The organism is Halalkalibacter okhensis (assembly GCF_000787375.1).
GTDB lineage: Bacteria > Bacillota > Bacilli > Bacillales > Bacillaceae_D > Halalkalibacter > Halalkalibacter okhensis.
In genome coordinates, this window is sequence record NZ_JRJU01000001.1 from 173,015 (window position 1) to 230,685 (window position 57,671).

Sequence of the window (57,671 nt, forward strand, 5' to 3'; positions counted from 1 at the left end):
ATTCACGGCTCCTAGAATCGCTAGAGTAATAATATTGCTATGCAAATCTTTGCGAAATTCACCCGTTTCCATTCCCTTTTCGATAACACGTTTTATATTTTCTTTAAACTCATCACTTTTCTTAAATATATCTTCAAGATGGACGTCATTTAAGTGCTGCATCTCACGAAAAAACACTCTTGCACTTTGTCCATGTCCCTCTATGTGTTTCATTAGCATGTAAACCATCTCAAAAAGTTTTTGTTCTTGAGTACTGCCTTTGTTTACTATTTCCTCTTGATTTATTAACAGATCGTCAATATAGCGAAAGTGGATTTCCATTAGTAGCTCTTCTTTGCATTTGAAGTAATAATAGAACGTTCCTTTCGTCACCCCAAGAGCTTCTACAATATCTTGAATGGATGTTTCAGTAAACCCATTTTTCCCAAACAAATCAATGCTCTTTTCAATTATTTTCTCCTTCATGTTGTAAACGCCTCACAATCGTATAAAAAAAATCATTGGCTCTAGTATACCATAAAAGGCACAGATCTTTTGTTTTACAACACCCTCAAATAAATTCCCTATATGTAATATATTTTTTCGTTTATTTATTCTAACTATAAGTATTCTCTTTTTCATGATTTCTGTCATGCTTGTTCACCTTTGTCCATAGATTGAATAGAGAGGTGATCGGAGTGATTAAAGAATTATTTTCGTTGTTGGCTGTATTTATTGCTTTATTCTTATTTGGAATGGTCGTAATGAGAGCAGGACTTTTTCAAATTGGAGAAGCTAAATTTAAAGATGTTTTATATCGATTAACAAATTCAGCCTGGAAAGGGTTAGTGGTTGGTGCAATGGCCACGGCTGTACTTCAGAGTAGTTCAGCCATCATCATCATGACGGTTGGCCTCGTGGCTACAGGGCTCCTTGCCTTTCGTCACTCAATTGGCATTATTTTAGGCGCAAATATTGGTACAACCATGACAACAGAATTACTTGCTCTTGATTTGGCCATGTTCATCGTACCTCTTTTGGTAATTGGCTTAGTCTCTTTAGTCATTCCCAACAAAAAAACATACTCTCTAGGATGTTTATCTTTTGGACTTGCTTGCATTTTTATTGCCATGGATGGTTTAGAAACGTTAGCTTATCCGTTAGCATCGATTCCTTCCATCCATTCTTTTTTTGATTTAACGAATGAACATCAATTAGTTGGAATTGGGATTGGAACCGTTCTGACAGCAATTATTCAGTCAAGTACAGCGACAACAGCGATTGCAATGGGATTTATGGCAGATAATGTCTTAAATCTCCCTGCTGGTATTGCTATCATGTTAGGCGCAAATATTGGTACATGTGTCACAGCCTATCTAGCTAGCATTGGTTCAGGACGTAGCGCGAAACTTGTTGCCTATGCCAATATTTGGTTAAATGTATTTGGTGTATTACTTTTTATCCCTTTGATCGGGTGGTTAAGTGCATTGGCAAGCAGTCTCACACCAGCACCCATGATGCAACTTGCGCATGCTAGCCTTATTTTTAATGTTATTTGCTCAATCATTTTGTTACCTTTTGTAACATACTTTTCAAGGTTTGTAGAATGGTTACACCTTGAGAAGTCAAATGCTTAAAGGGAAGGTACCTGCTAACATAGTCAACAGGTACCTTCTGTCATCTAGTTTTGGTAAGATTGTTGGCCATAAGACTGACTAGCTTGTCCTTGACCTTGTTGGTTTTGCATTTGCTGTAGCTTTTGCATTTCTTGTTGTTGCTGCTGCTGGCTTTGAGTTTGCTGTTGCAATTGTTGTTGAGATTGGTTGATTTGCTGAGCCATTTGATTCAATACATTAATGGATTGAATTGATTGACTTACATTCCCTAACATTTGTGTAGCTTGTTGGATCGATTGTTGAAGGTCTTGGAATGTTTTCTGTTGTTGTTGTTGCGCTTGATTGCTAATTTGTTGTAATTGTTGTAATAACTGATTCGTTTGTTGTTGGTCTTGTCCTGTAGTAATCATTGAGTTAGCCTGCTGTTGAGTTGATTGAAGTTGGCTTAGTGTTGACTGCATCGTTTCTAAATGTCCTTTTAGCGGATCCAACTCAAGTCCAATTTCCTCCTCAGCTTCCTCAGTTACATGCTCAATGATTTCTTTTGTGTCTTTTTCCATTGCAAACTCCTCCTTAAATGATTCAAAATCGTAATTTGTTGTCTCGGTTCGACCAACATATGCAGGCGCAGGTACTGGTTCAGGTTTTGCTCTAAAAAAGTAAGCCAGCGCACCTACTATAGCAACAAGAACAAAAACAATGAAGAATAACATTCCATCGATGGTAATGCACCTCCAATAACTCGCACGATGCCCAAAACGGATTGTTCAGGACAAAAGTTATTATGGACCAGATTACTTACGGTTATTTAAAAAGGGTTGTTCCAAAATTAGGAGGTAATAAGAAAACATAAAAAAAGAGCGCACTGAAAATCCCAGTGCACCCGCAACAGTCTAGTAAAATATGGAAAAATGGGTAAAGCCGTTTATTTATTACTTGGTACAGGAAATGTCTTAAAGAGGATCTCTTCTTTTTTAAACTAGGTGATCGGATTGAGTATGATTCAATAATTCATCAAAATGTCTTAACACAGCCGGAACTGGATTAAACCCCTCATTTCCCCACATTTGTTCTAGGAAAATGTCTGCGATCTTCCACTTTCGTACCGGGTCCATCATTGCATCTTCAAGAGCCACAACGGATAAATAAATATCTGCCATTAAATTAGCTATTTTTTTAGCATGAAATGTTTGTAAGTCACTTGTCGTACCTTTGACTGCTTTAGATAGCTCTGATAACTCCACAATAATTTTTTTTAACTTGTTTATATGCCTTTGGAAATGAGAAGGTAGTTGATGTAATAAATCATTCATCTCATCAATAAACAATTCATCAACTTGAAACTTTTCTATTAAACGGAGAACCTCTAATGCTAGAATGTTTTCTGTCCCTTCCCACACGGTTAATACTTGCGCATCTCTTAATAATCTTGGTGTAACAAAATCCTCGATGTACCCATTTCCTCCATGTAACTCAATGGCTTCATGAGAGAATGCAATGGCTTCTTCTGCGGTACGCATTTTTATTAATGCAATGTACAACCGATTAAGGGCCTCCTCTCTCATTGACCCTTGTTTGTCTTTTTTTATAAGGCTTTCAAATCCTTCGATGGTTTTAAAACAAGCACTCGTTTCGACTTCTTGCCTTGCAAGTAAGTCCATTAAAGTTTCTCTAACCATAGGATATTCTGATAGTTGTCTACCAAAAGCTTTTCGATCATGTGTATAGTTAACAGCCTCATCATAGGCTCTCCTCATAATTCCAACGGAAGCAATAGCATTGCACACTCTAGACAAATTTAGTGCCTCCATCATATAGTAAAATCCTTTCTCAGCCTCTCCAATAAGAAAAGCAGTAGCTCCTTCAAATACGACTTCTCCTGAAGGAACAGCACGAACACCTAGCTTATCTTTAAGCCTCCTAACTTGTATATCGTTTTTGCTTCCATCATCTTTTTGCCATGGAACTAAAAATAGACTTAACCCTTTAGTTCCCTTTTCTGCTCCTTCTAGTCGAGCAAGTACAGCCGCTACCCCGCACATACCTACATTTGAAGCAAAATATTTTTCACCATAGATTCGGTAATATTCCCCTTCTTTTTTAGCCATCACTTCGTTGGCCCCTACATCAGATCCGCCTTGCCTCTCAGTTAAAAATGTAGCTCCTTCATAGAGCTCGACGTCTCCGGTAGAAAGAAGGTGAGGAAGATAACGTTCCTTAAGTTTCTCATTTGCGTACTTTTCAACTAAGTATGCTGTAGCCATTGTCAAGGTGACAGGACAATAAAACCCTGGTTCCACTTGTGAAAGCAAATAGCCTTGAGCATATGAAAAGTGATAACTACCTCGTTGATTTAATTCCGGTATGTTTTTATGGAGATACCCAACAATACCCGTATTGTATGTTTCTTTTATCGTTTGCCGATACCCTTCATTTACCCAAACCTCGGAAATGTCATTTCCAAATTTGTCATATTTGATTAATTTTGGTTGCCCTTCTCGATCGGTATGCTTAGCTCGTTCATCAATCTGTTTGCACATAGCTCTAAACTTAGGTAATTCTTTTTTTACGTATGGTAATAATTCATTACGAACATAGCGGTTTACGATAAAATTTAAATTCTCATCTATTGTAAGCGTATTCATTTCAATGCACCCTCCTTCCCCCTCAAGACTTGCTTAAGAATCTTACCTGTCGGATTACGCGGCAAGTCATCAACGCATTCAACGATATGTGGAATTTTATACTTCGCTATCCGCCCTTCTAAAAACGTTTGACAAATTTCTAGAGGGTTTTCTATAGGATCATTTGTTACAATATATGCCTTTATACTTTCTCCCCATTTTGAGTGAGGAACTCCAATTACTGCTACATCCGTAATGGCCGAATATTCCTTTAAAGCATCCTCAATTTCTTTTGGATATACATTAATTCCACCACATATAATCATATCTTTCTTTCGATCGACAATCCAAATGTATCCATCTTCATCTTCTCTTGCCATATCCCCCGTCAACAACCAACCGTTACAAACTGTTTCTTTTGTTTTTATATCATCTTTATAATAACCAACCATATTCCCTTCTCCAAATAAAGCAATTTCGCCAATTTCTCCTTGATCCACTCGATCTCCATTTTCATTAATAATTGCTAATTCCGTATTTAAAGCTGCACGTCTACCAATGCTTCCAGCTTTTGCGTCGTGTTCACTTGGACATAATAACGTACCACTTGGTCCCGCCTCTGTTAAACCATAGACACACATTAACTGGTTCGTTCTAAATGAGTTTCGGATATATGTGATTTCATTTTTAGAAAGAGGAGCTCCTCCATAAATCCACCACTTCATTGAGGACAGATCAGTACTTTTCAATTTAGGATGGCTCGCAGTCAATAAATAAGCAACTGGTGCGCCAAAGAAATGCGTTGGTTTCTGTTGTTCCACCAATTCCAGCAGTGCTTCTGGGGTAAAACTTGGATGAAGAATATGAGTTGCTCCAACATATGTCCCCGCTACAAAGAATAAGTGAAGAGGGGCGGAGTGCGATAAGGGCATGATATGAAGCATTCTTGATTCTGACTTCATTTCTGTTTCAACAGCCATCATAGTCGCTACGCTTAAAATATTTCGGTAGCTAAAAAGCACTCCTTTGGGCTTGCCTGTCGTTCCCGATGTGTAGAGGATGGTTGCTAGTTCATCTTCTTTTAAGTCACAATGTATCACGTCTGAAGAACCATAAGTGAGAAGATCTTCAAAAGAATCCCAATGACCAAAACGATCTCCTGTTTTTATCCAATGAAGTTGGAACTTAGAGGATAAATCTTTACATGTTTCAAACAACATCTCATGTCCAATAAAAGCCTTAGCCTCACTATGCTCGATAATATACGATAACTCATGAGGTGTCAGCCGAGCATTAACAGGAACCGTAATAGCACCTAGGCGAAGAACAGCAAAATAACTAATTGCAAACTCTGGTACATTCGGAAAAAAAAGAATGACTTTATCCCCTTTTGTAATCCCTCGATCACGTAGAGATGAAGCAAGTTTGGTTACTCTTTCGTCTAAGGTACGATAACTCATTTCCTCTCCTAAATAAAGTAAAGCGGTATGATCAGAATACTTTCTGGCATTTCTCGCTAATAATTCAGATACGTTCATTCGTTCCCCTCCATTTTGTGTAAACGTTGTCTAAAATCATTTTGATACTCCACTAACTCATCTCTAAGTGCAGTCATCTCCTCAATTTGCTCTGTTAGCATACGAATCTTGTTTTCCCCATACGCTATGGTTCTTTCTAATTGTTTCTTTCCTGTTCGATCTAGGTCAAACAAGGTAATCATTTCTTCAATCTCATCTAAAGAAAAGCCAAATCTTTTACCTCGAAGAATTAACTGCATGCGAATTCGATCCTTTTTATGATAGATTCTTTGACCCGTTAATGTCCTTTCTGGTTTGATCAACCCCTTTTCTTCGTAATACCGGATTGTTCTAGTACTAATATCAAACTCTTTTGCAAGATCCGAAATAGAAAATGTCACTTTTGTTAACTCCCCGTTGTCTGAATTTTCTTTTACTATACATTACGTTAACGTAAACGTCAATTATTTTCTTCGGTTAATTATTACGTTGAAATCTTAAAAGAATGAACTGATTGCAAACAGGGAAAAGTACGAGTATACCAAGGAGGGTGATTATGACTCAACATTTAGATGAATTATCAGAGTGGTTCGAGTCTCATAAAGGAGAGACATTGCTTATTCGTAAAAATGAATTATCTACTGGGTTACAACAGATCTTTGATATTGATCAAGTCACCTTACAGCTTGATCGTATTTCTGTTGTTAATAACGATTCCAATATTGACGATTATATTCCCAGTCAAGAACTCATTCTGCATGGGGAAGGAAATATTAAAAGTGCAGAAGGTATGAAAAACTTACCACAAAACGCCTATGAAATTCCTCTTTTTGGAAGAGTGGTTACTTCAAAAGAAAATCAAGGTTTAAAACTTGAAACGGAAAAAGCAATTTATGAAATATACCCACATTAAAAACTAAATATAACTCTTCTGTTTATTGCTTCGGGGTGTCCAAAAAGGTCAAAAAACTGACTCTTTTGAACACCCCAAAATTCATAAAACAACCTACATTTCAGGCATACCCTTAAGCTGCCTAATCATCATTTCTACATTCATCGCTCCTATATGGATATGTGTGATCATGCCGCTTTTGTCGATAAATAACGAGGTGGGTCTAGGACCAATTTGGTAAAGGGCATACGTTTCACCTGCTTCATCTAAGAGGATGGGAAAACTTAAACCAAGATCATCAACAAATTGTTTAACCTGTTCACTCGAACCTTCCGTGTTTGTTCCGTTTATCGCAAGAACAACGACATCATGATTTTTATAAAATCTCTGCATGTCAGGCATCTCTGCTCTACAAGGAGGACACCATGTTGCCCAAAAGTTAATCATAATGCGCTGACCTGAAAAATCAGAAAGTGCTACCTCCTCTCCCTCTACCGTTTGTAAAGTAAAATTAGGGGCCATTTGCCCTACGGCAACCCTGGAGGAATGTTGACTGTCCCCAGAAATTTTTGTTGCAGTGAAGGAGTTGAATGAACCCCATCCAACTATGCAGATGAGAACTAATAGAATGAACAAACTCTTTTTTGTTTTCTTTGTGTTATGCTGTTCATTTACTATAATCTTCTTCTTTGTTCCAACTAACCCTGCTGCAACTATTAGGAAATAAAACCAGCTTGGAACGACCGCATTAAACATACGAACTTCAAAGATAAGAGAGAGGAAACCAACCATCATTCCATATAAAACAGTCAGTCTAATAGTAATGAAATGAATACGGACATTTTTTTGCTGTTGTACAACGAAAAATATCATTAAGAAAAGGTTCAAGATTAGTTGATAAAAGCTAACAGGATGTCCGTCTGAACGGAAAGGGTTAAATGAAAAATACATCGTTTCCAACACAAGATAACTAATCATGATATGAAGAAAAATAGCCATGTTATGTACACCTTTTTTTCTCGTTACCCATATAACATAGAGAAACAGCACTCCACACGCTATCATCCATTCCGTTGAACCACTTGGCATTGCTAATACTGCGACAGGATCACGTAGAGTAATCATTGGATACACAAGAAATGAAGAGAAGGAAAAAGCAATAAAAAAATAAAGAAGACTATTCCAATACACGTCCCTTAATTCCTTGGAGCTTTGTTGATTACTTATAACATGTTTGGATAAAAATAATCCGACTACAAAAAGGATCGCTAACACAAGCCAAGCTTGTTTAATGATAAACGGACCCACTGTCCAAATCCCTTCCATCCATTTCACCTGCCTTCTGCAATTAGAATCTATCATTTTCTATTAGATGTCAAAAAATTTGTCCGTAGATAAGCCAGAGTGAGTATGTATGTGCGCAAAAAGAGGATGGTTTTAAGCTACCTTGAAGTGAGTACCATATGAGCATTGAGTTCTCATGCATTGACTCCCGTTCTTCCGCCCTTTTGCTTTTTTCGGGATTCATAACTCCTCTTTAACTCCCGTTCTTCCGTCCCTTTGCTTTTTTCGGGAGTCATCACTCCTCTTTGACTCCCGTTCTTCCGCCCTTTTGCTTTTTTCGGGAGTCATCCGTTCTCTTTGACTCCCGTTCTTCCGTCCCTTCGCTTTTTTCGGGATTCACCCTTCATCTTTGACTCCCGTTATCCCGCTCCTTCGCTTTTTTTCGGATTCATCACTCCTCTTTGACTCCCGTTCTCCCGCTCCTTCGCTTTTTTTCGGAGTCATCACTCCTCTTTGACTCCCGTTCTTCCGTCCCTTCGCTTTTTTCGGGATTCATCCTTCCTCTTTGACTCCTCATCCTCTCTCATTACATCTACTAATAACATACAAAAAAGGCATATCCTCACCTTCTAGTGAAAATACACCTTTTACAAAAACGCTAATCAGAGCGAAAATTTAATAATCGGTATTGGCTTGCTCTCCATTGACAATAGATACACCAGCACTAGCACCAATACGCGTTGCTCCTGCTTCAACCATTGCTTTTGCACCAGCAAGATCACGAACACCGCCTGAGGCTTTAACACCAATGTCAGGTCCAACCGTTTTTCTCATTAAGGCAATATCTTCAATTGTTGCCCCACCTGTAGAAAAGCCAGTAGAAGTTTTTACATAATCTGTTCCAGCTTTTACAGCTAACTCACATGCACGTACTTTCTCTTCTTCCGTTAACAGGCTCGTTTCAATGATAACTTTCGTTAGCGCTTTCCCTTTAGCAGCCTCTACGACCGCACGGATGTCTCTTTCAACAAGTTCATCATTCTTATCCTTCAGTGCAGCAATATTAATAACCATATCTACTTCTGTTGCTCCGTTTTCAATGGCATTTGCTGTTTCAAACGCTTTTACTTCAGGTGTTGATGCTCCAAGCGGGAAGCCAATAACTGTACATACCTTTACTGCTTCAGCTTCGCTTAATAGCTCTGCTGAGAGCTTCACCCATGTAGGGTTCACGCAAACAGAGGCAAACTGGTATTCTTTTGCTTCCTTACATAACGTTTCAACTTGTTCTTTTGTCGTATCTGGCTTAAGTGCCGTATGATCAATTAGATTTGCAATCGACTTACTCAATTGTCAACATCCTCTCTTTATGTACTTTTTTATCCTTCATTAGCCTAGCATAGAATCTGGTGAGTGACGAGAAAAATTGTTTGAATTTGCTTGGTTATTTATTAGTCTCTCTTTTCCTCGCCATTTCACTCACTTAATTAATCATTTCATCACAAATCCTCCGTCAACGACCATGCATTGGCCTGTAACAAAAGATGACCAACCACTAGCAAAAAATAACACACTGCCAACAACGTCTTCTGGCTTTGCAATTCGGCGCAAAGGCGTTTGGCTCTTGATAAGTTCCTTCACTTCTTCTTTTGTCGTACGACTAGCGTCAGTTGGATAAACAAGACCTGGGGCAACACAATTAACCGTAATTCCAAATGACCCAAGATCAACTGCTAGGTTTTGTGAATATGTAAGGACAGCCCCTTTTGCTGTATTATAATCGTGGTAAGGAACGACCGGTCGATACACTAAATTACTAACCATATTAATCATTCGACCAAATTTTCTCTCTTTCATAAAAGGAATGACATGCTTACATACATTGAATGTCCCTTTTAAAGCCCCATCAATTTGGAGTTGATAATCTTCCCAATCAAGGTCCCAAGCAAGTTTCCTCCGATCGGGATCAAACGTGTAAGCATGTAAGGCGTTGTTCACGACTATGTCAATGGAATCAAACTCTGCAATGATGTCATCAATCATTCCTTTTACCTCGAGTTCATTTGTTACGTCTCCTTGCACAGCCATTGCTTCGATATCATACGCATTCATCAAGTGATCTGCCAGTTGTTCGGCCTGTTCCTTGCTCTTTAAGTAATTAATAATGACCGTTGCTCCTTGTTGTGCAAAACTTGTTGCAATCGCTGCTCCTATCCCACGACTTGAACCTGTAACTAGGACCACTTTATGTTGTAATTGAATATCCATTTGATATCACCTTAGTTTAATTGTTCTACTAGTTCATTTGTTGTAATGGTTTCGATATTTACTCTTTCACTTAGCAATCCTAGCTCATAGTAGGTTTCTTCTACTTCTTGTAAAATATCTACGTTTAACCAGCCCAATCCCTTTTCAGCAATTTCTTCGTTTGTTGACGTTTCATTACGGATGTTAATAATTTCAACATTTCTATCTACATCCTGACCATCTATCGCTGCAGTAACAGCCACTTCCGCAGCCTCTGTTGGATGCTCCATCGTATATGCTACACTGTCTCGATATACTTGAAGGAAACGAATAAGCTCTTCTTGTCTTTCTTGATACGTTTCTTCTGTCACAACAAATACATCCGCAGGCGTATTAAGGACATCTTTCACCTCAATTACATCAACTTCTCCTAATTCATTGCGCTGTGCATCATGCAAGCCTGTGTCTGTTGCCGCTGTTGCTACAACTTGTTTATTCATTAAAGGGCCAAAGTTAAGTACACCTGTTTCAATAAGATTCACATCTTCTTCCGTCATATTCGCTTGATGCAGAAGAACAAGAAGATTTTGATACGTTCCACTGCTTCTACTGTAGATTCCTACATCTTGTCCACGTAGATCTTCCATACTTGTAATATTGCTTTCTTTCAATGAAATTAAGTTAAAAACATTCTCTGGATAAATGTTATAAATCACTCTCAATTTCTCACCTTGTTCAAGTGCCAACAGAACAGCTTCCACATTTGCAAAGGCAATATCTGCATTACCGGCAATGATATTACGAATCGCATCTCCTCCGCCAGCACCAGGTATGTACTCAAAATCAATCCCTACATCATCAAACCAGCCTTTTTCCTCCGCTAAATAAATGTTAGCTTGTTCGGTAATCGGTTGGCTCCACGAAGCCATTCTTATTCTTTCGATTGATTGTTCTGCTGCTTCTTCCTCCTGTATTTCACTTTCTTCTTCCGCTCCACAACCGGCAATACTTACGGTTAGTGTAGCGAAACAAAGTACAGCACCGATTTGTTTCATAAATCGTTTCATTTCAACTCTCCCCTAGAATAACTATATTTTTTAAAAAAGAATGTCTCAACCCAATTAATAAGCTGATACAATATCATCCCTTTTGCTGTTAGCAAAATAAATACAGAAAACATTAACGTTGTATCGAGCATTCCTTGTGATGCAATAATAAGGGCACCTAAACCTTTATTCGCTCCAATAAATTCACTAATGACTGCTCCAACCACACTTAGTACCACTGCAACACGCAATCCCGAAAAAATATATGGCATCGCCGTTGGAAGTCGTAGCTTTAGGAGAGTTTGACTCCTTGTCGCTTTCAATGATTGAAAAAGCGCCAACTTCTCTCGACTAACATGAGAAAGCCCGGTAATCGTACTCTCAAATAACGGAAAAAAGCAAACAAGGGCTACAATCACTATTTTTGGCGTATAACCAAAACCAAACCACAATACTAAAAGAGGTGCCAAAGCTAGTTTGGGCATTGCTTGTGAAGCAATAATATATGGTTGTAAGATTTCTTGTGTTGTCTTAGATTGCGCTACTAAAAACCCTAGTCCGATCCCGAGAAGCGACCCAACAAAAAATCCACCCAACACCTCAATCGACGTTGCAAAAATATGAGGATAGAAATATCCACTTTGAAAATGCTGGATTAAGTTGGCTCCAATAGCCGTTGGAGCTGGCAAAATTATTTTTGAAATATCTTTTATTTGAACAACCGCTTCCCAAATAATAAGTAAAAAAAGAAACAGCAATAGGGAATACACTTTCGTCATTTTCATTTTGAGTGACCACCTAACCCTTCAATCGAGTTATGCAAGCCCTTCACAATCTCAATAAACGAAGAATCAAATTTTATTTCCTTTGGCCTTGGTCTAATAAAAGGCACGTGTAATTCTTGCATTACATTGGCTGGCTGTCCACCTAACAAAATTACTCGGTCTGCAAGATAAGCGGCCTCTGTAATATCATGTGTGATAAAAACGGTAGTCGTCCTATATTTCCTTGTCAATTTCATCAATTCTAGTTGCAGCTGTTCTTTTGTCATGGCATCTAGAGCTGAAAAAGGCTCGTCCATCAATAATATTTTCGGCTCCATCATAAAAGCTCTTGCCAATGTTACTCGAGACATCATACCTCCAGACAATTCATGAGGATATTTCTTTTGATGATCCTCTAAACCAACCGAAGCAAGTACTTCCAGTGCTTTATCACAATCCTGTTGAGTTAATTTCCTTTTTAATTCAATAGGCATAAGAACATTCTCTAGTACATTACGCCATTCTAAAAGGACGGGTTTTTGAAATACGTACGTGATCTCATCAGGTGGCTCGGATATCACCTGTCCTAACACAGAAACCTCGCCTTTTGTCGGAGTCAGCAAGCCACCAATCATTTGCAAAAGGGTCGTCTTCCCACTTCCACTTTTTCCAATAATGCTAACAAACTCCCCTTCTTGGATTTCTAATTGTATATGATCAAATATAGGTGCTTGTTCTGTGTTAAATTGCAGGACGATGTCTTGACACGTAATGATCGGCATCTAGTCACTCCCCTTAATCTCTAAGTACATCAAATAGATCCATCTGCTTTTCTAAAGTCGACTCCACATCACAAAATCGGACTAAATCGGCTAAATGAAAGCGACCATCATGATGCCAGCCCGGTTCGGGATGAGGCATCGATCCTAAAGCACAGATTCGATTGACACCAAATTCTCCTAAAAGGGGAACAATAGATGCGAAAGAGTGGGGGGCACAACCAACTCCGACTGTTTGAACGAACCCCTTTATTTGGCTCATATACTCTTTAATGTCCGTGATATTGTCAATCTGTACAACGGTAACAAATCGATTAAGAGGAGAAAATGGGAATAAATTCTCCTCTCCTCGTTCTCGATAAACCACGGTCCAATCTGTTCCGGACTCACTTTTCAAAAGACTAACAGTTGGATCTTCAAAGCTCTCAAACTCAATCGATGTTCGTAGCTTTACTATAGATTGCTGTTCTTCTTCTGTTAAATGGGCACGTGGATGTGATTCTTGAAAGTTGGCCATCTCATTCGCTAACATTTGTGCAAAATCTTTTGGAGAATAGGCTCCTCCACGTTCAACAAAAAAAACATGCGGCGATAGGCACCCTTGCTGATCAAACCAGGAGGCATCACTTGCAGCTAGCTTTGCTGCTTGCCATGCTTTCGTTGTTTGCAAACACTCTTTCGTTAACAATCCAAAACTAACCTTATGACCATGTGCATGAAAGCTTGTCTCTGTGGGCACTTTCTGTCTAACCGTCTCAATCGTTTCTTTTCCACCATAAGCAATGACGGCATCCGTTGATTGGAAACTTACCTCTTCTATTGACTGATTTCCACCTTTCCACCATAAAATAGCTAGTGAATCTCCTAACCTCGGATCAATATCTGTAATGGTTTTAGCAAACAACACAGGAAACAATGGCTCAGAAGACGATACTTTTCCGAGTGTTGCTGACTTCAGTAATATGCCTGCAGCCAAACTCCAAAGCGGCAAGGCTGGAACATTCCCTGAAAAAATATGGGTAATGACACCTGGACCGTATGCTCGATACACCCCTCCTGCTTTTCTTGGGCGGAACTCATCTAACACAAGAGGGTTCGGAAAATCTTCATCAATCATCCGCTGTAATTTAATTTTGCGAAATTGCCGTAAATACCGGCTTAAGAATAAACGAATCATTTCCCGATCATACCCCGTAATGATCGGGAGCAGTTCCTCTGCTAGCTTTCGTAATTCAAACTCGGGGTCTAACCATCTTTCAATCGCTTGATCAAAAATATCTATTAAATCATTCGTACGAAGTGTGCTCACATAGTTCAATTGTTGCTGTTTCAACTGTGCCATGACTGACTCGATTAGAACGGGAGTGATCTGCGGAACCGATAATTCTACTTTTTTCCCATGATTTTCAAATGTTAATGTTTGAAAAGAAGCAGAAGCAACGTCCTGCTCACATGAGGATGGCACATGATAACAAGTATAGGTTATCGTCATACTAGATCCCCTCTTGATTGGTTGTTAGAAGCTAGAAATTGTTCAACCGCTAATGAACACCCTTTTGCGTCTGCTCCTTCTGCTCGACCTACTAGATAAAATCCATGATCAGCACGGATCCCTACATCCTCTGTTAAAATACCCAAAACAGAATTCACATTCGCCAAATCATAATGAACGATAATCCCTCGTTCCCCTATGGCCTTCTCTTCCATTCGCTCAATATCCATCACTACGGTTCTTACCCAATGTGGTGCATGTTTTTTTGGAGTTAGGTAGTCAGATTCATCATGTAGAAAATTCCCATCATACATTTGTGAGCTCAGTTCTGTCATACCGTACATATTAAGGCAATTTTCTATAGGTACCGAAAATAACTTACCCACCTCTTCTTTAAACACCTTTGGCTCGATTTCTCGGGATTTCCCTTTAGCTCCACCCGTATCCATCAAGCGACTTTTGGGAGGTAATTCAAAATTCATATTCTTTTTTTTACACTCATCTAATAAATGAATAAAGGAAAACGTTGCTCCAATGATTAAAACCGGTTCTTTACTTTGTTCCACTTTTTTTAGTTCATCTATTAGTTTGTCAACTTGAAATTCATCTTTCGAAAAAACATTTAGACTATCTTTTGTTCCAAATGATTGTTTAGCGATATGTAAATAATGTGCTAATGACGAATTTGGCAACACTTCTTCTTCCGGAAAGAGGACTAACATTTTTACCTTTTCTAGATCAGGCATAATTGCTGACTTAAAAAAAGTTTTCATCGATACATCATAAACATCTAAATCACGATGATAATTTTTCCCTCTTTTTTCGGAATTCGTTGTTCCACTTGTCATAAATAATGATTTCGTTTCTTCAATGGGATGACTTGATAAAGTACTCAATTTAAAGGCATCGATTGGCACTGGTGGAATATCCAGATAATGCTTGACGGTTCTTGGTGAAACGCGCCGTTTTCTACAAAATTTCCGATATGTTTGGTTGTTTTCATATTGGAATTGAAAGACCTTTAAAGCCATTTGATTAAATTGTTCATCACTGGCAGTAGGCTGTTTTATAAAATCTATTAGCTCTTGTTTTACTGCTTCGTATGTTGGTAACAACGCAAAACACTCCTCTTTAATATAAAAAAACCGCTTCCTATCTTGAAAGCGGTCATCAATCTTAACTATGTTTTCTCAAAAAAATATAGCTGATAAAATGATGGCCACTTCCCTACGCTGCGATTACACAGTTCAGGTTCAAAGGGTCTAAGCAATGCTTTATTCTCAGCCAAATTAGGCTCCCCTAGTGGTAATTCTCATATCGTTTCTATATAAATCATATCATTAAATAGATCTTCTTGCTATAGTTTCATAAATAGTGAAAGAGGGTCTCGCAAAAGGTTCATTTTCAACCATTTGAGAGACCCCTAAAAGCCATTACTGCCTTTTTCCTGCTAGTGAGAAAGTCTTTTTATCCATTTACAACTTGTACGGTCTCCGCTTCCTCTAACACGCGTACGAATTCGCCCTCGTTATATGGATAACCTGCTTTAGTTATTTTTACTTTAACAAGCTGGCCAATCATGTCCTCTGTAGCGGCAACTTTTACTTTTAGATAGTTATCGGTATATCCAATAAATCTACCACTATTTTTGTCTTCTTTATCGCGCTCTTCTGGGATTACTTCAAGTACTTCTCCTTCAAAATGCGATGCGTATTCTTTCGCTAATTGATTAGATAATTCAATTAAACGGTGTACGCGTTCATTTTTAATCTCTTCATCTACCTGATCTTCCATACGAGCAGCTGGTGTCCCAGTGCGCTTTGAATATGGAAACACATGCAGCTCACTAAACTTGTGTTTTGCAATAAAATCAAACGTTTCTTGGAACTCTTCTTCTGTCTCACCAGGAAAACCAACGATCACGTCAGAAGTTACAGCAAGCCCTGGTAGGACTTCTTTCAAGCGATCTAAACGTTCGCCAAAGAATTCCATTGTATATTTACGGCGCATCCGTTTTAACACAGTATTTGACCCAGATTGCAATGGAATGTGCAGGTGACGTACAACTTTAGTTGAGCGGTCAATCACATTTATCACTTCGTCAGTTAATTGGCTTGCCTCAATCGATGAAATACGGATACGCTTCAAACCTTCGACTTTTTCTAAGTCTTCGAGTAAGCGTGCTAGACTATAATCTTTTAAGTCCTCTCCATATCCACCCGTATGAATTCCTGTTAGAACGATTTCTTTATATCCTGCTTGTACCAATTGTTGTGCTTGCTTAATCACTTCCTGTGGATCACGTGAACGCATTAACCCACGAGCCCATGGAATAATACAAAATGTACAAAAGTTGTTACAGCCTTCTTGTATTTTTAAAGATGCGCGTGTTCGATCTGTAAAAGCCGGCACATCAAGCTCTTCATAGACACGTGATTTCATGATATTTCCTACACCATTAATTGGCTCACGTTCACGCTTGAACTGCTCGATATATTCTAGCATCTTCACACGGTCTTGTGTTCCGACGACAATATCAACACCAGGGATCGCCATAATTTCAGCAGGAGATGTTTGAGCGTAACACCCTGTTACACAAATAACCGCATCAGGATTTTTACGGATCGCACGACGAATCACTTGTCGACTCTTTTTATCTCCTGTATTAGTTACTGTACATGTATTTATAACATAAACGTCTGACGTTGCTTCAAAATCAACTTTATCATAGCCTTCATGTTGAAACAGCTGCCAAATTGCTTCTGTTTCGTAATGATTTACTTTACAACCTAATGTATGAAAGGCAACAGTAGGCATAATATCACCTCATTAATTCGAAATGGTACGAAATCGCAGCAAGCACATAAAGAGATGCTGTTTCCGTACGTAAAATCCGTGGTCCAAAACCACAGACAATAACACCTTGTTTTGTTAATTGATCCACTTCTTCTTCTGTGATTCCACCTTCAGGTCCAATAATCACTAATATCTTTTGCCCAGGCGCTACAGTCGTTAACTGCTGAGCCAACTGAGCTTGTTCTCCTTGCTTCGCCGATTCTTCATAGGCCAAGATAATTAAATCAAATGAAGGGAGCTCTTGTTTTAACTGTGAAAACGAGTGAACGGGTAACACTTCAGGGATTCGTTCCCTATAAGACTGTTCCGCCGCTTCCTTTGCGATCTTCTCTAATCTTTCAATCTTCTTGCTCGCTTTCTTATGATCCCACTTTACAATCGAACGAGCAGCAGCAAAGGGGAGGAAAGCAAAAGCTCCAAGCTCCGTTCCTTTTTGAATAATTAGATCGAGCTTATCTCCTTTAGGAAGCCCTTGAGCAATGGTCACTTGAACTGGAAGTTCCGTTTTAGGCTCAAGGGTCTCTGTTATGTCTGCGTTGATTTCCGTATCCGAAAGATTTGATAAACGACATTTGACTGTCCTAGAGTCATTGTCACTACAAATAACTTCATCGCCAACATCCATCCGCATCACTTTTGAGATGTGCTTGACATCATCCCCAATAATTTGAACGGCTGTGTCTGTCATCTGCTCTTTTTTAACAAAATATCGTTGCATCTTCATCTTCCTCACTTTAAAGTGATAATCAAAAAGAGAATTCTAATTAAGGCTTACTTCTTTTTCGCGATAATGGCTACCCAATCGTCCATTTCAACAATTTCTTCTATAAGAAATCCACCGCTTGTGAGGGCGTCTTTTACTTCTTGTTTTTTACGCTTAATAATTCCTGATGTAATATACGTTCCGTTTGGCTTAAGAACCGCTGCCGCATCTTGAACAAATCGAACAATTACCTCTGCTAATATATTGGCTACGACGATATCAAATGGTCCCTCGATTCCTTCGAGTAAATTATTCTGTTTCACCGTTACCGTATGATCCACTTGATTTAGCGCGACATTTTGTTCTGCACTTTCCACAGCTACATAATCAAGATCAAGCGCTAAGGTACGTTGTGCCCCTAGCTTTGCCGCAGCGATGCTTAAAACACCTGATCCTGTTCCAACGTCTACAACCTTTTCTCCACCTTGAATCACCTTATCAAGAGCTTGTATACAAAGAACAGTCGTTGGATGCGTCCCTGTTCCAAATGCCATCCCCGGATCAAGTTCGATGATTGTCTCATCCTCTGATGCCTCATACTCTTCCCAAGTTGGAGTAATGGTGATTGAGCTGGACACTTTTACAGGCTTGTAATATTTCTTCCATGCAGTAGCCCACTCTTCTTCATGTACTTCAGCAATTTGAACCTTATTTGAGCCAAGGTCAATGTCATAAGCAAGCAATCCATTTATTGACTCTTTGATTTCATCAATCGTCTCTGCTAAAAAACTATTAACCGGAAAGTATGCTTTTACAATAACACCCTCTTCTGGATAATCATCAGGAGAGAGTTGGTAGATCTCACCGAAACGATCGCCCCACTCTTTTGCAAGGTCAATTGAGTCTTCAATGACAACCCCGCTTGCGCCAGCCTCATGCAAAATATGACAGACTGGCTCAACCGCTTCCTCTGTTGTATGAATACTAAATTCCGACCATTTCATCATTTCTACCAACTCCAGTTTTTAATTAATCACCTTTAAACGCTCTTCTCACTTTTGCAAAGAAGCCATCATTCTGTTCATCTGGCTGACCACCAGACATTTTTGCAAATTCACGAATCATATCTTTTTCTTTTTCCGTTAAATTCTTAGGTGTAACAACACGAACTTTCACATGTTGATCCCCTTGACCACGGCCATGAACGTTCGGCACACCTTTACCACGTAAACGGAAGTTCGTTCCTGTTTGAGTACCAGCAGGAATTTTCAGCTTCACTTTTCCGTTTAAAGTTGGCACTTCAATTTCGTCACCAAGCGCAACTTGAGCGAAGGTTAGTGGCATTTCACAATAAATATCATCACCATCACGATCAAAGAATTCATGCGGTTTCACATTAAAGACAACATATAGATCTCCAGGAGGCCCTCCGTTAACTCCAGCTTCCCCTTGGCCAGATACACGAAGTTGCTGCCCATGATCAATACCAGCAGGCACTTTCACGCTAATCTTTTTACGTTTACGTACCTTTCCTTTTCCGCCACACGTTGTACATTTATTTTTAATAAATTTCCCCGTACCTTCACAGTGGTGACAAACTCTGCGATTAACGACTCGACCAAACGGTGTATTTTGCTCTACGTTTAATTGACCAGCGCCTCCACAGTGTGAACATGTTTCTGGCTTTGTACCAGGCTTTGCTCCTGAACCTGTACATGTTTGACACGTTTCTTCTCTTGGTATTTCAATCTCCGTATCTTTCCCAAAAACAGCTTCTTTAAAGTCAAGTGTCATTGTATATTGCAAATCTGCTCCTTGACGTGGCGCATTTGGGTTACGGCGCCCACCGCCGCCTCCAAAGAACATATCAAAAATGTCTCCGAAACCTCCACCAAAGTCGCCAGCCCCACCACCGAATCCTTGATTCGGATCTGTATGACCAAATTGATCATAATGAGCTTTCTTTTGCGGGTCACTTAACGTATCATATGCATCTTTTACTTCTTTAAATTTCTCCGTAGCGTCAGCTTCTTTATTGACATCTGGGTGATATTTACGCGCCAATTTACGGTACGCTTTTTTCACTTCATCAACTGAAGCATTTTGATCGACACCAAGGACTTCATAGTAATCTCGTTTACTCATGTCATCCACTCCCGACTCTTTTCCATAACGTTCATCTTATCATCATCTTAGTATTATCCGCAAGATGCAGGTAAGAAGAACCATTATCCTCTTTTTGGTATACATTCGTAGAAAAAGTCAAAGTCATAAATCTGACTTTGACTTTTCTACATTAATCATCTTTGAACTTTGTTCAACGTACTTACTTTTTCTCTTCTTCTTTTACTTCTTCGTAGTCAGCATCTACTACATTCTCATCTGCTTGGTTTGCACCAGCTTCTGCTCCTTCAGCACCTTGTGCTGCTTGTGCAGCTTGAGCTGCTTGCTCATACATCTTTGTAGATAGAGCCATTACGATTTCTTGAAGCTCATCTTTTGCTGTACGAATTTCGTCAATGTTATCTGATTCAATGGCTGCTTTTAGCTTATCTTTAGCTGCTTCAGCTTTATCTTTTTCCTCTTGCTCAACGTTATCGCCAAGATCTTTAAGCGTTTTTTCAGTAGTGAATACTAATTGATCTGCTTCATTACGGAGCTCAACTTCTTCGCGACGCTTCTTATCTTCTTCAGCGTTTGCTTCTGCATCTTTTACCATTTTTTCGATCTCATCATCAGATAGACCTGAAGAGGAAGTAATCGTAATAGATTGTTCTTTATTTGTACCAAGATCTTTTGCTTTAACATTTACGATCCCGTTCGCATCAATATCAAATGTTACTTCAATTTGCGGAACACCACGTGGTGCTGGTGGGATATCCGTTAATTGGAAACGACCAAGCGTTTTGTTGTAAGCTGCCATTTCACGCTCTCCTTGAAGAACATGAATGTCTACTGAAGGCTGATTATCTGCCGCTGTAGAGAATGTTTGTGATTTAGACGTTGGAATCGTTGTATTACGCTCAATTAGCTTTGTAAATACGCCACCCATTGTCTCAATCCCTAGTGACAGTGGTGTTACGTCAAGAAGAACAACATCTTTAACATCACCTGTTAAGACACCTGCTTGAACAGCTGCACCAAGTGCAACCACTTCATCTGGATTTACACCTTTGTGTGGGTCTTTTCCAGTTAATTTCTTGATTTCTGCTTGAACGGCAGGAATACGTGTCGATCCACCAACTAGTACAACTTTGTCAATTTCACTTGCAGAAAGACCTGCATCCGAAAGAGCACGACGAGTTGGTCCAAGTGTACGTTCTACTAGATCCGCAGAAAGCTCCTCGAATTTTGCACGGCTTAAGCTAAGTTCTAAATGCTTAGGACCTGTTGCATCAGCAGTGATAAATGGAAGAGAAATTTGAGTTTGTGTTACACCAGAAAGATCTTTCTTCGCTTTTTCAGCTGCATCCTTAAGACGTTGCATAGCCATTTTATCTTGAGATAAATCGATACCATTGTCTTTTTTGAATTGTTCTACTAAGTGATCAATAATGACTTGGTCAAAGTCATCTCCACCAAGTTTGTTATCACCAGAAGTTGCTTTAACTTCAAAGAAGCCATCGCCAAGTTCTAGAATCGATACGTCAAACGTACCACCACCTAGGTCATAAACAAGGATTGTTTGGTCTTCTTCTTTTTCTAAACCGTATGCAAGTGCAGCAGCTGTCGGCTCATTCACAATACGCTCAACTTCAAGACCTGCGATTTTACCAGCATCCTTTGTTGCTTGGCGTTGTGAATCGTTGAAGTAAGCAGGTACTGTAATAACAGCCTTTGTTACTGTTTCACCAAGATATGCTTCTGCATCAGATTTTAACTTTTGTAGAATGATTGCAGAAATTTCTTGTGGAGTGTAGTCTTTACCTTCCACTGTTTCTTTGTAGTCTGTACCCATATGACGCTTAATAGAGATAATTGTATTAGGGTTAGTAATTGCTTGACGTTTTGCTACTTCCCCAACTTGGCGCTCACCATCTTTAAATGCCACAACAGATGGTGTCGTACGGTTACCCTCTGGATTTGGAATAACTGTTGCCTCGCCGCCTTCCATAACAGCTACACAAGAGTTCGTTGTCCCTAAATCAATACCAATGATTTTACTCATGATTTATACTCCTCCAATTCAACAATTGTCAATAATGTATTCTATATGTAAAGGACTACGCATTTACTTTAACCATAGAAGGTCTAAGCACACGATCCTTTAATTTATAACCCTTTTGTAATTCTTCCACGATTTGATTTGATTCAAACCCATCTTCCTCTACTTGCATAACCGCTTGGTGCAAGTGTGGATCAAATGAATGTCCAACCGTTTCAATTACTTCTACACCTTCACTTTTCAATGTATCTTGAAATTGACGGTAAACCATTTCCATTCCTTGTAGAAGAGATTTGGCTTCTTCTGCTTCAGGTTTCACAAGAAGAGCACGCTCAAAGTTATCAATTACAGGCAATAACGCTTCAATAACATTTTGAGATCTATATTTCGCAGCCGCTTCTTTTTCCTCACGAGATCGGCGTCGGAAATTATCATAATCAGCTTGAACTCTTAGGAGACGGTTGTTAAGTTCTGCTATTTCTGCAAGACGGGCATCCTCTTCAGTTACCTCTACCTCTTGATTTGCTCCTTCTGCTTCATCAGCAGGTGTTACGTTCTCCTCAGATACTGCTTCTTCTTCCATTGTTTGCGTTTCTTTTTCTGTCAACTCGTTCACCTCCTAATAAAATTAACTATAATCTATGTAGTATGACAAAAAGTTATTGAAGAAGTTTCTTCACAACTAATTGTCAATATTACCATTTTTACCCTTGTTGATACAAGTTTGTTAATAGCTTCGTTAAGTCTTTTGACAATGTGTCTACCACACCTATGACTCGACGGTACTCCATTCGTGTTGGTCCAAGTATGCCAATCGTCCCCATATGCTTACCACCAATTGAATACGAAGCTGTAATCAAACTACAGTTATCAAAGGCTTCCAACTTATTTTCTTGACCGATTTTCACTTGAATGCCATTATGCGGCGACCGAAGAATTTGATGCATCGTTTGATCTTCTTCTAACATATTAAGCAACATTCGAACTTTATCAATATCTCTAAATTCCGGTTGTGATAAAATGTTCGTTTTTCCACTATAGAAAACTTTTTCCGCTTTCTCAATGTCAAAAGACGGAGCGAGCATCTGCAAAACATGTTCATAATCTCGTATATGATTACGTAAAACATTTTTCACTTCAGACTGTAGTTTGTCTCTAAGCCTGTAGAGTGGGACACCCATCAAACGTTCATTCAAGATATTAACGGTTCGTTCTAGGTCAGAAGGTTCCATAGAATCGGGGACAGCGATCGTTTGATTCTCTACATGACCTGTGTCCGTAATGAGAATCAGAATAGCTGATCCTTTACTTAATGGGATGATTTGAATATTCCTTAATGTAGTTTCAAACATCTCAGGCCCAAGTACGAGAGAAATATAACTTGTCATATTTGAAAGTATTCTTGCTGAATGTTGAATCACCGCTTCAACTTCCTGTATTCGTTCATTAAAAATCGAACGGATATCAAGCTCTTCATCTGCCGTCAAATGATGGGGCATCAGAAGATTATCGACATAATAACGATAGCCCTTTTGTGATGGGATTCGTCCAGCCGAACTATGAGGTTTCTCTAAAAAACCTAATTCCTCAAGATCAGCCATATCATTACGAATCGTCGCTGGACTAAACGTAATATCATCTCTTTTGGAGATGCTTCGCGAGCCAACTGGCTCTGCAGAACGGATATAATCATCAACAATAGCATGCAGAATTAACAATTGTCTATCTGTCAACATCCCCTCATCACCTCTGTTAGCACTCACTGCATTCGAGTGCTAAATCTAATGATAAAGTACCAAATAGGTAGACTTTTGTCAATAAATAAACGTTAATTATCTAAGAGAAAACCAGACATGGTCAATTAGTGACTTTTTTTATATTAAAGTTATAGATCTTCTAATACAGCAATGAACTGTTCAAACACCTCATTACCAAGAAGTAACCCTTCTTCTGTCAATTGAATCGCACCATCTCGGCTCCTCACTAACCCTCGTTGTTTCAGGTGATCAATCTCATTTGCAAAAATATTCAACAGTGACTGTCCGTAACGCTTCTCAAATTGAGCAATATTAACTCCTTCACGTTTGCGAAGTCCCATAAACATCGCCTCTTCAATTCGCTCTATGGCGCTAACCTGATGCGTTTGGAACGTAGGTAGTTCTCCTTGTTCAATTGCTTTTAAATACTTTGGTATCGGTCCGTGGTTTTGATGACGAACTCCATTGACATACCCGTGTGCCCCGGCACCAAAACCGTAATACTCTTCATTGTTCCAGTACACTAAATTATGTTTGCTTTCATAACCCCTTTTGGCAAAATTACTTATTTCGTATTGGATTAATCCAGCTTCTTTTGTGCGATGTAGCAATTGTTGATACATCATAACTTCGTCTTCTTCCGGAGGCAATGTAAGTTTTCCTTGACGTTGTCGGTTGTAAAACACGGTTTTTTCCTCGACCTTTAAGGAATAAGCAGAAATATGTTCGATATCTAGATTTATGGCTTCTTTAATCGTTTCGGTAAAATGAGCTGGTTGTTGACTTGGTAATCCAAACATTAAATCTAAGGAGATATTAGTAAAACCTGCTTGTCTGCTTCTCCTGATCGCATCTTCAACACTTGACTTTGTATGAGTACGTCCTATTTCCTTAAGTAACGACTCATTAAACGTTTGAACGCCAATGCTCAGACGATTAATCCTATTTGCTTTTAGTACTTCAAGCTTTTCCTCTTCTATACTATCGGGATTCACTTCAATCGTATATTCTTCAACATCATATAAAGGAAGAGCTTCTTTCATTCCTTTTAAAAGAGTATTCAACTGCTCTGCTGAGAGTGCAGTAGGTGTCCCCCCACCGATATAAACGGTCCTCAAGCCTGAAGCGGGAGTATATTTCATAGTTCTTCTCATTTCTTCTAACAATGCTTCAATATATTCATCAACTGGTTGGTTTTTCAAAAAAACTTTATTGAAATCACAATAATGGCAAATGTGTTCACAAAATGGAATATGGACATATGCAGCTGTAACCAAGTTTCTTCCTCCTTATAATAGACAAAACCGCAGGAAAATTCCTGCGGTTCATGTTGTTTGTTAATCATCCATTCGAAGAACAGCCATAAACGCTTCTTGTGGTACTTCAACGTTCCCAACTGATTTCATCCGCTTTTTACCTTCTTTTTGCTTCTCAAGTAGCTTACGTTTACGAGAGATATCTCCACCGTAACACTTTGCAAGTACATTTTTACGAATGGCTTTAATTGTTGAACGAGCAATAATTTTTTGACCAATACTCGCTTGAACTGGCACTTCAAATTGTTGTCGAGGGATTAATTCTTTTAATTTTTCCACAATGATTTTCCCACGTTCATAGGCAAAGTCACGATGAACGATGACAGATAAAGCATCCACTGTTTCGCCATTTAAAAGAATGTCCATTTTCACAAGTCTAGATGATTTATATCCAATTAACTCATAATCAAATGATGCATAGCCTTTTGTATTTGATTTTAATTGGTCAAAGAAATCATAAACGATCTCTGATAATGGGATTTCATATACAATTTGTACACGATTTGCATCAAGATACTGCATATCAATGAAAATCCCACGCTTACCTTGGCAAAGTTCCATGACAGATCCGACGAAATCATTAGGTACCATAATTTGTGCTTTTACATAAGGCTCTTCAACATCATCAATTTTTTGCGCATCCGGCATGTTTGATGGGTTATCAATTCTTATTTCTTCCCCATTTGTTGTTTTCACTCGGTAAATAACACTTGGAGCTGTCGTAATTAACGTAATTCCAAATTCACGCTCAATTCGCTCTTGAATGATTTCCATATGAAGCAAACCTAAAAAACCACAGCGGAAACCAAAACCTAATGCTTGTGATGTTTCCGGCTCATATTGCAACGAGGCATCATTTAATTCAAGACGCTCTAACGCTTCTCGTAAATCATTGTATTCATTGGTATCAATTGGATACAATCCACAATACACCATCGGGTTCATACGACGGTAACCAGGTAATGGTTCCGGTGCAGGATTTGTAGCGCTTGTAATCGTATCACCAACACGCGTATCTCCTACATTTTTAATTGCTGCTGATAAGAACCCAACATCCCCAACTGTCAGTTCATCGCGTTTTTCCGCCTTAGGTGTAAATACACCAATCTCATTTACCTCAAACTCTTTCCCTGTTGCCATCATCTTAATTTTTTGACCAGGTTTAACCGTACCTTCAACAATACGGATGTATGCAACCACTCCACGATAGGAATCATAAAGGGAGTCAAATATAAGTGCTTTTAACGGTGCTTCAGGATCTCCAGTAGGTGCAGGAACCTTTTCTACGACTTGCTCTAAAATCTCTTCAATCCCAATTCCGTTCTTCGCCGAAGCAAGTACGGCATCAGAAGTATCCAATCCAATAACATCTTCAACCTCTTGCTTCACTCGATCTGGTTCAGCACTAGGCAAGTCAATTTTGTTAATAACTGGGAGAATCTCCAAGTCATTATCTAACGCTAAATACACATTCGCAAGCGTCTGTGCTTCAATTCCTTGAGCTGCATCTACAATAAGTAGAGCCCCTTCACAGGCAGCTAAGCTTCTTGACACTTCATAAGTAAAATCGACGTGTCCTGGTGTATCAATTAAATGAAAAATATATTCCTCGCCGTCTTTCGCTTTGTATGTTAGCTGAACAGCGTTAAGTTTAATTGTAATCCCGCGCTCTCTCTCCAAATCCATCGCATCGAGCGTTTGCTCTTTCATTTCACGTTCAGTTAGTGCTCCCGTTTTCTCTAAAATACGGTCAGCAAGCGTCGACTTCCCGTGGTCAATATGGGCGATGATCGAAAAATTCCTTATCTTCACCTGACGTGCTAGCCTTTGTTCTTTGTTCATGACATGATCACTCCTACATTCTCGTACAAGTACACTATTTTTGATTATACCAATCGTTTAAGACTCAGGCAACAAAACTTCGAATCAATTCACCAACTTATAATTGAGAATCCCAAAATTGGGCTCTGTAATCAAGTAAATTCACTTTACCAGCTATCTCAATTAGGTTGTATTTGCATACTTTGAAAGTATCTTCTTAGAAAAGGTGGGGTTTTTTATGTTATTTTTGGGCGGACCTTTCACTGGGGTATCATTCGGAGGAGGTACAGAGTCTCCGGGGGCAGAAGTAGGCTATGGTACAGCCGCTGCACCAGCATCAAAGTACTATGGTGTAGGCGTTGATTATGCCGATCCTGTAACAGCGTATGAATACGGAATACCAACATCGGAGTACCCAACTTCTACAACAGAAGACGAGTTTGCATTCGTTGTTGTCTTATTTATCCTTCTAGTAACCAACGGATTAACTTGACCCTACAACTAGTACTATCTATTATTTGCAAAAGAAAGGGGGCGCCATAAAGGTCTGTACCTTTTATGGCGCCCTCTCATCCTTAACCATTTAAAACATCATCGACAAATGACATAATTTGTGACATAACCGCGCGACTTATTGAATTTAGTCCACTAGCTAGATGATTTCCAAGATCGGAGAAGAAATTAAATCTTCCCACCTCTTCTACCGTCTTTCTTTTCTCTACTAATTCGTTAGTTGTTGTTTGGTGTTCCACTTCCTTTGCTGTAGAGCTGGTTTCATCCTGTTCTATCTGGAGTGGAATAGGTTGTGTGATCTCAAGCTCCTCGTTCATTAATTGCACTCCAAATAGTGCACCGAGTAATAGAAGTAATCCAATCAAAGAAATCCTCACCATCAATTTCTTCATGTCTCTCCTCCTAATCACTCAGTACTTGTTGCTTCGTTCTCAAAGTAGAACTCTGTAAACACTTCCGCGACCGCTTCTGCTGACCTGTATGTTTCATCCAAACTATTGTAAATTCCACCCATTTCAATTAAGACTGAGTTAGTAGATAGATCTTGATTAAATTTACCGTTAGTCCGTGGCCCATCCTTAAAGATTACACCCCTGCTTAACCCTGGGTACTTTTCTTCTAGTAAATCATGGAGTTTTTTAGCTAGTTGCATATTTTGTTCGTAATTCCCATGATTCCCACCAATAACGAAAACTGTGCGAGCAAATTCCACACCATTAATTGTAACAGTCGTCTTATCCCTAGGAATTGTATCCCTGTGTAAATCAAAGAAAAACTTTAAACTCGCGTTGTTATCCATTGCTTCCTTCACAAATTCACGAGAAGCATCATAGGATTGTGCATACTGCCAACCTCTATCCACCAAATTTTCTTGTACATCTCTTTCCTCAACCTCTACTCCAATCCCTCTTTTTTCAAGTTCTTGCGCTAACTTTTCGCCGACTAATGTTATATTAATTTGTCTATGAAATGCTTCATTTGGAACATCTGTCTCTAATTCAGGAAGAAATGATTCTGTATTATGAGAGTGTATAATATGAACCACTTTCTCACCATTTGTGTGCCTTGCGATTGCTCTGCTTCTTTTTCCATTTCTTCTAATTGAGCCAAACTTTCCTGCGTTGCTTCCCTCTCAGCCATAATCACATCCATTGGCGGTGCCGACTCAACAGGAAGTGTTGTATAATCCATTCCTTCCCCTGCAACGATAATTTGGCCGTCAAATAAGGCGAAACCAGGTAGCTCCCTCCCTAGTAAACTTCTAGGGTCGTCCGGGTTAATACTCGTCGCCACTTGAAAGGCGATATTGGACAAACTAGGTGGTTCACTATCCTCTGGCAAAGATTGAGTAAATAATTTATTTTCCATGCCTAAGACATGTACAAAATCCTCACCCCTAATATTGTTCGCCCATTCATGTACTTGATTAGAGGCTAATCCATATCCAGGCTCAAACGACGTTAACATTCCAGTAAAAATAAACAAAGCCATTATGCCAATGATGGTCATAGTAATTAACCGCTTTAGGCTCGTCCGGTTAATTGTAAAACTACGAAAGTGATTTCTTTTCATAAAGCCCATCCCTTCTCCTTGTGTAGATAGCTTGTACATACGGATATGAGTCATTGCTGCAATGTAAAGGAGCTTCTACACCACTACTATGTGAAATGATGAGGGGTTAGAACAAAAAATAGAAAAAGGTGCCCAAAAGTCTTTTTTGACCTTTTAGGGCACCTCCTTGTATGAAGTAGATGATCTTAAGAATTATGCCAGATAAACTTGTTTCCTTTCTGTTTTATATGGGGAGGACGTGTTCTCCACATGTTCGTTTCATTGCGCTACCCCTGTTTGCGATGGCTTCTCTCGCCGTGCGCTTTCCTGCAAGTTCACTCAAAAAGCTTAAAACCTTTACGGCGGCTCCGCTCATCGCATCGAGAGACCAGAAAAGGGGAAGACCGCCCCTTTTCTGGTCTCTCTCTAGTGCGTATATGCTCCTACATTTTCTTGATTTATTTTTTGGTGCAGGGCTGCATTTAGTCCTGCTGCGATGACATTAGCCATGTCGTCAATAAAGACATCCACTTCTTTTGGTGTGACCATTAGATTATGGCCAAGAGGAGCAAGAACTTCTTGGATTAGCTGGCGTTTTTCATTATCAGGTAAATTTCCGACCATCCCCATAATCGTTGAGCGTTTTTGCTCATCCGGTAGATCCTCATCTGTCAGTTTCCTTTTTTCACCAAAGGTCATTCCCGCAGGAGCAAGAGACCGAGATGGTGCGTTGCCTTCTTTCATCTCTTTCCCAAAATGCTTAAGTACATAGTCAATCGTGTCACTCGTAATCGATACAGCATCAACAACAGTAGGAATACCAACAGCAATAACGGGAATTCCTAAAGCTTCTTTGCTGAGTTCCTTCCTTTTGTTTCCAACACCACTCCCCGGATGAATTCCTGTATCTGAAATTTGAATGGTGGAATTGACCCTTTCAATGGAGCGCGAAGCAAGGGCATCTATAGCAATGACAAAATCTGGTTTCGTCTTTTCAATGATGCCGTAAATGACATCGCTTGTTTCGATCCCGGTTAACCCCATAACACCAGGTGTAATCGCGCTCACTGAACGGAATCCATCTTGAACTTGTTCAGGAGCTAAATTGAACAGATGACTTGTCACTAGTAAGTTTTCTACTGCAATTGGACCTAAAGCATCTGGTGTGACATTCCAATTCCCAAGACCAACAACAAGGCACTTATCCGATTCCTTAATGCCGATATCTTTTAAAAAAGCAGAAAAAGAATTGGCAAAGACGCGTTCCATATTTTCCTGTATTTCCGTATCCTTTTTTCGAATGCCTAGTGATTCGAATGTTAAATAATTTCCTGCTTTTTTTCCTAACCTTTTCGCACCGACTTCATCAATAATGACTCGTGTAATCGTAACTCCATCTACTGTCTCTTCGTTTATCTGAACCCCATTGACTTCTTTTGGGGGCATTCCTTTTGCTGCTTTCTCTTCTTGTTCTAACACCATTTGGTGAGCTTCCACTGCTAAATCTGTACGGATTTGATATTGATCAAGATTTAATTCTTCACTCATTTGGATCACACTCCTAGTATAGACTCTCTCGTGAATGTAGTGTCCCCCTCTCTCATGTTTTCATTCTTCTATTGCAATCATGCGTTGTTTTTGGTACAATGCAATTTGTTGTATGAATGATGCGAAACGTGTCAACGTACCTTAAAAAAGAAGAGAAACCGTTCATAAATAGATGGACTGGGATCAAACCTGAACAACATGTATTAGGAGGTGAATAATATGCCAAATATTAAATCTGCGATCAAACGTGTGAAAACAGCTGACAAGCGTCGTGCTCAAAACATGTCTGTAAAATCTGCTCTACGTACTGCAATCAAAAACTTTGAAGCAAAAGTAGAAGCTGGTGATGTTGAAGTAGCGAAAGCAGCTTTCACTGAAGCTACTAAAAAGCTTGATAAAGCAGCTAACAAAGGTCTTATTCATAAAAATGCAGCATCTCGTCAAAAGTCACGTCTTGCGAAGAAGCTTAACGGACTTTCTGCATAATGGCTAAAGCACACGAATTTAATTCGTGTGCTTTTTTCATGTAATTTTAATTGGCATGTATACTGGCCAATTTCATTAATAACAGTTCGACTGCTAAAACCTTCTCCATTTTCCCTGATTTTATGGCATAATCTGTATCAGCAGCCGCTTCAAGTAATTGAAGAAGTTTTTGATCATCAAACTTATTCATTTGTTGGCTTGCCAATTTAACGACATATGGATGAAGCTTTAATTGCATGGCTATTTGTTTCTGCGAATAGCTTCTCCGACTCATTTCCTTAACTTGATAGTATATTCGTAACTGCCTAGCAATTAAAGCCAATAATTTTAACGGTTCTTCTTTTTGCTTTAACAAGTCATGATAAATCGACAATGCTTGATCAAGCCTTTGTTTTACTGCAAACTCAATTAATGCAAATACATCTTGTTCTAGTGAGCGAGCGACAAGTAGATCAACAACCTCAGCATTGACCTGCCCATTTTCCCCTACATATAAGGCAAGCTTTTCCATTTCCGATGCAAGGAGCAACAACTTCGGCCCGACTCGTTCTAACAAATGATTTTTTCCATCTGATGTAAATTGAAATCCTTTTGCCGTGGCTTGATCATCAAGCCACTCACTAAGCATGCGATCATCAAAAGGAAGGCATTCCACTAATGTTGTCTTTTGTTTGAGCGCTTTCGTAATTTTTTTACGTTCATCTAACTTTTCGTAAGGTGCGAGCAAAATCACAATAGCTTCTGGTGACGGCTGTTCTATGTATTGTTGAATCCGCAAAACGTCATGCTCTAATTTTGAATCCGGCTTTTGCGTGGAAACCAAGGAGAAATCTTTTATGATAACGACTTTTTTCCCACCGAAAAAAGGAAAGGTTTCCGCCTCTTCTACAGCCAGGTCAAGCAATGTATCTTGAAGACTAAATGTGATTACATTGGGGTCATCTTGAGCACCAACGGTTTGTTTGATAATTTGATACACTAGATCTTCCATCAAAAAGGTCTGAGTACCATACATAAAATAAACGGATTTGATGTTCCCATTCAGAATTTCTTTTCTTATTTTTAAATACGACATATACATTCCTCATTTTTGCTTGACTATTTCCCGACAATTTCGGGAATCCTATTGCTTGTCCTCTTTTTAGGATAGACAATCCTTGTCCATATGACAAGAAAAATGAGAAAGGGGTCTAGCCCGAAAATGCCAGACCCCCATTTATGATAAACGCCGTAAGATAAGAACCCGGGACCCCTTACTTACGGCGATAACCATGACCGCCTTGCACTATTTATAATATCCTATGCGAACCAAAAGTATAGGTGACAACTCTTTACAGACGAACCAATCTATTTGAAATATTTTTTACAATTTTTTGAAACATTTCTTTTTTGTTAATTAGGCATATAAACAACCTAGCATTTTTTTAGCCTATCCCGTATACTTGAATTTGAAGTAAGGAGGAATGCCAGATGCATTTTGAAAAAGAAGTACAATGCAAACGTAATGACGCAATTGATTCTGCTGTTGGATTTATCATTCCTTTCGGTTTCTTTGCAACCATTTTTATCATCGCTTCAATCGTAGATGTATTTAGTGGTTTTTAAGAAAAGATGGTCTAACAGATGAAAGAGGGATGCTACGTGTGACAGGAAGGTTCTCACCTTTTCTTTACGCTAGATCCCTCTTTCTTCTTACTCTCTTTTTACCGAACGTACCTCTACTTCTCCATCCTTGAGTAACAACTGGACCGCTCCATTTAAGTCGCTTCGCCAAATGATAACTCGCTGTTCCTCTAGTCTTGATATCACATCAGGATGCGGGTGGCCAAAACGGTTATTACGTCCAGCTGACACGAAAGCTGCCTTGGGCTTCAGTTGTTCTAGAAAAGGCTCCGTCGTCGACGTTCTGCTGCCATGATGACCAATTTTCAAAATATCCACTTCGAGTTCCGGGTATGAGTTGACCAGCCTCCTCTCCCCTTCTTCTTCCAGATCCCCAGTAAACAGAATGGATATCCCCTCCAAGTTTGCAAGAAGGACAATCGACCTTGCATTTAAATCAGATTCTGTTCCAATTGGAGATAATACCGTAAACGAAGCCTCCCCTTCATTCCATCCCATTCCTTCATGAAGAAAATGAATCTTTGCTCCATTTTTGTGTAGAATTTCCAGCAATTCATGCTCAAATTCTCCCTCTACGGGCCCTTTGCCATATAATACTTCTTTTACCTTTATACTTTGGATCAAAGCTTGCGAACCCCCTATATGATCAAGGTGACCATGCGTTAATATTAATCGATCAATTTTTCTAATCCCTTGTGCCTTTAACGTCGGAACAACAATATCAGCTCCTACATCAAACGACTTCCGTCTCTTTCTCCACTCCTCATTCATAAAAGAGATTGTCCCACCAGTGTCAATTAAGTAAATGGCCTCCCGATAAGGAAGCTCTAGAAGAAAGCTGTCCCCTTGTCCTACATCAATCATCGTCACTTTTGCTTTTGAATCCACATAGGGAAGGGACAGTTGAATGAAAATAATGAAACTTAATCCTAACAATGGTACTCTCCACCACAACTTCCCGCCTCTTTCCCAATTTAGAAATCCAGTGATTATACTTACATAGAGAAGGACCATTATTATTGTTGATGGTTTTCCTAAGATAAGAGTCGCCCATTTTAATCCTGCTGCTTTCATTAGAAATTGATGAACTAATGGAAGAGTGTTCTCTAAAATAATAAGTGGCACATTAAGGCTTGTAGGTAGAACAAAAGACAACAGAAAAGAGATAAAAGTGAACGGAAGGACAATCAGTGAAATAAATGGAATGTAAATTAGATTTAACGGAAGACTCAAAATAGGTATTTCATACATATGGAGAAGAATAATTGGAAAGGAAACCACTTGAGATATAAGTGTGATCGCTAGAATCCTTGATCCCGCGTGATGATATCGCTCCATAACAGTGGGTGCTGATAAAATAAGAGCAAAGGAGACTAAAAATGATAATTGAAACCCTAGCTTGAAAATAATAAACGGATTGAAGAAAACATAACCTAAATACACAATGACAATTCCAAAAAGAGGTGGAATTCTTAATTTCATACGCAAAAATAAAAGAATCATCATTGACATAAGCGTCGCTCGAACAACAGAAGGAGCCGCACCAGCGATCAAACTATAAATAGGTAGCATGATAAGCAGTACTTCCATGGCCCTCTCCCTAGTGATGCCCATTCGAATCAACAAATAAAAACTAGCCGCTACAATCATTCCTACATGCAACCCTGAAACAGCAAGTAAATGAATAACACCTAATCGTTGATAAGCCTCTAACAACTCCCCTTCCATCATGACTCTTTCTCCAAAGATTAGCGCACTCATCATACCACCAAAATCTGAACTCAACTTCTGTTCAATATTTTGAAGTTGATACTGACGCCACTGTTGCAGCTTCATTAAATATCCTTGCTTATTGGTATTGATACATTGGATGGCTGCCCGATGAGGTCTTAAAATCCAATAAATATTTTGCTCGAGTAAAAAACGCTTATAATCAAATTGTCCAAAATTTGTTGGAGGCAATGGCTCAGATAGAGTGCCACTAATTTTACAAGAATCACCGATGACTATTGATTTCATTCGCTGTTGCTCAAGTTCATCATAAAGATAAGCTTGGATTTGAATGATTTCATTCGTATTGCTTACAAGACGCATAGACAACGAATCACCATCTATGACAGGAATTGTTTGAACAATACCGTAAATCGTCTGATCACCAGCTGCAAAAACTGTTCCTTGTTGATTCATTGTATTTATGCCTACGAAATAATAAATGAGAAAAGTAGAAGTGAAAACTAGAAGCTTCAGCTTGAAGAAAGGACGATGGAGTAGACAAAAAAGGAGAAAAGCAGTGAGGATGAGTAAATATGGCATACTTACTCCTCTTAAAGCTAAATAAAGACCAAGAGTCGCAACGATCGGGAGAAGAGAAAAAAGGGGGAAAATCGGTTTCACCCCCTAAAGAAGCTTTGTGTAAACAACGAATTCGCTTGATCACGTAACCCTTGTAAATCTTCTGCAGCAAAGCCTGCTTGGTCTAATTTATCCAATAAGTCAGCTGTGAATTTCATTTTATCAAGATGATGCTGATCTAAGCTTACCTCATCTAACTCAACTTGTACGACATGAATCCCAGCTTCTCTAAACATCTCTTCTGCATAAGGGTGATTTTTATAATCCTTAGCATAATACACACTCTTGATGCCAGCCTGGATGATCGCTTTTGAACAATGCACACAAGGAAAATGAGTCACATAAATCTCAGATCCCTCTGTCGGCACACCAAATTTAGCACATTGAAGAAGAGCGTTTACCTCTGCATGTATTGTGCGAATACAATGATTATCTACAACATAGCAACCCTCATCTATACAATGAGCTCCACCTGAGACAGAACCATTGTAGCCACCTGCAATTATTCGTTTTTCTCTTACAATCGTTGCACCTACCATTAGTCGGGTACAGGTGCTTCTTAATGCTAATAAATGACTTTGAGCCATAAAATATTGATCCCAAGAAATTCTTTGCACGTTTCATCCTCCTCGCCTTCATATGTTTAGTTTAGGAAAAAGGTGTAGCAACGTCAACGTCTTATCGAATATTATCGAAATATAAGGAATTCTTGAAGCTTTTCAATTGATTTGGGACCAATTCCTGATACTTGCACAAGGTCGTCTATGCCTTTAAACGGTCCATGCTCCTCTCGATACGTAATAATCGCTGCAGCCTTAGAGGGACCTATCCCTGGAAGCTGTTCGAGTTCGACGGCGGTGGCATCGTTAATGCTAATCTTCCCATCCCTTTCCTCCACCGCACTAGAAGCCAATTCTAAAACTTCCTCCTCTCCTTCTGCCGGAACATAAATCAACATCTCATCGTGCAGCAATTGAGCAAGATTGATGTTTAATTCATTTGCATCACTTGAAAATCCCCCAGCAATCTCAATTGCATCAAAGATTCGCGATCCTACTTCTAACTCATAGACCCCCGGACTTCTAATGGACCCTTTGACATCCACCATAAGGCTTGTCTTACTCTCACTGTCTCCAGACTCTGGTTCATCAGAATGATGTTTCACTTGATATTCATTCCAATCAATCATAACTTCTTCTTCTTTAGGATTGATTAAATGCAGAAACAATACTAAACTGACTAATAGTATGATTGCACCAATTGCACCAAAAGGTTTGAGACGAGCTAAATTTTTCAAATTTGATCATACCTTTCCATTTTAATAGTTGAACAATACAACAATGATTAGTAAGGAGACGATTTTCAATGACCGTACATTTACAAATTGCAGAACAAGTAAAAAAACACCGCGAAGCACAAAAACAATTCCTAGCTTTAGATGCTCAAAGAGAACGAGCAATTGAGGCTGTACTTGAGTTAGCCAAATCAAATAAAACAATACAAACAACAGAGATTAACGAGATCACAAAACAGATGAATCAAATTGCTATGCAGTTTCAATTCCCGCCTCGAAAGCTTGTCACCCCTGAAATGGTTACTAATTATATAAATGAAAGATATTGAAGGCATAACATCCCTTTCCCGTACATACGTTTAGTCATAACGAGATAATCGTATAAAGGAGGGGCTATCTTGAAAATTGGAGTAATTGGAACAGGTAGTATGGGGACGATTTTACTTGAATCATTCATAGAATCTGGTGCCATTTCTCCGCACCAATTTGTCATAACGAATCGAAATAGAGAAAAAGCTCAAGTATTAAAAGAGCACTTTCCCGACATCCACATTGGACGTGACGCGATAACGACAGCCAAACAGTCTGATGTCATCTTTTTATGCACAAAGCCATTGCAAATGCCAGGTGTGTTGCGCGAAATTGCTCATGTATGTCATCAAGACAAATTATTAATTTCTATTACTAGCCCAATTTCAGTTGAACAATTAGAAGAAATGGTTGATTGTAAAGTCGCTCGTGCCATTCCAAGCATTTTGAACAGAGCCTTAACAGGGCCTTCTCTCCTAAGCTTCGGTAAGAGGTGTCAGGCAGAAGATTGCACATTTGTAACAAACTTAATGTCATCGATTTCTGAGCCTTTAGTGATCGACGAGAACATCACACGGGTCTCTTCTGACATCGTCAGTTGCGGTCCTGCCTTTTTTAGCTATATCATGCAACAATTTGTTGATGCGGCCGTTAGACAAACGGATATAACTCAGAAAGATGCCACAACTCTTGCTACAAATATGATGATTGGAATGGGAAAATTATTAGAAAAAGGACATTTCACCTTACCTACGCTTCAAAAGCGCGTCTGCGTCCCTGGAGGAATTACTGGGGAAGGAATAAAAGTATTAGAGTCTGAGATCGGACCGATGTTTGATCACTTGTTCCAGCAAACCCATGCGAAGTATTATGAAGATCAAGAATTAATCTCTGAATCCTTCTCGAAAAAATAAGAAACAGGAAGAGCAAATTTGCTCTTCCTGTTTCTTATTCGTTATTCTTTTTTAAAATCCTTTACTTTTTTTCCGCGCACAAAAGAAAATTCGTTCACTATTATTGGATGGCGTTTCAGTAGTAAAGTCAGCTTGTATGGTTATATCACAAAACCCGACTTCTGCTAACCATTGTCTATACTGTTCAATCGGGTAAGTTCGTTGTTTATGTAATTCAAGCATCCGTTCATAATAGTTTTGCTCATTTTGGACAAAAAAAGTCAATTCATGTTCAACACTATTCGGATGCTCACCTTGAAACGAAGTCCAAATGTAGGCAATCTCACCGGCGTCTTCTGCGAATGTATGGCCAATAAAGCCTTCTTCTATTTTCGAAACCGAATGCACATCAAATAACAAAACGGCATCCTCTTTCAATTGCTCATACAAGCTTTGAAACGTGTCAAGAACGTCTTGTTCGGACTCTAAATAGTTGAGGGAATCACAGAAGACCGTAACAACATCAAACTCACCTAAAGCCTCTAAGCTTGTCATCGATTGCTGAATTAATAACGGGGAGAAATCAGCTTTCTCACATTTCTCTTTTGCAATAGCTAGCATTTCAGCCGATAAATCAACCCCCACTACTTCGGCACCCTCCGCATTTAGCCTAACCAATAGTTCCCCCGTACCACAACCAACATCAAGAACACGAATGCCTACGAGATTTGATTTATTCAATTGTCTCTGCATATAATCGATCCATTTGTCATAAGGTGCTTCCGCCATTAATGTATCGTACAGAGCAGCAAACGCTTGATAATTCATACGATCTCTTTTCTCCTTTTATGACTTCTTTATATGCGTCCAACCATCTCGTTGTTCAATTTTCTTTTCTTTCATTAACTTTCCAAGAGCACGTTTAAATTTCGCCTTACTGATGGAAAAGCGTAATTCTATATCTTCCGGCGGCGTTTTATCCCAATAAGGCATCGATCCACCTCGTTCTTGCAAGAATGCATAAATACGCTCTGCATCTTCTTCTTGTTGTTCAGAGCGAAGTGGATTCATAGTGACATTAAGTCGACCATCTTCTCGAACAAATTGTACCCGAGCGGTAATATACTCTCCGTATCTTGGTATACCATTCATTTCATCATTATGAAGAAAAGCAATATACCTTTCATCCGTCAATAGAAGAGCGCCTTCATCAAGAAAATGATACACGTGCCCACTTACTTCTTTGTTCATCATTTCTTTTGGAGCTTTAATTGCTGTTTTTTCAACAGGCTCTCCTTTTACAAGCTTTGCCATTAAGCGACCTCTTTTATCCCATGTCAATGAGAGAGGAAGTTTATCTCCAGGCTTAGGCCATTGCTCGCGGTCATATGGGAGCTCGTCCATGGATAAAAACAAATCCCTCGAAATTCCATTATGAAAGAAAACACCATGACCCGTTTTTACTTCAACGGCCTCTAACCACTCAACTTCACCCAACTGTAAAATAGGCTTTTCCATCGTAGCCGCTAATCGTCCTTGATGATCATGATACAAGAAGACATCAAGCGTATCTCCTATTTCAATTCCTTCTTTCGCTTCACGCTCATGAAGAAGAATATCCGATGAACCGTCACTTAAAAAGTAACCAAAATTCGCTTTCCGAATAACCTCCAACTTCACGTTATAACCTGGCTTCAATTCCATTAGCCTAATACTCCTTCTAATTCAACTACAGGAGCATCTCCCCATAATTTTTCCAAGTTATAATACACTCGCTCATCTTTATGAAAGACATGGACAACAACATCTCCTAAATCAATAAGAACCCATCTTGCTTGGTCGAACCCTTCTAACCGTTTAATTTCAATCCCTTGTTCCTGCACTACTTTTTTTAACTCATGCGCAATAGCTTGCACTTGCTTATCTGAATTTCCGTGGCAAATAACAAAATAGTCAGCAATAAGTGAAACACCTTGCATATTTAATGCAACAATATTTTCTCCTCTTTTATCATCAATCGCCTTTACTGCAAGTGATAAAGTTTCATTCACTAACATCACTTCTCCTTTTTTGTATTAATTAATTGATTGTACGTAGCCAGGGTACCTGGGTACACACGATGTCTTCGTTTCATTAGAAATCCAATGGTATTCTCAAGCGCTTGGATTATCGCATTATCTAGACTAACTTTTGCAAGCTCTCGAACTTCGTTGACCCCATTAAATCGTCGACCTGGTTCAATATAATCAGCTAAAAAAATGACTTTTTCCAACAGCGTCATATTAGGCCTTCCTGTTGTATGATAGTAGATTGCATCGAGTATTTCTTGGTCATCAATTCCCACTTCATCCTTAACGAAATAAGCTCCACATGGTGCATGCAGTAACTCATCTCCATAGTCTAGAAAGGATTTATCTACTAGTTTTTCCTGAACAATCTTTTTCATTTCTTCTTTATCACGAAATTTAGCATAATCATGAAAAATAGCAGCTAGCTCTGCTTTTTCGGGGTCTGCCCCGTAGCGGTTAGCAAGATCAACAGAAGTCTCTACTACTCCTAGTGTATGTGAGAACCGATGATCAGTGAGATGAAGTTTTACGATGGCCAAGGCTTGTTCTTTGTTCATATAGTTTCCTCTCTTTCACCAATACTTCCACACGCTCCGGCACCAAATAGGTAATAGGTTTTCCTTCTTGCACCCTCTTACGAATCGCAGTGGATGAAATATCTACTTGTGCCATTTCTAAAAGTCGAACGTGTTTAGAGTAAGAAGTTGTATCGACAGAAGAACCGGGACGCTTGACACCTATAAATGTAATTAACTCCAATAATTCATCGATTTTTTCCCATTTAGGCAAATACTCAATCATATCTCCACCAATTAAGAAGGAAAATTCATAAGCTGGATATAATTGTGTTAATTGTCTAATTGTATCGATTGTATAGGAAGGACCTTCTCTTTCTAACTCAATCGTATTCACATAGAATTGTTCATGATCATCCGTAGCCCCTACAAGCATATCCAATCGGTCTTGATTTGAAGCAAGGTCATCGCTTTCTTTATGCGGAGGAACATTAACCGGAATAAACCAAATTTCGTCTAACCCAAATTCAACTAATACTTCTTGAGCGAATAATAAATGCCCTAAATGAGGAGGGTTAAATGTCCCTCCAAATAATCCAATTTTCTTCATCATTTCACTCTCCTGCTCTTTACTTAAGAAGGGAGAACTAATTCCTTGTTTTCTCGAGATTCCTTATAGAGGACAATTGTATTCCCAATCACCTGAACAAGCTCTGCTCCTGTTTGTGTAACTAGGCTTTCTACGACGTCATCTTTCTCTTCCTCACAATTTTGCAAAATGCTAATCTTCAAAAGCTCTCTTGCTTCTAAAGCTTCCTCAATTTGTTTGCTCATGTTCTCATTTACCCCACCTTTTCCTACTTGAAAGATTGGGTTTAAATGATGAGCCTTTGAACGTAAAAACCGTTTTTGTTTACCAGTTAACATGTTGTTCCTCCTAATTGTTCCAGTACTATTTTCCTCATTCGATATCTATCCGGTGTTAATCCCGTCCAGTGCTCGAATGATAGTGCAGCTTGATTGACAAACATTCCAATGCCATTTATTGTTTTGGCCCCTTGATTTTTCGCCACTTGTAATAATTTCGTTTCTAACGGGTTATAGATTAGATCACTAACTACAGCTTCTTGCTTTAATTGAGATAAGTCAATGGGGATTTCTTCTATGTTTGGACTCATTCCGACTGAAGTCGTATTAATAATGACATCATACTCTTTTAACGCTTTTTCTGCTTGTGCACGATCAAGTGCTAAAGAAGAAGTATTCAATGACTTTGCCAAATGCACAATTGGTTCGACTTTTTCAATTGTTCGATTTGTAACAGAAAGATGTCCAATGCCGTGCAGCATTAGGGCAGTAGCTACTCCTCTTGCAGCCCCTCCTGCTCCAATCAGTAAAAACCGTTTTTCTTTTATTTCTTCCTTTAGTTCCTCAAACAACGATTGAACAAACCCACGACCGTCTGTATTGTACCCAATTAATTTCCCATTTTGATTAACGATCGTGTTGACAGCCCCTATGATACGTGCTTCTTCATCAATTTCATCCAAATAGTCCATAACAGCGATTTTATGCGGAACGGTGACATTACAACCAACAATTTGGAGTGCTCTAATTCCAGAAACAGCCTCTTTAACGAATTCAGGCTGGACATCAAAAGCATGATACGTTGCCTTCATTCCAATTTGAGCAAATGCATCATTATGAATGTTTGGAGACATTGAATGCCCTACCGGATGACCTAACAAACCAAAGACTTTCCCCACCTATAACCCCTCCCAGAAATCATTCTTCTAGATAATTGATTCTCTAATCGTTACATTAACTCCTTTTGGAGCATATCCTTCTACTTCTAAGTTCGTACCATTGACTGTGACCCACCCTAATCCAGAGAAAACAATGTCAACTTTTTTGTCTTTAATACGAAATGTATGCTTTACAAGCGGAGGGAGTGATTCTTTCCCACCACTGCCTGGGGGCGTCAAAAGTTCACCTAAATGATTTTGATATAACTCCTCTGCTTTCTCTCTTTTTGTTCGATGTATGTTTAATTCATTCGAAACATAACAAGTAAATGAAGTTCTTTCTCCTGTAACAAAATCAAAACGACCAAGCCCCCCTAAAAATAAGGTTTGTCCTTCATTTAATTGAAAGACCATTGGCTTTATTTCTTTTTTAGGTGTGATCACTTTTAGTTCTTGCTTATCTATATAATGAGCCATTTGATGATGATTAATGATTCCTGGCGTATCATATAACGCTTTTCCATCATCAAGCGGAATATCAATCATATCTAATGTAGTTCCAGGAAAGTGAGAAGTAGTAATTAACTGTTCCGTATCGCCACCAAATGTTTTAATCATTTGATTAATAAAAGTCGATTTACCAACATTTGTACAGCCCACTATATAGACATCCCTTCCTTTACGGAGCCGGTCTATCTCTGAAGCTACATGTTCAATACCTATTGCTTTTTCCGCACTCATTAATAAAACATCAATCGGTTTTAGTCCGAGGTCTTTTGCGGACTTCTTCATCCAATTAACTAATCGGTTATGGTTAAGTGATTTTGGCAAAAGGTCGACTTTATTTCCAACTAATAATACATCATTTCCTCCGACAAATCTGTGAAGTCCCGGGAGCCAACTACCTGTAAAATCAAAGATATCAACAATTTTTACGATCAGTGCCTTCTTTTGTCCTAACCCATTTAATATTTTCAAGAAATCGTCATCTGTAAGAGACACATCTTGCACTTCATTATAGTGGGTCAATCGAAAACACCGTTGACAAATGATTACATCTCGTTTTAATGCAGATGCAGGCGCATATCCTAACTCGTCTTTTGCTTCTGTCTGGATGGCTACACCACAGCCTGCACAAATCATATTTCTTTCTTCCATATTATCCTCCTACATTTTTATCCTACTTACTTCTATTATGAGAGACAATCGGCTCATTCATGCTTGAAGTTAAATGGTCGAATGTTATCATGTTATACGTAGTAAATGCCACACCTACCAAACTTTAACTATACCTTTTGTTATTTTTTTTTCAAATCTAAATGGGTAGTTGTTCAAAAAACAGTTATTATTTTCAACTTCCCAAAATATTTTTCGACAAATATAAGCAACAATCAACACCTGTGGATAACTTTATACACGCTATCCCCTTAATGAGACAAGGGTTTCCAACTGGTAATAAACAGGAAACTAACAACTTATCCACCTCGCAGTGTGGATAAGTAGAACAGTTGTTCTATTTTCAAAGTCGTGATAGGATTAAAACACATTAAAAGACAACTTAGTAGTTTATTCACTTAGAGCTGATTCTATTCTTATAAATTTTGAACAAACTTAAATGGAGGAGGTGAACCTGTCGATTTTTGACAGGAATCAAATGCAAAACCTTTCTGATGAACTTTTAATTGAGACCTATTACAAAGCCGTCGAATTAAACCTGAACCATGACTTCATTGAATTAATACGCTTAGAAATAGCGAAGCGTTCCCTTTCAGATAAAATAAAATTATCTTCATAACGCAAAAGGCAGCCATCACCATTTGATAGCTGCCTTTTTTATATTAACCAACTCATTCATTCTCCTGCGAAACACGGTTTCCAATACGAATATACTCTCTTGGCTGAAATGGAAAGGTCGTTGGAACAACATTATCGTGTTGTTGAATTGTTAGGTTGTCCGGTCCGTCAAGTCCCTTTTCATGAATGGTCCGATTATTAAATTCATTGGCATACCATCCACCAGAAAAGAGAACGAGAAATATACAGATCGCCGTTAACCCCTTCTGCTTATTAGTCATTGTTGTCACTCCTGTTTTTTCGTAACTCTCTTCATACCTTTAAACAATCAAGGCTTTTTGAATCGAGATGCTTTGTCTATAGAATGACGCAGCAACTAAAAAAATATACATACTTTTTCCATTTTCAATGAAATTACTCATTGTCTGCTTTGCTATTTTCCTGTTTCAAAAAAATTTTTTCGTGAATTATTGCTTATTTCTACATATTTAATAAGTTTTTGAAAATCAGCATATGCTAAAGGCATCTTGGATGCACGCGTCTAAAAAGTAGGTTATACTTTTATTTAGTCTTTTAGAATTGTGATTTTGCAGGAAGATTTTGAGGGTAAAAACAAAAGGATGTGCACAAATTAACATTGTTTAAAGTAAAAAAAGGAGGTATGTCAATTGACGGTTTTACATTGGGCTACAATCTCCCCATTTTTGTTAGCCATTTTGATCCCTTTTTTGTATAAGTACGTAAGACCAATACATACGGGGTGGTTTGTCCTTGTACTCCCGCTCGTCTTATTTATTTATTTCATTCAGTATTTACCGATAACGTCCGCTGGAGAAGTTATCGAATACACGGTCCCTTGGGTTCCTTCTCTCGGGATTAATTTTACTGTGTATCTGGATGGATTAAGCTTACTGTTTCTTTTACTCATAACAGGGATCGGAACTCTAGTTATTCTCTATTCGATCTACTACTTATCTAAAAAGACAGAGAAGCTTAACAATTTTTATGTTTATTTGTTAATGTTTATGGGGGCTATGTTAGGTGTTGTTTTATCCGATAACTTAATTGTGCTCTACGTATTCTGGGAGTTAACAAGTTTAGCTTCTTCCTTATTAATTAGTTATTGGTTCCACCGTGAGAAGTCTACTTATGGTGCACAAAAATCCATGCTCATTACAGTGTTTGGTGGGTTATCCATGCTTGGTGGCTTCTGCCTCATGTATGTCATGACCGGAACATTTAGCATTCGTGAAATTATTGCTAATGTTGATTTAGTCACAACAAGTGCTCTCTTTTTACCTGCGATGCTTTTGATTTTACTTGGAGCTTTTACAAAATCAGCGCAATTCCCATTTCACATTTGGTTACCAGATGCGATGGAAGCACCAACACCTGTTAGTGCCTACTTACACTCAGCAACAATGGTTAAGGCTGGTATTTATTTAGTTGCTCGTCTTACTCCTGTTTTCGGTGGGGCTGCTGAATGGTTTTGGATCTTATCCATTTTTGGAATCGTAACCCTTTGTTGGGGATCGATCTCTGCCGTTCGCCAAAAAGACCTTAAATCGATTCTTGCTTTCTCTACAATTAGTCAGCTCGGATTAATTATGTGTTTACTTGGTCTTGGTTCGGCATCGCTTTACTACGGATATGGAACAGAGACGATTTACACGACAGCGATTCTTGCTGCTGTGTTTCATCTGATAAACCATGCAACATTTAAAGGTAGCTTATTCATGACTGCTGGAATCATTGATCACGAAACTGGTACGAGGGATATTCGCAAGCTTGGTGGATTAATGACCATTATGCCAGTAACCTTTACCGTTTCATTAATTGGTTTAGCATCAATGGCTGGCTTACCGCCATTTAATGGTTTCTTAAGTAAAGAAATGTTCTTTACTGGTGTTTTAAACTCAACTGAACTTGACATTTTTAATATGCAAACATGGGGGATGCTCTTCCCAGTTCTTGCTTGGATCGCAAGTGTCTTTACGTTTGTCTACTGTATGGTCATGTTCTTTAAGACGTTTACTGGCAAATTCCAACCAGAGAAATTGGATGTGAAGCACGTCCATGAAGCTCCGATTGGAATGTTAATTAGTCCACTTGTATTAGGTTCATTGGTGGTCATTTTCGGGTTGTTCCCTAACTTACTTGCATACACCTTAATCGAACCAGCAATGGCTTCGATCTTGCCTAATATATTAGGGCCTGATGACAGATTTTATGTAAATATTTATCATTGGCACGGGTTTAATCCCGAGTTATGGATGACAATTGGAGTTATTGGAGTGGGGACACTGATCTTCCTTATGATGAAGAATTGGGCCAAACTTGCTATTTATCAAAAAGAGCGAGACCCTCTCAACTGGTTCTATGATCATTCTTTGAGCGGTCTCATAAGCGGGTCTCAATTTGTTACACGTATCCAAATGACTGGGCTATTGCGTGATTACTTCGTGTATATGTCGGTCTTTATGATTCTCTTATTTGGATATACTCTGTATCGTTACGATGCGTTTGCGATTGATACAGTGAACATTACCGGAATTGATCCATTCATGTGGATTTTGGTTATTGTCTTTATTGGAGCCACTGTTGTGATTCCATTTATTAACCACCGGATTACGGCGATTATTGTTGTTGGTGTGATCGGGTTCTTACTTGCTTTATTCTTTGTTGTGTTCCGGGCACCAGATTTAGCATTAACACAATTACTCGTTGAAACAGTAACCGTTGTTCTGTTTATGCTTGCGTTCTATCACTTGCCAGAACTAAGAAAAGAATCGTTTAAGCCACGATTCAACATTGTAAACTTAATCATCTCTATTGCTGTCGGTGCTTTAGTAACCATTATTGCTCTTAGTGCATCCGCTCTAGGAAACGAAGCTGGGTTTGAATCCATCGCAGAATACTTCATTCAAAACTCAAAAGAGCTAGCTGGTGGATACAACATGGTTAATGTTATTTTAGTTGACTTCCGTGGACTTGATACCTTACTTGAAGTGCTTGTACTAGGAATTGCGGCACTTGGAGTGGTTGCGTTAATTAAATTACGTATGACAGGGAGGGAAGATGTGTGAAGAAACAAATCAAATCAAACGAATTAATGCTTCATACACTGACTAGAGTTGTTACCTTCATCATCCTCGCTTTCTCCGTGTATTTATTCTTCGCCGGACATAATAACCCCGGCGGAGGCTTTATTGGAGGCTTGATGACAGCTAGTGCTCTGTTATTAATGTACCTTTCATTTGATATGAAAACTATTAAAAAAGCATTGCCTTTTGACTATACAGCCATCATTGCTATTGGGCTTTTGATCGCCATAGCAACTGGAGTTTCTAGTATGTTATTTGGCTATCCTTTTCTTACTCAATTTTTTGAGTACTATCAACTCCCTATTCTAGGTGAGACAGAATTAACTACCGCATTGCCTTTTGACCTAGGTGTCTACCTTGTCGTTGTGGCGATTGCATTAATTATTATTTTAACGATTGCGGAGGATGATGCGTAATGGAAATATTAATGTCCATCACTGTAGGTGTCCTCTTTACAGTCGGAACCTATATGATTTTAACAAAAAGCTTACTTCGTGTTGTATTGGGATTAATCCTTATGTCACATGGAGCGCATTTGTTGCTATTAACAATGGCTGGCTTACAAAGAGGAACACCACCGCTGTTAAGTTTAGGATCAGAAGCTTATGCGGATCCGCTACCGCAAGCTCTCATCCTCACAGCGATTGTCATTAGTTTTGGGGTCACATCTTTCTTATTAGTACTCGCTTATCGGACGTACAAAGAACATAAGACAGATGATTTAGACCAATTGAGGGGATCTGCCGATGAATAACTTAATTATTTTACCTATTCTTATCCCATTTATTATTGGGACGGTTCTGATATTATTTAGACATCAGCATACGATTCAACGAGTCATTAGCGGATTTACAGCCGTCGGTATGCTTATCCTATCTATCTATATAGCAGTATTTGTCTATCAGAATGGAATTACTGTTCTTGAGTTAGGAAACTGGCCAGCACCATTTGGTATCGTTCTAGTTGCCGATATGTTTGCAACAATGATGGTCATTTTAAGTAGCATTGTTGGGGTTGTTTGTTTATTCTTTGCTTTTCAAACGATCTCATCAGAACGTGAGAAGTTTTTCTTCTATCCGTTTTACTTCTTTTTGCTAGCAGGGGTAAACGGAGCGTTCTTAACAGGTGACCTATTTAACTTGTTCGTTTTCTTTGAGGTTATGCTGATTTCCTCCTATATTCTTATCGTAATGGGAGGAACGAAATATCAGCTGCGTGAATCCTTCAAGTATGTTGCGATTAACGTTTTTGCCTCCATTTTATTTATTGTTGGGGTTGCTTACATTTATGCTGTAACAGGTACATTAAACATGGCGCAAATTGCTGAGCGTGTAGCAGCACTAGAACAAGTAGGTGTCATTAACGTTATTGCCGTTCTTTTCTTTGTCGTTTTTGCGATGAAGGGTGGATTGTTCCCACTTTATTTCTGGCTTCCTCGTTCCTATTATGGACCACCTGCAGCCATTGCTGCATTGTTTGGGGGATTATTAACAAAAGTAGGAATTTATGCGATTATCCGCTCTTTCACGCTAATATTTACACATGATCCTTCATTTACTCACTATCTCATTGTGACAATTGCAGGTTTTACAATGATTTTTGGAGTTCTTGGAGCTGTATCGCAATTTGACTTTAAACGAATACTTTCTTATCACATTATTAGTCAGGTTGGATATATGGTTATGGGGCTAGGTATTTATTCAACACTAGCTGTTGCAGGTGCAATTTATTATATTGCTCACCATATCATCGTTAAGTCTGCCTTGTTCTTATTTGCGGGTGCTGCCCAGAAAATAACCGGAACGACCGATTTAAAGAAAATGGGAGGGTTATTAAAAACCCATCCATATCTCGCATGGATGTTTTTTATCTCTGCGATCTCACTAGCGGGGATCCCTCCACTTAGTGGATTCTTCAGTAAGTTTCCAATTATTTTAGCTGGTTTTGAAGAAGGAAATTATGTAATAGCAGCCGTTGCTCTTGCTGTTGGTCTCTTAACCCTTTTCTCAATGATGAAAATCTTCATCTATGCCTTTTGGGGAGAACAAAAGCATACAGAGGAACAAGCTAATATTAAAGTTGGCAAACTGCTATTGCCAATCGTTCCACTTGTTGCGCTGACAATTGTACTTGGTTTTGCTGCAGAACCAATCTTTGTATATTCATTGCAGGTGGCAGAACAAATCCTAGACCCATCGATCTATATCGAATCTGTTCTAAAGGAGTAGTTGCTATGGCCTTTCAAATATTATTAAACATTGTCATTGCGCTCATCTGGGCCTTTTTACAAAACAGCTATACAGGCGTTGACTTTCTAGTTGGATATGTTATTGGGATTCTCATTCTCTTTGTGTTAAGACGCTTTTTGCAGTTCGATTTTTATTTCCGTCGGGTATGGGCGTTCATTAAGTTAACATTGCTCTTCTTTAAAGAGCTTATATTGGCTAACATTGATGTTATTAAAATTGTACTAAGTCCAAAATTAGACATTAAGCCTGGTATCGTGGCCGTACCAACAAAGCTTGAGACTGAGTGGGAGTTAACATTACTAGCCTCACTCATCTCACTAACACCAGGAACATTATCCATGGATTTCTCAGATGATAATAAGTATATTTACATCCACTCCATCCATGTCCCTGATAAAGAAGAAATGATTCGTCAAATCCATAACACATTTGAACGTGCGATCTTGGAGGTGACGAAATAATGTTTCATACTATTTTAATGATTGTTCTAGCAGTAATGTCGATCTCATTATTCGTCTGCTTTGTTCGTACTGTGATCGGGCCAACGATGCCAGACCGGATTGTTGCGCTGGATGCTTTTGGTATTAACCTTATTGGCTTCATAGGTGTCCTTATGATGGTACAAGAGACACTTGCTTATTCTGAAGTTATTCTTGTTATTAGTATCCTAGCGTTTATTGGTACAATTGCTTTATCTAAATTTATCGAAAGGGGTGTTGTTTTTGAGCGTGATTGAGATAATTCTCAGTATTTTCGTCATAATGGGGGCGTTTTTAAGTCTGCTTGGATCAATCGGGTTAATTCGCTTTCCTGACGTATACGGACGTACTCATGCCGCGACGAAAAGCGCAACACTCGGCGTGATTTCGATTATGGTAGCAACATTCTTGTTCTTCCTTGTGGTTGAAGGAATCTTCGCAGGTAAAATATTGCTTGCTATCTTGTTTGTTTTCTTAACAGCACCGGTTGCAGCCATGATGGTTGGAAGATCCGCTTACCGCACAGGGGTCCCACTTTGGGAAAAGAGTGTGCAAGATGATTTAAAAGAGATGTATGAAAAGAAAATGAATGAACCTCAATAGAAATAAAGAAAAAAGGCCCGAATGTTTCGGGCCTTTTCTCTATGGTCACCATGCCTCTTAGAACCACAGAACCGGCTTACAGTGCCTTTTTCTTGTAATAAAGCACTCATATGTCCAAACTCATTTTAAGAACCATATGTAGCAGCTAACGGAGCTTCCCTTTTACTTTAATAATGCAATGGTCTCTCCAACTCTCACTTCAGTATCTTCTACAATATCTGAATCCGTTATGAGTCCATTCTCACATACTAAAACTACGGTAGAGCCAAAAGAAAAATAGGCCATCTCGTCGCCTTTATGGAGATGTTCTCCGTTATGGGTAAGTTCAATTGTATTTATATTCATCGCCCCAACTTTAACAATAGCTAGACGCTTTCCATTAATATCTAGTTCTGTGATTACTCGATAATTTCTCGATAAAGGTCGCTTTCCATAGCGCAGCCCTAAAGCATTAACAGGATAAGATCGACCACCTAGTTGCCATTGCCTTTTAATGATTCCATCAACTGGACAATGAATTCTGTGATAATGACTCGGACTAAGGTATAAGATAAAATAATGACCATTGAAATATGGCTCTGCCGCTTGTTGCGACCCAAGCATTTCCTCAATATTATAGTCTTGTCCTTTAACATGAAATACTGTGCCCTCGCTGAGGTCACCGTGCTGGGCCATGATTCCGTCTACTGGACTAACAAGGCTATGTGTTTGTTGATCGATCGGTCGTGTTCCTGCTTTAAGTTCTCGAATAAACAAGTCATGTAAATGCCCATAGTCATGTAATGGTCTCTTCATTTCCGCATCATTTAATTGAAATGTTCTCGCGAATGGTTTTACTAATGGTTTGCTCATTTTTGATCTCGAGAAATTTCTCAAAGCGGCTGAGGTTAATCGGTGATTCGTCAGTTCAATACATGATCGGAAAAGCAATTTTTTCAATATAATACCTCCTAATATTTGTACAACAGAAACTTTTTTTGTGATCTGGTCGATTTCTACAACGTATGGTATGATTATTATTTAAGAACATTTGATTTACACTATGGTTTTGCATAAATTTATAAGGAGTCGATGACATGTTCCTTTTACATCAATTGGATCATACCGTCAAAAAATTAAAAGGGCAAATTGCCAATGCCTTAACCCTTTTAAATTTAGGACTAGGTGCTTTTGCTATTATGTTTATTTTACAAAATGAATTACGTTTAGGTCTTCTTTTTATTACCATTGCTGCACTGACTGATCGGTTAGACGGAGCAGCAGCTAGACGCTTTAATAGCACCTCAGAATTTGGGAAACAATTAGATTCCCTAAGTGACATCATCTCATTCGGTGTAGCCCCCGCCTTTCTATTATATCAGGCAATTCTATTTAATTTCGGTTTACCTGGTATGTTTGTTACCATTTTCTTTATTGCCTGCGGTGCAATAAGGTTAGCTCGATTTAACATAACTGAGAGCACAGGATTCTTTGTTGGTCTTCCCATTACAGCTGCAGGTTGTATTTTAACATTTCAACTGCTTTTAGTTTCCTATCTTGCTCCATTTTACTTTATGATCATAACATTTGTACTAGCTATCATGATGATTTCTACAATATCTGTTCGGAAAATGTAAGAGGGAGACATAACTGTCACCTCTTATTTTTTTACAAAAAACTACGTCGAGATTCAAAAAAATAACGATTCTTGTCAAAAAATGAGAAAAAAATGGGATAATATTCTTTAATTTCCGCTGAAAGTCTTGACACCACTAGGGTTTCATTATTAAATAAAGTTGCGGCTTTATTTTTAGCTTGTCGAAACAGGACAGTTATTAAAAAATGAAGAATGAACACTTCACCAAAATTGGATGAAGCGTTTTTCAAAACATGGTATGAAAGGGAGTTTTTTTCATGAACAAAACAGACTTAATTAACGCAGTATCGGAGCAAGCAGACCTTTCTAAAAAGGATGCGTCAAAAGCAGTAGACGCAGTTTTCGACAGTATTACTACAGCACTTGTTGAAGGTGGAAAAGTTCAACTAGTTGGCTTTGGTAGCTTTGAAGTACGTGAGCGTTCTGCACGTAAAGGACGTAACCCACAAACAGGTCAAGAAATTGAAATTCCTGCTACAAAGAACCCAGCGTTCAAGCCAGGTAAGCAACTTAAAGACGCTGTAAACGAATAAGACGACAAAACGATGAGACAAGCTCTCATCGTTTTTTTTATAGATCTTTCAAGTCAGTCTTTTTAATTTACCTCATATACCTCTCTTTACGGACATATTGTTGATTGAGTCACTTATCCATAAAGGGAGGTTATTTCATTGAATAACTTTTATCATTCTGCATTATTTGAACATCGTTTTTGGTTGCAGGTTCTAGGTGATCACGCAAGGTTTATCAGAGATTCTCTGTCACCAATGGAAACCGAATTTGTTCAATCAGCCATCACGTTTATTCAAACCTTTGATTCGCTTCTTGAGACAAGTCGTCAAAACCTTAGTTTGGAACAGCTACAGCGCCTGACTGAACAAGCGAATGAGCAAGCGCAGGCAATTAGAGCTTTTAAGCTTGAAATTATTCGTGAACACTTGGTTGGCGACGTTACGATCGAACTTAGTCCAACTTTTCTCAATCATATGGTCAATGAAGTGGAAGAATATTTACGAATCCTCCCCTACCTATTAGAACAGCAAGAACCTCCCATTTCTCATCCACTTCACCATCACTTAGTTTGGCTTCTCGATGCTGCTGGTCACGCAGGAGGAATTACTGATTCACTAGATTTAGTCGAAAAACAGTTACAAGACAAAAGTGAAGCTTTTACGAAACGATTTGAGCAATATTATATTAAAGCTGTTGAAATGGCTGGATATTTGCGCGCAAATGTTGATCAGTTTCCTGCTCTTGAGCGTTTCAACAATCATGTTAAGCTTGAACTCGTGTTGTTTAAAACGTTTTTAGAGGAACTTGAAGAAATGGAAATGACGAATAAACTCCTAGGTACACTCGATCAATTAATGGCCGATCATATGGCACGTGAAGAATGCTATTACTTAGAAAAGTTAGCTCAATCGGCTCATCTTGATGCACCAGATTGTGACCCTACAAAACCAAGATCAAAAGAATAATTATTTAAAAAGATGATCCTATTCTAGGGTCATCTTTTTTGTACGAAAATACCAAATTAACCTTTTTACAATTGAAACCGCTTTAATTTAATGAATTTAAAGTTTTTTCAGAAAAATATATTGATTCTAATGTAAGAAATCGTTACAATACGAATCATACTTAGATTTTTCAGACAATTGGAGGACTTATCATGGTTACTTTTCTTTTTGCGATTGCGTTTCTTATTATTGGATATTTCATCTATTCTAAAGTGGTGGAACGCATTTTCGGTATAAATGATCAAAACAAAACACCTGCTTATACAAATTCTGATGCTATTGATTACACACCCATGCCCTGGTGGAAAGCAAGCTTAATTCAACTTTTAAATATTGCTGGTCTAGGCCCTATTTTTGGGGCTGTGGCTGGTGCATTATATGGTCCTGTTGCTTTCATTTGGATCGTTATTGGTTGTCTTTTTGCTGGAGCGGTTCATGATTATTTTTCAGGAATGCTATCCTTACGTCATAATGGAGCACAATTTCCGAGCTTAGTAGGCCGTTACCTTGGTAACACGATGCGCATCATCATTAACTTTGTATCGATTGTTCTAATGATTCTTGTAGCAGCTGCGTTTACTGCCGGACCTGCGCAATTAATTGCAAGTCTTACACCACTTTCATTTACAGTAGCAATTGTTCTTATTTTTGCTTATTTTCTAGTTGCTGCCGTTTTGCCAGTGAATCGAGTCATTGGTCGGATTTATCCTATTTTCGGTGCGATTTTAATATTTATGGCTGTATCCATAGGGGTTGCGTTATTGCTAACAGATCGTTCGATCCCTAATCTAACATTTTCTAATTTACACCCTGGAGATTTACCAATTTGGCCTTTATTAATGGTTACTATTTCATGTGGGGCAATCTCAGGCTTTCATAGTACGCAAAGTCCGATTCTTGCTCGTACGATTAAGCGCGAGTCTCATGGGAGAAAAGTGTTTTACGGAGCGATGGTTGCTGAAGGAGTCATTGCACTTATTTGGGCAGCAGCTGGAATGACATTCTTTGGGGGAACAGGTGGGCTTCAAGAGGCATTAGCTGCCGGTGGTCCTGCTGGCGTTGTAAATGAAATTTCCACCACACTGCTTGGTACACTTGGAGGAATTCTTGCTATTCTTGGAGTAATCATTTTGCCTATTACAACAGGAGACACCGCGTTACGTTCTTCTCGAATGATGGTATCGGAGCTGGTGGAGAAATTCTTTAAAGTTCAAGGACTCAAAGGGGTTTTAATCGCTACGATCCCGGTTACTCTTCCAGCATTTTGGCTTTCAACGATCGATTATACCTTTTTATGGAGGTACGTCGGGGGGACAAACCAACTTGTCGCTACGGTTATGCTTTGGACAGCAGCGATGTACTTACTTGAATCACGCAAATTTCATTGGATTTGTGGAATCCCTGCATTATTTATGACAGCTGTTGTTTCAACGTACTTCTTGTACGCACCAGAAGGTTTTTCTCTTCCATATGAACTGTCACTGGCCATTGGCGGAGCGATTACGCTTGTTGTTGCATTTTGGTATATGAACAAAATCCGAAAAGCTCACAAACAATTAGCGAATTCTTCAAGTTCAAATGCGGCTTAATTTCAGATATTTCGGTTCAAAGAGCACACAAAGTTTCGTGTGCTCTTTTCTTTTTATAAAATACGGTAACGGATTTCTAGAACATGGAACAACTCTTAAATATATAATGATTATTTCGTCCTTTTAAAGCGCAATCTAATAATGATTTTTTCAAAAGGAGTGATCAGATCAGATGGAGTTTAGTGAGATCCAGTCAACACAAACAAACGGCCAACCTTCTCAATCTCAAAATCATCAACCAGGGGTAGAGAGTACCATGAGTCCCTTACCTATCTATGATGATCCAAATTATAAAGGAAGTGGAAAGTTAAATAACAAGGTCGCACTAATTACAGGTGGAGATAGCGGGATTGGACGAGCCGTTGCCATTGCTTTTGCTAAAGAAGGAGCAAAAGTATCCATTGTCTACCTTGAAGAACATGATGATGCAAACCAAACGAAAGAAGAAATTGAAAAATACGGGGGAGAGTGTCTTTTGTTAGCTGGGGATATAGGGGATGAGTCCTTCTGCCAAAAGGCAATAGATCAAACAATTTCCACCTTTGGAACGTTAGATTGTTTAATCAATAATGCTGCTGAACAACATTATCAAGAAAACATTGAAGATATCTCTGTGGAACAAATGGAACGCACCTTTAAAACAAACATCTTCTCTTGCTTTCATTTTATTAAAGCAGCCATGCCTCATTTACAACAAGGAAGTACGATTATAAATACAGCTTCCATTGTTGCCTATAAAGGGAATCCAGTTTTAATGGACTATGCTTCCACTAAAGGAGCAATGATTGCTTTAACGCGTTCACTCTCTCAAAGTATTGTCTCCAAAGGGATTCGTGTAAATGCAGTGGCTCCTGGTCCTATTTGGACACCTCTTATCCCTTCATCTTTCCCTGCTGATCAAGTAGCGACATTCGGTACCAATAGCCCAATGGGAAGACCCGGACAACCAGCGGAACTAGCACCAAGCTACGTATACCTAGCTTCTGATGACTCTTCCTATGTAACAGGACAAGTCATGCACGTGAATGGTGGAGAAATTATAAATGGATAGCAACTAATCAAGGGAGCCCTATAGGTCAATTTCAGACCTTTTTGGCTCCCTCCTCTTGCATAATATGACTTTGTTCATCATTTTACATGATTAAATATCATTAATAGAAAGGAAATACCTCACAAAATGTCTAAATAAACTAGTACCATCATTGTTTTGACATGGTGATTTCTTATGGAAAGTGGTGACTTATTTTTACTATGTCATTAAAGCCTGGTTTACCTCACTTTTTCTCTCAAGCCGTAATTGATTTTTTGGAAAAAAACGAATCAGATTTTATCACATTGTGGCAAGAACAAATCATTCTAGATCAGGCAGATGTCCATAAAGAGAAAGTGAAAGAGAACGGTTATTTGATGTATGCTTTAATCAAGAATACGTTACTAGACACAGTTACAGAAGATGATGTTCAACAACTAGCCTACAAAGTAGCGAAAGAACGTGTCGAAGCAAATATAAACATTGGTGACTTTGTGTATAACGTGAATTTAGGTAGAAGCTTACTCATTAAGTTCGTCCTTCAATCAGATGTTTCCCGCACACAATTGGCTGCGATTATCGATCAGATAAACACACAATTTGATCAATTTTGCTATCATGCTGTTACAAAATACACAGAAATAAAAAATACAGAGCTTGAGGAGAAGAAACTCTTTATCAATCAAACTCATAAGGACAAACTAGCCATATTAGGGCAAATGTCATCAAGCTTTGTACATGAATTCAGAAATCCGTTAACCTCCATTATTGGCTTTAATAAATTACTAAGAACTGAATATCCAAACATAAAATATCTAGATATCATCGAACTAGAATTAGACCAGTTAAAATTTAGAATTACTCAATTCTTGCATACATCAAAACTGGATTTCATCGAAAACCCTAAAGAAATAGTCATATTAAACGATTTGCTAGACGAGATATTAAATTTCTTATATCCAAGCATTGTAGATTCAGATGTTCAAATTTCAACTGATATCGACCCTACTATCAAGATCGAAGCTCATAAAGATGAAATCAAGCAAGTTTTTCTAAATGTCTTGTTTAATTCCATTGATGCCGTGATTCAACGAGAAAAACCAAGAATTATTCATCTTACATGCTATCTTGATGCAAAACGCGTAGTAATTGAGGTTTCAAACAATGGCCCTATGATTCCACTAGAAGTCCAAGAGACGATCTTTGAACCATTTTATACAACAAAGGAGCTCGGCACAGGCATCGGATTGTTCGTTTGTAGAAAAATCATTGAAAAGCATTTAGGTGAATTAACCTGTTTTTCAGATGAACATAAGACGACTTTTTGTATTCACCTCCCTATTTAATAGGAAATCAAGAGGTGTGCCAATGTGGTGGCACACCTCTTAAAATTCTAACCTTGGCTTGTAATTTTATTAGGTTGTTTTTTAATGTTTCCATGAAAGGCATAGTACTTTTTATTTACTTCCTCCATTTTTTTCTTTATCTTTTCTTCGTCTAATTCAGGTTCTACATAGTCTTCATGGATCACTTGTTTTTGCCATTGGGTCCATTTTTTATTCATAAATTAGCCACCTCTTTTCAAAACAATTCCTAATATTCCATCTTTTATTTTCATAAACAGAGTGATTTTACCTTTGTCGGACTCTGTTAGTAAAATACTATTTAGTGCTAAGTGTAGTTTAAAATTGATAATTGATCTTATCAATATGAATAAAAGATGGAAACGATATCGAACTGATATATATAACAAGTATATTTTCATTAAGAACATTGTTGTTAGAAGCGCGTTATAAAGATTGAGACACTCCAAACATTGGAATGTCTCAATTACTTGTCTTATTCTTGTAAAAGCCTAACAAAAACTCATAAAATAATTTCTCTGTTGGAAGCAATTGCCGTTCACTTGGGATC

General features: G+C 38.7%; 61 protein-coding genes, 1 pseudogene and 1 riboswitch (2 of these 63 running past the window's edge). Of the genes and pseudogenes, 21 read left to right on the forward strand and 41 right to left on the reverse strand.

What is annotated here, in order from left to right; genetic code table 11:
* Positions 1–465: the 5' portion of a TetR/AcrR family transcriptional regulator gene (locus tag LQ50_RS00905; protein ID WP_034625056.1), read on the reverse strand. Its footprint begins 99 nt before the window's first position; the window shows 465 of its 564 coding nt (coding positions 1–465); its start codon is at positions 463–465; the stop codon falls past the left edge of the window.
* A gap of 212 nt (positions 466–677) precedes the next feature.
* On the opposite strand from LQ50_RS00905, the gene LQ50_RS00910 reads away from it, so the two are divergent.
* A complete protein-coding gene (locus LQ50_RS00910; RefSeq protein ID WP_034625058.1) occupies positions 678–1,616 on the forward strand; it encodes a Na/Pi symporter in 939 nt (312 codons plus the stop codon).
* A 44-nt stretch (positions 1,617–1,660) separates the two neighbouring features.
* On the opposite strand, the gene LQ50_RS00915 is transcribed toward LQ50_RS00910, so the two are convergent.
* The 4 genes from LQ50_RS00915 to LQ50_RS00930 form a co-directional block, all read right to left on the reverse strand.
* Positions 1,661–2,155: a hypothetical protein gene (locus LQ50_RS00915; protein ID WP_070808103.1), complete on the reverse strand. Its 495-nt coding sequence runs from the start codon at positions 2,153–2,155 to the stop codon at positions 1,661–1,663.
* Between the two features lie 414 nt (positions 2,156–2,569).
* Entirely contained in the window at positions 2,570–4,240 is a 1,671-nt protein-coding gene (locus LQ50_RS00920; RefSeq protein ID WP_034625060.1) for an acyl-CoA dehydrogenase family protein, read from the reverse strand.
* Positions 4,237–5,757, reverse strand: coding sequence for a class I adenylate-forming enzyme family protein (locus LQ50_RS00925; protein WP_034625062.1), 1,521 nt, complete (start codon positions 5,755–5,757; stop codon positions 4,237–4,239). The genes LQ50_RS00920 and LQ50_RS00925 overlap by 4 nt, the downstream gene beginning before the upstream one ends.
* A complete protein-coding gene (locus LQ50_RS00930; protein WP_034625064.1) occupies positions 5,754–6,137 on the reverse strand; it encodes a MerR family transcriptional regulator in 384 nt (127 codons plus the stop codon). The genes LQ50_RS00925 and LQ50_RS00930 overlap by 4 nt, the downstream gene beginning before the upstream one ends.
* A 155-nt stretch (positions 6,138–6,292) precedes the next feature.
* Here LQ50_RS00930 and ymzB point away from each other — a divergent pair, with 155 nt between their 5' ends.
* On the forward strand, positions 6,293–6,649 hold the full coding sequence (gene ymzB, locus LQ50_RS00935; RefSeq protein WP_034625067.1) for a protein YmzB: 357 nt from the start codon (positions 6,293–6,295) through the stop codon (positions 6,647–6,649).
* Positions 6,650–6,742: 93 nt separating this feature from the next.
* On the opposite strand, the gene LQ50_RS25890 is transcribed toward ymzB, so the two are convergent.
* The 17 genes from LQ50_RS25890 to lepA all read right to left on the reverse strand — a co-directional run bounded on the left by LQ50_RS25890 (position 6,743) and on the right by lepA (position 26,879).
* Entirely contained in the window at positions 6,743–7,954 is a 1,212-nt protein-coding gene (locus LQ50_RS25890; RefSeq protein ID WP_052144508.1) for a redoxin domain-containing protein, read from the reverse strand.
* 633 nt (positions 7,955–8,587) lie between these two features.
* Positions 8,588–9,262: a deoxyribose-phosphate aldolase gene (deoC, locus tag LQ50_RS00945; protein ID WP_034625068.1), complete on the reverse strand. Its 675-nt coding sequence runs from the start codon at positions 9,260–9,262 to the stop codon at positions 8,588–8,590.
* Between the two features lie 141 nt (positions 9,263–9,403).
* The gene (locus tag LQ50_RS00950; RefSeq protein ID WP_034625070.1) at positions 9,404–10,180 is read right to left on the reverse strand and encodes a 3-oxoacyl-ACP reductase; all 777 of its coding nucleotides are present in this window, start codon (positions 10,178–10,180) and stop codon (positions 9,404–9,406) included.
* 11 nt (positions 10,181–10,191) lie between these two features.
* Complete coding sequence (locus tag LQ50_RS00955; RefSeq protein WP_034625072.1) at positions 10,192–11,226, reverse strand: ABC transporter substrate-binding protein; 1,035 nt, start codon at positions 11,224–11,226, stop codon at positions 10,192–10,194.
* On the reverse strand, positions 11,223–11,990 hold the full coding sequence (locus LQ50_RS00960) for an ABC transporter permease (protein ID WP_034625073.1): 768 nt from the start codon (positions 11,988–11,990) through the stop codon (positions 11,223–11,225). Before LQ50_RS00960 ends, LQ50_RS00955 begins: the two co-directional genes overlap by 4 nt.
* Positions 11,987–12,751 (reverse strand): ABC transporter ATP-binding protein, encoded by a 765-nt coding sequence (locus tag LQ50_RS00965; protein WP_034625075.1) that lies wholly within the window; start codon positions 12,749–12,751, stop codon positions 11,987–11,989. Before LQ50_RS00965 ends, LQ50_RS00960 begins: the two co-directional genes overlap by 4 nt.
* A 13-nt stretch (positions 12,752–12,764) precedes the next feature.
* The gene (locus tag LQ50_RS00970) at positions 12,765–14,240 is read right to left on the reverse strand and encodes an acyl-CoA reductase (protein ID WP_034625076.1); all 1,476 of its coding nucleotides are present in this window, start codon (positions 14,238–14,240) and stop codon (positions 12,765–12,767) included.
* Positions 14,237–15,355, reverse strand: coding sequence for a LuxE/PaaK family acyltransferase (locus LQ50_RS00975; protein WP_034625077.1), 1,119 nt, complete (start codon positions 15,353–15,355; stop codon positions 14,237–14,239). Before LQ50_RS00975 ends, LQ50_RS00970 begins: the two co-directional genes overlap by 4 nt.
* Positions 15,356–15,447: 92 nt before the next feature.
* Positions 15,448–15,551, reverse strand: a riboswitch (TPP riboswitch).
* A 156-nt stretch (positions 15,552–15,707) separates the two neighbouring features.
* A complete protein-coding gene (mtaB, locus tag LQ50_RS00980) occupies positions 15,708–17,057 on the reverse strand; it encodes a tRNA (N(6)-L-threonylcarbamoyladenosine(37)-C(2))-methylthiotransferase MtaB (protein ID WP_034625080.1) in 1,350 nt (449 codons plus the stop codon).
* A gap of 4 nt (positions 17,058–17,061) precedes the next feature.
* A complete protein-coding gene (locus LQ50_RS00985) occupies positions 17,062–17,814 on the reverse strand; it encodes a 16S rRNA (uracil(1498)-N(3))-methyltransferase (protein ID WP_034625082.1) in 753 nt (250 codons plus the stop codon).
* A gap of 53 nt (positions 17,815–17,867) precedes the next feature.
* Positions 17,868–18,803: a 50S ribosomal protein L11 methyltransferase gene (gene prmA, locus LQ50_RS00990; protein ID WP_034625404.1), complete on the reverse strand. Its 936-nt coding sequence runs from the start codon at positions 18,801–18,803 to the stop codon at positions 17,868–17,870.
* A gap of 25 nt (positions 18,804–18,828) precedes the next feature.
* Complete coding sequence (gene dnaJ, locus LQ50_RS00995) at positions 18,829–19,944, reverse strand: molecular chaperone DnaJ (RefSeq protein ID WP_034625084.1); 1,116 nt, start codon at positions 19,942–19,944, stop codon at positions 18,829–18,831.
* A gap of 181 nt (positions 19,945–20,125) precedes the next feature.
* Complete coding sequence (gene dnaK / locus LQ50_RS01000) at positions 20,126–21,967, reverse strand: molecular chaperone DnaK (RefSeq protein WP_034625086.1); 1,842 nt, start codon at positions 21,965–21,967, stop codon at positions 20,126–20,128.
* A 55-nt stretch (positions 21,968–22,022) separates the two neighbouring features.
* The gene (gene grpE / locus LQ50_RS01005; protein WP_084138576.1) at positions 22,023–22,571 is read right to left on the reverse strand and encodes a nucleotide exchange factor GrpE; all 549 of its coding nucleotides are present in this window, start codon (positions 22,569–22,571) and stop codon (positions 22,023–22,025) included.
* Between the two features lie 97 nt (positions 22,572–22,668).
* Entirely contained in the window at positions 22,669–23,700 is a 1,032-nt protein-coding gene (hrcA, locus tag LQ50_RS01010; RefSeq protein WP_034625087.1) for a heat-inducible transcriptional repressor HrcA, read from the reverse strand.
* 149 nt (positions 23,701–23,849) lie between these two features.
* On the reverse strand, positions 23,850–24,998 hold the full coding sequence (gene hemW, locus LQ50_RS01015) for a radical SAM family heme chaperone HemW (RefSeq protein ID WP_034625088.1): 1,149 nt from the start codon (positions 24,996–24,998) through the stop codon (positions 23,850–23,852).
* Positions 24,999–25,058: 60 nt separating this feature from the next.
* The gene (lepA, locus tag LQ50_RS01020) at positions 25,059–26,879 is read right to left on the reverse strand and encodes a translation elongation factor 4 (RefSeq protein WP_034625091.1); all 1,821 of its coding nucleotides are present in this window, start codon (positions 26,877–26,879) and stop codon (positions 25,059–25,061) included.
* Positions 26,880–27,096: 217 nt separating this feature from the next.
* Between lepA and LQ50_RS01025 the strand changes: the two genes are divergently transcribed.
* A complete protein-coding gene (locus LQ50_RS01025; protein ID WP_034625092.1) occupies positions 27,097–27,351 on the forward strand; it encodes a hypothetical protein in 255 nt (84 codons plus the stop codon).
* A gap of 82 nt (positions 27,352–27,433) precedes the next feature.
* On the opposite strand, the gene LQ50_RS01030 is transcribed toward LQ50_RS01025, so the two are convergent.
* The 3 genes and pseudogenes from LQ50_RS01030 to gpr form a co-directional block, all read right to left on the reverse strand.
* A complete protein-coding gene (locus LQ50_RS01030; protein WP_034625094.1) occupies positions 27,434–27,763 on the reverse strand; it encodes a DUF3679 domain-containing protein in 330 nt (109 codons plus the stop codon).
* A gap of 14 nt (positions 27,764–27,777) precedes the next feature.
* Positions 27,778–28,943 (reverse strand): annotated as a pseudogene (locus tag LQ50_RS01035) (stage II sporulation protein P).
* A gap of 405 nt (positions 28,944–29,348) precedes the next feature.
* On the reverse strand, positions 29,349–30,470 hold the full coding sequence (gpr, locus tag LQ50_RS01040; protein WP_034625095.1) for a GPR endopeptidase: 1,122 nt from the start codon (positions 30,468–30,470) through the stop codon (positions 29,349–29,351).
* A gap of 219 nt (positions 30,471–30,689) precedes the next feature.
* Here gpr and rpsT point away from each other — a divergent pair, with 219 nt between their 5' ends.
* A complete protein-coding gene (rpsT, locus tag LQ50_RS01045) occupies positions 30,690–30,956 on the forward strand; it encodes a 30S ribosomal protein S20 (protein ID WP_034625096.1) in 267 nt (88 codons plus the stop codon).
* A 46-nt stretch (positions 30,957–31,002) separates the two neighbouring features.
* On the opposite strand, the gene holA is transcribed toward rpsT, so the two are convergent.
* A complete protein-coding gene (gene holA / locus LQ50_RS01050) occupies positions 31,003–32,031 on the reverse strand; it encodes a DNA polymerase III subunit delta (RefSeq protein ID WP_034625098.1) in 1,029 nt (342 codons plus the stop codon).
* Positions 32,032–32,426: 395 nt separating this feature from the next.
* Between holA and LQ50_RS24585 the strand changes: the two genes are divergently transcribed.
* Positions 32,427–32,561: a YqzM family protein gene (locus tag LQ50_RS24585; RefSeq protein ID WP_034625099.1), complete on the forward strand. Its 135-nt coding sequence runs from the start codon at positions 32,427–32,429 to the stop codon at positions 32,559–32,561.
* A gap of 87 nt (positions 32,562–32,648) precedes the next feature.
* Here the strand turns inward: LQ50_RS24585 and LQ50_RS01060 are convergent, their stop codons facing one another.
* The 3 genes from LQ50_RS01060 to LQ50_RS01070 all read right to left on the reverse strand — a co-directional run bounded on the left by LQ50_RS01060 (position 32,649) and on the right by LQ50_RS01070 (position 36,228).
* Positions 32,649–34,892 carry a DNA internalization-related competence protein ComEC/Rec2 gene (locus tag LQ50_RS01060; RefSeq protein ID WP_052144509.1) on the reverse strand — a complete coding sequence of 748 codons (2,244 nt, stop codon included), beginning with the start codon at positions 34,890–34,892 and terminating at the stop codon, positions 32,649–32,651.
* A gap of 77 nt (positions 34,893–34,969) precedes the next feature.
* Positions 34,970–35,548, reverse strand: a complete 579-nt coding sequence (locus LQ50_RS01065) for a ComE operon protein 2 (RefSeq protein ID WP_034625100.1) — start codon at positions 35,546–35,548, stop codon at positions 34,970–34,972.
* A 71-nt stretch (positions 35,549–35,619) separates the two neighbouring features.
* Positions 35,620–36,228, reverse strand: coding sequence for a helix-hairpin-helix domain-containing protein (locus tag LQ50_RS01070; RefSeq protein ID WP_034625102.1), 609 nt, complete (start codon positions 36,226–36,228; stop codon positions 35,620–35,622).
* A gap of 68 nt (positions 36,229–36,296) precedes the next feature.
* Between LQ50_RS01070 and LQ50_RS01075 the strand changes: the two genes are divergently transcribed.
* On the forward strand, positions 36,297–36,554 hold the full coding sequence (locus tag LQ50_RS01075; RefSeq protein ID WP_034625103.1) for a DUF2533 family protein: 258 nt from the start codon (positions 36,297–36,299) through the stop codon (positions 36,552–36,554).
* Between the two features lie 69 nt (positions 36,555–36,623).
* The gene (gene comER / locus LQ50_RS01080; protein ID WP_034625105.1) at positions 36,624–37,448 is read left to right on the forward strand and encodes a late competence protein ComER; all 825 of its coding nucleotides are present in this window, start codon (positions 36,624–36,626) and stop codon (positions 37,446–37,448) included.
* Between the two features lie 51 nt (positions 37,449–37,499).
* On the opposite strand, the gene LQ50_RS01085 is transcribed toward comER, so the two are convergent.
* Genes LQ50_RS01085 through yqeH form a run of 8 tightly spaced genes read right to left on the reverse strand, consistent with a single transcriptional unit; the run spans position 37,500 to position 42,914 of the window.
* The gene (locus tag LQ50_RS01085; RefSeq protein ID WP_034625106.1) at positions 37,500–38,255 is read right to left on the reverse strand and encodes a class I SAM-dependent DNA methyltransferase; all 756 of its coding nucleotides are present in this window, start codon (positions 38,253–38,255) and stop codon (positions 37,500–37,502) included.
* Positions 38,256–38,273: 18 nt separating this feature from the next.
* Complete coding sequence (locus LQ50_RS01090) at positions 38,274–39,131, reverse strand: CvfB family protein (protein ID WP_052144510.1); 858 nt, start codon at positions 39,129–39,131, stop codon at positions 38,274–38,276.
* Positions 39,131–39,484, reverse strand: coding sequence for a ribosome silencing factor (gene rsfS, locus LQ50_RS01095; RefSeq protein WP_034625110.1), 354 nt, complete (start codon positions 39,482–39,484; stop codon positions 39,131–39,133). The genes LQ50_RS01090 and rsfS overlap by 1 nt, the downstream gene beginning before the upstream one ends.
* Positions 39,484–40,053, reverse strand: a complete 570-nt coding sequence (gene yqeK, locus LQ50_RS01100) for a bis(5'-nucleosyl)-tetraphosphatase (symmetrical) YqeK (RefSeq protein WP_034625112.1) — start codon at positions 40,051–40,053, stop codon at positions 39,484–39,486. Before yqeK ends, rsfS begins: the two co-directional genes overlap by 1 nt.
* Positions 40,007–40,621: a nicotinate-nucleotide adenylyltransferase gene (locus LQ50_RS01105; RefSeq protein WP_034625114.1), complete on the reverse strand. Its 615-nt coding sequence runs from the start codon at positions 40,619–40,621 to the stop codon at positions 40,007–40,009. Before LQ50_RS01105 ends, yqeK begins: the two co-directional genes overlap by 47 nt.
* Before the next feature lie 23 nt (positions 40,622–40,644).
* The gene (gene yhbY / locus LQ50_RS01110; RefSeq protein ID WP_034625116.1) at positions 40,645–40,938 is read right to left on the reverse strand and encodes a ribosome assembly RNA-binding protein YhbY; all 294 of its coding nucleotides are present in this window, start codon (positions 40,936–40,938) and stop codon (positions 40,645–40,647) included.
* Positions 40,932–41,777, reverse strand: a complete 846-nt coding sequence (aroE, locus tag LQ50_RS01115) for a shikimate dehydrogenase (RefSeq protein ID WP_034625118.1) — start codon at positions 41,775–41,777, stop codon at positions 40,932–40,934. Before aroE ends, yhbY begins: the two co-directional genes overlap by 7 nt.
* A gap of 27 nt (positions 41,778–41,804) precedes the next feature.
* On the reverse strand, positions 41,805–42,914 hold the full coding sequence (yqeH, locus tag LQ50_RS01120) for a ribosome biogenesis GTPase YqeH (RefSeq protein WP_034625120.1): 1,110 nt from the start codon (positions 42,912–42,914) through the stop codon (positions 41,805–41,807).
* 496 nt (positions 42,915–43,410) lie between these two features.
* On the opposite strand from yqeH, the gene LQ50_RS01125 reads away from it, so the two are divergent.
* Positions 43,411–43,551: a sporulation histidine kinase inhibitor Sda gene (locus tag LQ50_RS01125; protein ID WP_034625122.1), complete on the forward strand. Its 141-nt coding sequence runs from the start codon at positions 43,411–43,413 to the stop codon at positions 43,549–43,551.
* Positions 43,552–43,603: 52 nt separating this feature from the next.
* Here the strand turns inward: LQ50_RS01125 and LQ50_RS01130 are convergent, their stop codons facing one another.
* Positions 43,604–43,831 (reverse strand): hypothetical protein, encoded by a 228-nt coding sequence (locus tag LQ50_RS01130; protein WP_034625124.1) that lies wholly within the window; start codon positions 43,829–43,831, stop codon positions 43,604–43,606.
* A gap of 387 nt (positions 43,832–44,218) precedes the next feature.
* Here LQ50_RS01130 and LQ50_RS01135 point away from each other — a divergent pair, with 387 nt between their 5' ends.
* From LQ50_RS01135 to mnhG, 7 genes are read left to right on the forward strand one after another with little or no spacing between them, the layout of a single operon-like run.
* A complete protein-coding gene (locus LQ50_RS01135; RefSeq protein ID WP_034625126.1) occupies positions 44,219–46,636 on the forward strand; it encodes a Na+/H+ antiporter subunit A in 2,418 nt (805 codons plus the stop codon).
* Positions 46,633–47,070 (forward strand): Na(+)/H(+) antiporter subunit B, encoded by a 438-nt coding sequence (locus LQ50_RS01140; RefSeq protein ID WP_373279158.1) that lies wholly within the window; start codon positions 46,633–46,635, stop codon positions 47,068–47,070. Before LQ50_RS01135 ends, LQ50_RS01140 begins: the two co-directional genes overlap by 4 nt.
* Positions 47,070–47,408: a Na(+)/H(+) antiporter subunit C gene (locus tag LQ50_RS01145; RefSeq protein ID WP_034625128.1), complete on the forward strand. Its 339-nt coding sequence runs from the start codon at positions 47,070–47,072 to the stop codon at positions 47,406–47,408. The genes LQ50_RS01140 and LQ50_RS01145 overlap by 1 nt, the downstream gene beginning before the upstream one ends.
* Positions 47,401–48,882: a Na+/H+ antiporter subunit D gene (locus LQ50_RS01150; RefSeq protein WP_034625131.1), complete on the forward strand. Its 1,482-nt coding sequence runs from the start codon at positions 47,401–47,403 to the stop codon at positions 48,880–48,882. The genes LQ50_RS01145 and LQ50_RS01150 overlap by 8 nt, the downstream gene beginning before the upstream one ends.
* A gap of 5 nt (positions 48,883–48,887) precedes the next feature.
* A complete protein-coding gene (locus LQ50_RS01155) occupies positions 48,888–49,364 on the forward strand; it encodes a Na+/H+ antiporter subunit E (RefSeq protein WP_034625133.1) in 477 nt (158 codons plus the stop codon).
* Entirely contained in the window at positions 49,364–49,639 is a 276-nt protein-coding gene (locus LQ50_RS01160; protein WP_034625134.1) for a Na(+)/H(+) antiporter subunit F1, read from the forward strand. Before LQ50_RS01155 ends, LQ50_RS01160 begins: the two co-directional genes overlap by 1 nt.
* A complete protein-coding gene (mnhG, locus tag LQ50_RS01165; RefSeq protein WP_052144511.1) occupies positions 49,626–49,985 on the forward strand; it encodes a monovalent cation/H(+) antiporter subunit G in 360 nt (119 codons plus the stop codon). The genes LQ50_RS01160 and mnhG overlap by 14 nt, the downstream gene beginning before the upstream one ends.
* 162 nt (positions 49,986–50,147) lie before the next feature.
* On the opposite strand, the gene LQ50_RS01170 is transcribed toward mnhG, so the two are convergent.
* Positions 50,148–50,924 (reverse strand): phosphatidylserine decarboxylase, encoded by a 777-nt coding sequence (locus LQ50_RS01170; protein ID WP_034625136.1) that lies wholly within the window; start codon positions 50,922–50,924, stop codon positions 50,148–50,150.
* Between the two features lie 137 nt (positions 50,925–51,061).
* Here LQ50_RS01170 and pssA point away from each other — a divergent pair, with 137 nt between their 5' ends.
* The 6 genes from pssA (at position 51,062) to LQ50_RS01200 (ending at position 57,103) form a co-directional block, all read left to right on the forward strand.
* The gene (gene pssA, locus LQ50_RS01175; protein WP_034625138.1) at positions 51,062–51,601 is read left to right on the forward strand and encodes a CDP-diacylglycerol--serine O-phosphatidyltransferase; all 540 of its coding nucleotides are present in this window, start codon (positions 51,062–51,064) and stop codon (positions 51,599–51,601) included.
* Positions 51,602–51,878: 277 nt separating this feature from the next.
* Positions 51,879–52,154, forward strand: a complete 276-nt coding sequence (gene hbs / locus LQ50_RS01180; protein WP_034625140.1) for a non-specific DNA-binding protein Hbs — start codon at positions 51,879–51,881, stop codon at positions 52,152–52,154.
* Between the two features lie 138 nt (positions 52,155–52,292).
* The gene (locus LQ50_RS01185; RefSeq protein ID WP_034625142.1) at positions 52,293–53,099 is read left to right on the forward strand and encodes a DUF2935 domain-containing protein; all 807 of its coding nucleotides are present in this window, start codon (positions 52,293–52,295) and stop codon (positions 53,097–53,099) included.
* A gap of 191 nt (positions 53,100–53,290) precedes the next feature.
* Complete coding sequence (locus LQ50_RS01190; RefSeq protein ID WP_034625143.1) at positions 53,291–54,727, forward strand: carbon starvation CstA family protein; 1,437 nt, start codon at positions 53,291–53,293, stop codon at positions 54,725–54,727.
* 172 nt (positions 54,728–54,899) lie between these two features.
* Entirely contained in the window at positions 54,900–55,778 is an 879-nt protein-coding gene (locus tag LQ50_RS01195) for an SDR family oxidoreductase (protein WP_084138577.1), read from the forward strand.
* A gap of 200 nt (positions 55,779–55,978) precedes the next feature.
* Entirely contained in the window at positions 55,979–57,103 is a 1,125-nt protein-coding gene (locus tag LQ50_RS01200) for a histidine kinase N-terminal domain-containing protein (protein WP_034625145.1), read from the forward strand.
* A gap of 47 nt (positions 57,104–57,150) precedes the next feature.
* Here LQ50_RS01200 and LQ50_RS25285 read toward each other — a convergent pair whose 3' ends face one another.
* Both LQ50_RS25285 and gltC read right to left on the reverse strand, forming a co-directional pair.
* Positions 57,151–57,321 carry a hypothetical protein gene (locus LQ50_RS25285; protein ID WP_161784644.1) on the reverse strand — a complete coding sequence of 57 codons (171 nt, stop codon included), beginning with the start codon at positions 57,319–57,321 and terminating at the stop codon, positions 57,151–57,153.
* A 262-nt stretch (positions 57,322–57,583) separates the two neighbouring features.
* A protein-coding gene (gltC, locus tag LQ50_RS01205) for a glutamate biosynthesis transcriptional regulator GltC (RefSeq protein ID WP_034625147.1) crosses the window boundary here: on the reverse strand, positions 57,584–57,671 show its 3' end. It continues 812 nt past the right edge of the window; the window shows 88 of its 900 coding nt (coding positions 813–900); its start codon lies off the right edge, out of view — the gene reads right to left on this strand; the stop codon is at positions 57,584–57,586.

What these genes read in the sequence shown, in the direction of transcription:
- hbs (WP_034625140.1), top strand. Translation starts at nt 51,879, where the DNA reads ATGAACAAAACAGACTTAATTAACGCAGTATCGGAGCAAGCAGACCTT.
- LQ50_RS00970 (WP_034625076.1), bottom strand. Translation starts at nt 14,240, where the DNA reads ATGACGATAACCTATACTTGTTATCATGTGCCATCCTCATGTGAGCAG.
- LQ50_RS25285 (WP_161784644.1), bottom strand. Translation starts at nt 57,321, where the DNA reads ATGAATAAAAAATGGACCCAATGGCAAAAACAAGTGATCCATGAAGAC.
- ymzB (WP_034625067.1), top strand. Translation starts at nt 6,293, where the DNA reads ATGACTCAACATTTAGATGAATTATCAGAGTGGTTCGAGTCTCATAAA.
- LQ50_RS00920 (WP_034625060.1), bottom strand. Translation starts at nt 4,240, where the DNA reads ATGAATACGCTTACAATAGATGAGAATTTAAATTTTATCGTAAACCGC.
- LQ50_RS24585 (WP_034625099.1), top strand. Translation starts at nt 32,427, where the DNA reads ATGCATTTTGAAAAAGAAGTACAATGCAAACGTAATGACGCAATTGAT.
- LQ50_RS01085 (WP_034625106.1), bottom strand. Translation starts at nt 38,255, where the DNA reads ATGAATTATCAAGCGTTTGCTGCTCTGTACGATACATTAATGGCGGAA.
- LQ50_RS01150 (WP_034625131.1), top strand. Translation starts at nt 47,401, where the DNA reads ATGAATAACTTAATTATTTTACCTATTCTTATCCCATTTATTATTGGG.
- LQ50_RS00985 (WP_034625082.1), bottom strand. Translation starts at nt 17,814, where the DNA reads ATGCAACGATATTTTGTTAAAAAAGAGCAGATGACAGACACAGCCGTT.
- LQ50_RS01155 (WP_034625133.1), top strand. Translation starts at nt 48,888, where the DNA reads ATGGCCTTTCAAATATTATTAAACATTGTCATTGCGCTCATCTGGGCC.
- yqeH (WP_034625120.1), bottom strand. Translation starts at nt 42,914, where the DNA reads ATGGAAGAAAGAAATATGATTTGTGCAGGCTGTGGTGTAGCCATCCAG.
- LQ50_RS01075 (WP_034625103.1), top strand. Translation starts at nt 36,297, where the DNA reads ATGACCGTACATTTACAAATTGCAGAACAAGTAAAAAAACACCGCGAA.
- LQ50_RS01030 (WP_034625094.1), bottom strand. Translation starts at nt 27,763, where the DNA reads ATGAAGAAATTGATGGTGAGGATTTCTTTGATTGGATTACTTCTATTA.
- LQ50_RS25890 (WP_052144508.1), bottom strand. Translation starts at nt 7,954, where the DNA reads ATGGAAGGGATTTGGACAGTGGGTCCGTTTATCATTAAACAAGCTTGG.
- mtaB (WP_034625080.1), bottom strand. Translation starts at nt 17,057, where the DNA reads ATGCCTACTGTTGCCTTTCATACATTAGGTTGTAAAGTAAATCATTAC.
- lepA (WP_034625091.1), bottom strand. Translation starts at nt 26,879, where the DNA reads ATGAACAAAGAACAAAGGCTAGCACGTCAGGTGAAGATAAGGAATTTT.
- LQ50_RS01060 (WP_052144509.1), bottom strand. Translation starts at nt 34,892, where the DNA reads ATGCCATATTTACTCATCCTCACTGCTTTTCTCCTTTTTTGTCTACTC.
- LQ50_RS00965 (WP_034625075.1), bottom strand. Translation starts at nt 12,751, where the DNA reads ATGCCGATCATTACGTGTCAAGACATCGTCCTGCAATTTAACACAGAA.
- LQ50_RS01105 (WP_034625114.1), bottom strand. Translation starts at nt 40,621, where the DNA reads ATGAAGAAAATTGGATTATTTGGAGGGACATTTAACCCTCCTCATTTA.
- LQ50_RS00950 (WP_034625070.1), bottom strand. Translation starts at nt 10,180, where the DNA reads ATGGATATTCAATTACAACATAAAGTGGTCCTAGTTACAGGTTCAAGT.
- LQ50_RS01090 (WP_052144510.1), bottom strand. Translation starts at nt 39,131, where the DNA reads ATGGAATTGAAGCCAGGTTATAACGTGAAGTTGGAGGTTATTCGGAAA.
- yqeK (WP_034625112.1), bottom strand. Translation starts at nt 40,053, where the DNA reads ATGAACAAAGAACAAGCCTTGGCCATCGTAAAACTTCATCTCACTGAT.
- hrcA (WP_034625087.1), bottom strand. Translation starts at nt 23,700, where the DNA reads ATGTTGACAGATAGACAATTGTTAATTCTGCATGCTATTGTTGATGAT.
- yhbY (WP_034625116.1), bottom strand. Translation starts at nt 40,938, where the DNA reads ATGTTAACTGGTAAACAAAAACGGTTTTTACGTTCAAAGGCTCATCAT.
- holA (WP_034625098.1), bottom strand. Translation starts at nt 32,031, where the DNA reads ATGTCGTATTTAAAAATAAGAAAAGAAATTCTGAATGGGAACATCAAA.
- LQ50_RS00915 (WP_070808103.1), bottom strand. Translation starts at nt 2,155, where the DNA reads ATGGAAAAAGACACAAAAGAAATCATTGAGCATGTAACTGAGGAAGCT.
- LQ50_RS01200 (WP_034625145.1), top strand. Translation starts at nt 55,979, where the DNA reads ATGTCATTAAAGCCTGGTTTACCTCACTTTTTCTCTCAAGCCGTAATT.
- LQ50_RS01160 (WP_034625134.1), top strand. Translation starts at nt 49,364, where the DNA reads ATGTTTCATACTATTTTAATGATTGTTCTAGCAGTAATGTCGATCTCA.
- dnaJ (WP_034625084.1), bottom strand. Translation starts at nt 19,944, where the DNA reads ATGAGTAAACGAGATTACTATGAAGTCCTTGGTGTCGATCAAAATGCT.
- LQ50_RS01025 (WP_034625092.1), top strand. Translation starts at nt 27,097, where the DNA reads ATGTTATTTTTGGGCGGACCTTTCACTGGGGTATCATTCGGAGGAGGT.
- LQ50_RS01195 (WP_084138577.1), top strand. Translation starts at nt 54,900, where the DNA reads ATGGAGTTTAGTGAGATCCAGTCAACACAAACAAACGGCCAACCTTCT.
- prmA (WP_034625404.1), bottom strand. Translation starts at nt 18,803, where the DNA reads ATGAAATGGTCGGAATTTAGTATTCATACAACAGAGGAAGCGGTTGAG.
- gpr (WP_034625095.1), bottom strand. Translation starts at nt 30,470, where the DNA reads ATGAGTGAAGAATTAAATCTTGATCAATATCAAATCCGTACAGATTTA.
- LQ50_RS01145 (WP_034625128.1), top strand. Translation starts at nt 47,070, where the DNA reads ATGGAAATATTAATGTCCATCACTGTAGGTGTCCTCTTTACAGTCGGA.
- rpsT (WP_034625096.1), top strand. Translation starts at nt 30,690, where the DNA reads ATGCCAAATATTAAATCTGCGATCAAACGTGTGAAAACAGCTGACAAG.
- dnaK (WP_034625086.1), bottom strand. Translation starts at nt 21,967, where the DNA reads ATGAGTAAAATCATTGGTATTGATTTAGGGACAACGAACTCTTGTGTA.
- pssA (WP_034625138.1), top strand. Translation starts at nt 51,062, where the DNA reads ATGTTCCTTTTACATCAATTGGATCATACCGTCAAAAAATTAAAAGGG.
- rsfS (WP_034625110.1), bottom strand. Translation starts at nt 39,484, where the DNA reads ATGTTAGTGAATGAAACTTTATCACTTGCAGTAAAGGCGATTGATGAT.
- LQ50_RS01125 (WP_034625122.1), top strand. Translation starts at nt 43,411, where the DNA reads ATGCAAAACCTTTCTGATGAACTTTTAATTGAGACCTATTACAAAGCC.
- LQ50_RS00960 (WP_034625073.1), bottom strand. Translation starts at nt 11,990, where the DNA reads ATGAAAATGACGAAAGTGTATTCCCTATTGCTGTTTCTTTTTTTACTT.
- LQ50_RS01190 (WP_034625143.1), top strand. Translation starts at nt 53,291, where the DNA reads ATGGTTACTTTTCTTTTTGCGATTGCGTTTCTTATTATTGGATATTTC.
- LQ50_RS01130 (WP_034625124.1), bottom strand. Translation starts at nt 43,831, where the DNA reads ATGACTAATAAGCAGAAGGGGTTAACGGCGATCTGTATATTTCTCGTT.
- LQ50_RS00925 (WP_034625062.1), bottom strand. Translation starts at nt 5,757, where the DNA reads ATGAACGTATCTGAATTATTAGCGAGAAATGCCAGAAAGTATTCTGAT.
- LQ50_RS00955 (WP_034625072.1), bottom strand. Translation starts at nt 11,226, where the DNA reads ATGAAACGATTTATGAAACAAATCGGTGCTGTACTTTGTTTCGCTACA.